The sequence below is a fragment of the Coriobacteriia bacterium genome, from assembly GCA_003149935.1.
In the GTDB taxonomy this organism is placed as follows: domain Bacteria; phylum Actinomycetota; class Coriobacteriia; order Coriobacteriales; family QAMH01; genus QAMH01.
Genome location: QAMH01000007.1, coordinates 115,344 through 173,014, shown reverse-complemented (window position 1 = coordinate 173,014; position 57,671 = coordinate 115,344). Strand labels below are relative to the sequence as shown.

The window sequence follows — 57,671 nt, the reverse complement described above, 5'->3', positions numbered from 1 at the left end:
TATCAGTATTCACGATCGTGTCCTGAGTTGCCTGCCCAAAGCCAAGGTCCTTGCCCGTATCGACCGTGTAACCTTGCAGGCTGTAGCTCTTTGCGACAACGCCCTCGAGAAGCTCGTTGACGATGACGGCACCCGGCTCGCCCTCGACATGCTTGTACGGAACATCCGCGAAGGTGATGTACTGGCCAGCCTTGAGTTCGATTCCCGTCACCCTGTTCTGAACCACGTTATATGTCTTCGAACCAATCTCCTTGCCGTCACTCTTGTTGTAAACAGTGCCGGTAATGGACACGGGCTCGGTATTCGTTCCGATGTAATGCTCCGGAGTTGCCCACTCAGGCGAAATAATCATCTCGAAATCAAACGTGGCATCGGGATCATCGACACCTTCGAGCATCTTGGAGATGGTGACCTTTGTCTTGCCATCGACCGGTGTCTCCTGCGAAGGCGGAGTCACCTGCCTGTTCGTGACGGTCACGGTCGTCAGGCCATTGGCGCCCAGAATGCCGGTGGCCGTACCCAGGGCACTTGAGTCATGATGTGCATCCCCGTCCTTGGTGACGGCACACGTGCCCTTGTCGGCACTGACAGTGCCAAACTTATATGAGGCAGCGGGCTGCTCCTCCGTGCCTTCCTTTGCCTTGTAGGAAAGCTCCTTGATGATGTACGTGCCGTCTTTGTCGTCAAGGGCAAAGGGCATGCCCGCGAACTCGATGCTCTCGCCTGCGCGCAGGCTGAAGGTAATCGCATGATTCTCCTCGAAGACGTACTCCGATGTCACCGCGTTTCCAGCGGCATCGACAAGCTTGCCGGAAACCTTGCGACCCTTATACGACACGTCTTTCCCGTGTTCGGGTGAAACGATGAGCTCGAAATTGAAGACGGCATTGGGGTCATCCTTTGCGTCATCTGCAGACTTCTCGACGTTTTTGGTGACCTTTAGCGGTCTCGGGTCGAGCACCTTCTTGTTGGTGAAGACGACCTCGGTGGCGTGGGTGATGTACTCTTCGCCATATTGATACCATGACCAATTAGGCGTCACTTCTTTGTGATCTTTATCGTAATAAAACCGAACCTCACTGCAGAGCGCAACAAATTTGCCATCTACAACATAGCCACCGCCCTTATCAGTCTCTCCGGCACTAGTATTCGGCTCATCAACGACATTTCCATCAAAATCGTAGTAGACCCAGCCATTTTGATTAATGTTGAAATACCAATTTGCAGTCGCCGGATCAGTATCGTTATTGAAATATATATCGCTGTAATAGTCATCCGAACCACAGTTTGGATCAGCAATTTCATTACCATTCGCGTCAAAGAACGTATATTTATAATCGTAATCGTCTTTACCGCAATTAGGTTCATTCACCACATTGTCATCATCATCGTAATACGTGTATAGATATTCCTTGTAGTTGTCATAAGCGGTCTTGGCAGTGGTGCCCGTGCCATCGATCGTGCCTTTTGCAGCATCGGGGCGCACCTCGACTCCCGAAAAGTCGTAGCCGGCCTTAGCAGCGGCACTGTCGTAACCGATGAGCTCCTTCACGATGAAGTTGCTATCCTTTTTATTGCCATGTTTATCGTAGGCATCATCATAGGCAAATGGCATGTTCTCGAAGAGGATGCGCTGGCCGGCCTTGAGCGAGAATCTAACTGTATGGTCCTTGATGCCAAGAGTCACCATGCCCAGAACGGGATTGCCATAATCGTCTATCGCGTCTGTTACGGCCGTCATGCCATTGATCGTAGCAGCTTCCGAAGCGCTACCGGCATCAACGGCGGCGGGCGTAAGGATGGCCTTTCCGGCGTCATCATAGGTGACGTCGTAGACAACACCCTCGACTGACGTGACCTTGGAGCCTTTAGTGTCCTTGTCAATCTGGTTAAGCTCGTCATTGACGTACTCGGGCGAGACGGTCAGCTCGAAATCGAACAGCGTGTCGCCCGAGGACTCCGTCCCCGGCTCGAGCTGTTTCTCGACGGACACCGGCTTTAGGACGGGATTGTAGCTGCCACCCTCATAGCCGTTGGCTATTGCGGCAAATGCTATGGCAACACCCACCAAAACGGCCATGATCGCCACTATTGCCATGGGGACGAACTTCCGCCTGGAAGCTCCCTGCGCCTCGACGTTTGCACTACTCATACGCCACAACCTCCTCGTCTCACGAAGGTCTTCTCTCAGTCGTTTTCCCCGCTCAAGGAGGAAATAGCGACAGTAATTCCAAGGTAGCTATTATAAGCGAGCGTTGACCTCACGGGCAAGGGCGGGGAGTTTACCGTTGAGATACGGACCGGGACATATCGTATCCGGATTGAACATGCGATGGGTCGTCAACGTGCCCCTCTCATCACCCGTGTAAGTGAACTCGGTGATGTCGTTGCGCTTGCAGATGTCGACGCAGAGCTCGACGAGCGCGTCGTAAGCGGCATCGCTCACGTGCCAATCCCCGTCCGCCTCGTCGTTGGCCACCTCAATGGTGATGGCACGCTCGTCGTTCTCCCGGTCGCTCGAGGTCCAGGCCCGGTTCTTCTCCTCGACGTAAAGGGCCACATTACCATCGCTGTCTATGGCATAGTTGGAGGATGCGCGCCGGTCACGGTCAGAAAAGCGGCTACCCAGCTCCTCGAGGGAAAGGTCACCGGCCATGTGGTGGATCGTGATCTTCGTGATGTCGTCATCGCGTGGGAAATCCGCGTTGGGACTCAACATCACATAATCGGTAAGCGGACTGTTATCGGCGATGACCTGCGCCTGTTCCTCCTGCGTCAGCACACGATCAACGTTGTCGGGCAGGGAGCTGTATTCGGCAATGCAGAGAACGGCCACAGCCATGACGAGGACGACAAAGCCGGCGAGCAGCAAGCGCGCGACACGCCATGGATGCCCTGGGGCACCTGGGGCGGCAGCATCGTATCTCACATCGTCTCCCATGGCTCCACCTCCCTAGATTCCCAGCGCGTAGCAGAGGGCAAGAGCGGCAAACCCCAGGGCAAAGGCCCCGGCAAGAATCTTGACCGGTGCGCCGCACAGGCACGCCCCTGTCTCTCGCGGGGAGCCCGCCGTCACCATCATAAGACCGGTAATTGCCGGGAAGAAGAAGCTCGTGTCGAACATATTGTGGACGAAGAAGGCGATGAAGCCACCACGTTGCTCGGGATTGCGGCGCTTGAGAAAGAAGCGCACGACGATGACCAGCAACATAAGCGCCGCTATGAGGCCAAACTCCACGGAGATGTGCAGCAGGCTGTTGTGGATGTGCCAGGTGTTGAAGTACGTGTCGCCATCCGCCATGTTCAGCATGCGCCACTGGTAGGGGCCGACGCCGAAGAGCGGATTGACGGACAGGTAGCCAAAGCCGTTGCCCATCATCTCAAGGCGCTCGACGAAAGTTGCCGGCGCACTGCCGCGAATGCATGCGGCGACGACGGCAAGGAGGGGTCCCAGGATGGCAAGGGGCACCGTAAGGCGCATGTGCGTCCGCAGGTAGTCATCAAGACGGGGCCAGAACACCACGAGCACAGCGAGGTAGGCGAGCGTGACGACGTTGAAAAGCGGCAGGTCGCCCCAGGATGGCGCAAGGTACAGGCATAGGCCCGTCCCCACCCCAATCGCGAGCTTGACGACCATGACGGCGGCGTCGGCACCCACCGTACCCCAGGTCCGGTCGCGCTTGCCGTAGAGCAGCATCGCGATGGCACCGATAACGAGGGCGCCAAAGCTGCCGAGCGAAAGCGTGAGGGCAAGGGCCACGAGAATGATGGGCTCACCGTGGCGCAAGACGCGGTCGGGTGTTTCATCGGACTTGAGGGCACGCAGGGCGAACCAGGCAATCACCAGAAAGATGCCCTCGGCATTCGCACCGGAAAGCGGCCAGCTCAGCCGGGACACCACACCGCCGAACGCGTTGCAGGCGAAGAGCACGATGGCGACGGCGGCCGCCACGATGGCCCAGGCAACGCATCCCCGACGCATGAGGAGCGCCTCCTCATCACCCATGCTGGCTATGGCCAGGTAGATTGCGAGGAAAACCACCTCCACGCATACGTAGCCTTCGGTCAGGGTTCCGTAGGTGGCGAAGGTCGCGACGGCGCCTATGGCGATGTAGATGACGAGCGGTATGAAGATCCACAGGTCAAGCTTCATGCTGCGCTTCGTGAGAATGGCGACGCAGAGCATCGCGCCGAGTGCGCATACGAACATGGCGTTTCCGACGCCGGTGAACGACAGTGCGACGATGGCCAACAGCATGCAGATGGCCACGCAGTTGTCGCTCACGAACTGGGCAACGTCGAAGCGCGGGGTGTCTGCGGACCTCGCGCCCACCCTAGGCCCTCGCAGCGTCTTCCTCGACACACTCCATGACCTGTGCGGCTTGCTCCTCGGCCTGTTCCTTCTGATTGTTGAACGCAACGGCGATCATGAGCTTGATGCGGTTGAGCTGGTTGACCTCGCTGGCACCCGGGTCATAGTCCACGGCAACGATGTTGCTCTGCGGGTACTGGCGGCGCATCTCCTTGATGACGGCCTTGCCCACGACGTGGTTGGGCAGGCAGGCAAAGGGCTGGCAGCACACGATGTTGGGCGTGCCCTCCTTCACGAGCTCGACCATCTCGCCCGTGAGCAGCCATCCTTCGCCCATGGTGTTGCCCAGGTCGATGATGTCGCTTGCGCCCTGTGCGATGTCCTCGATATGCATGATGGGCTCGAAGCGCTCGGAGGCGGCCAGCGCCTTGCGCACCGGGTCGCGCAGTTTCTCGAAAAAGGCGACGACGCCCTTGGCGCCCACGTACTTCTTGAGGTTGGGCGTGAGCTCCTGGTGCCTGAACGCCGGGTTGAGCATGCCGAAGAGGAAGAAGTCGACAAGGCCGGGCACGTTTGCCTCGCAGCCCTCCTCCTCGATGATTTGCACGATCTGGTTGTTTGCCGTGGGATGGAACTTCACGAGAATCTCGCCCACGACGCCCACGCGCGGCTTACTTCCGAAGTTGACGCAGGGCAGCGTGTCGAAGTCGTGCACGATTTCCTTGATGGCGCGTTTGACATCCTTCCACTTGAAGTCGCACACGTTTTCCTTGAGGTAATCCATCCACTTGCGGAAGAGCTTGTCGGTACTGCCCGGAACCTCCTCGTAGGGACGCACGCGATACAGGCACATCATGAGCAAATCGCCCAGGATAAGCGCCGGCACAGCCGTCTTGAGCATCGTGGGAGTGACCTCGAAGCCGGAGTTGCGCTCGCCCGTGTCATTGAACGACAGCGAGATGACCGGTACGTGGTCAAGCCCCGCCTCGTGCAGGCCCTTGCGGATGAGCGAGATGTAGTTGGTCGCGCGGCAACCGCCACCGGTCTGCGTGATGATGAAAGCCGTCTTGTCCATGTCGTACTTGCCGCTGGTGGCCGCTTCCATGATCTGGCCGGTGACGAGGATGGATGGATAGCAGATATCGTTGTTCACGTACTTGAGGCCCGCATCCACGGCCGACGGATCCACGCTCGGCAGCAGCTCCATGTTATAGCCGTAGTGATGGAAGATGGGCACGAGCAGCTCGAAGTGGATGGGCGACATTTGCGGAGCGAGAATCTTGTAGCCCGCATCCTGCATCTCCTTCGTATACTCGGCACGTGGGAACTCGGTCGATGCCGCGTCACGGTTGGGCGTGAAGTCGAAATCGATGCTACATTCGCTTGGCAGCTCGGGCTCGACGTCGACGGAAGTCGCGTCGCCCCTGTCCGTGCGCAGCGTCTCGACGGAACTTGCCGCGATGTCGACAGCCGCCGTGCTCTTGCCGGGTTGCACGGGCATCTCGCGCAGTTCCTCCTGCTGGCGCAGTGCGGCCATGAGCGAGCGAATGCGGATGCGTGCCGCACCCAGGTTCGAGACCTCGTCAATCTTGATGACGGTGTAGACCTTGCCGCTCCCCTCGATGATCTCCTGCACTTCGTCGGTGGTGAGTGCGTCGAGACCGCAGCCAAAGGAATTCATCTGCACGAGATCGAGATCACTTCGCTGGGTGACGACCTTGGCTGCGTTGTAGAGGCGCGTGTGGTACATCCATTGGTCGTACACGCGCAAATTGCGCTGCAGCTCTCCCAGATGCGCCACGGAATCCTCGGTGAGCACGGCCATGCCATAGCCGCAGATGAGCTCGGGCAGCGAGTGGTTGATCTCGGGGTCGATATGATAGGGACGACCCGCCAGCACGATGCCGTGGCCGTTGTTCTCCTCGATCCAGCGTAGGGTCTCCTCGCCCTTGGCGCGCATGGTCGACTTGAAGTCGAGGTCCGCCTGCCACGCAAGGTCGATGGCATCGGAAATCTCGACACGCGTGGGCCATTGCATGGCCAGCACATCGACACCTTGGGCCTTGAGGTCTTCCTTGCGCTTCTTCACGAGATGCTCGAAGAGGCGCTTCTTGAGAGCCTTCTTGTCGTCGTAGGGAATGAACGGGTTGAGGAATTGCGTGCGGCTGTCTTCGAGCTCGTCGATGTTGAGCTTGAGCGCCTCGGAATAGCTCATGACGATGGGGCAGTTGTAGTGGTTGTTCGCACCCTCGTCCTCCTGGCGCTCCCAGCGAATGCAGGGCATCCAGATGAAGTCCACGTCCTTGTCGAGCAAGTCCATGATGTGACCGTGCGACAGCTTGGCCGGATAGCAGGCGTTCTCGGAAGGCATGGACTCGATGCCGGCCTCGTAGGTCTTCTTCGTGGAGGGGTCCGAGAGTACCACGCGATAGCCCAGATGCGTGAAGAAGCTGTGCCAGAACGGGTAGTTCTCGTACATGTTGAGTGCACGCGGAATGCCCACCGTGCCGTACTTGGCGGCTTCCTCGACAAGCGGTTCGCGGTCGAAGAGCAGCTTGTCCTTGTACGCGAAGAGATTGGGCACTTCCTTGGCCGGCTTCTTGATGCCGGCGCCGCGCTCGCAGCGGTTGCCCGTGATGAAGCGACGATGCTTGCCCGTCTCCTCGTCGATGCCGAAGTCGTTGATGGTGAGCAGGCAGTTGTTCTCGCAGCGTCCGCAGCGCACCGCCGTGTGCTTGATCTTGAGCTCGTCGATTTGCTCGGGGCGCAGCAGCGTCGACCTCGCGCCCGTCGCACGATCGCGTGCTAATAGCGCGGCACCCCAAGCGCCCATGTTGCCGGCGATGTCGGGGCGAATCGCATCGTGCTCGCTCAGGTTCTCGAAAGCACGGAGCACGGCATCGTTGAGGAAGGTGCCGCCTTGGACCACCGCATGCTCGCCCAGCTCGGAAGCATCGCGCAGCTTGATGACCTTGAACAACGCGTTCTTGATGACGGAGTACGACAGGCCCGCCGAGATGTCGGCCGGCGTCGCGCCCTCCTTCTGCGCCTGCTTGACGCGGGAGTTCATGAACACCGTGCAGCGACTGCCCAGATCGACGGGGGCCTCGGCCTTGAGCGCCTCGGCGGCGAACTCCTCGATGGGCATGTTGAGCGAGGTCGCGAAGGCCTCGATGAAGGAGCCGCAGCCTGCCGAACAGGCCTCGTTGAGCATGATGTGCTCGATGACGCCTTCCTTGACGTGCATGCACTTCATGTCCTGGCCGCCGATATCGAGGATGAAGTCGACGTCGGGACAGAGCTCGCGCGCGCCACGCAAGTGCGCGACCGTCTCGATCTCACCGGAGTCGGCCTGGATGGCCTCGAGCAGCAGTGCCTCGCCGTAGCCCGTCGTGGTGGCATGCCCGATGGTCACGAGCGGATTGCCCTCCGCATCGCGTGGAATCTGATCGAAGAGATCACCGAGCATGGCGCGAGCCGCGCCGAGCACATCACCCTTGTTGTTGACGTAGTAGCTATAGAGGATCTCGCCCTTCTCGCCCACGAGCACCGACTTGAGTGTCGTGGAGCCGGCATCTATGCCGAGATACGCCACGCCGCGATAATCGGCAAGGCTCGCCTTGGGAACGGTTGCCTTGGCATGGCGCTTCTTGAACGCCTCGTAATCCCTCTCGTTTGCGAAGAGCGGCTCGAGGCGCTGGACCTCGCTACCTTGGATGCTACCCAGGTTCCTCATGCGCTCCTTGAGCTCGGCGAGACTCACGATGTCATCATTGGCCTCGGAGGCAAACGCCGCACCGCGCGCGACGAAGAGGTGCGATTCCTCCGGGATGATGGTCGTCGCGTCGGTGAGCTCGAGCGTCTCGATGAAGCGCTGGCGCAGCTGCGGCAGATAATGCAGCGGGCCACCTAGAAAGGCAACGTTGCCCCGAATGGGGCGGCCGCAGGCCAAACCCGAGATGGTCTGCATGACGACGGCCTGGAAGATCGACGCGGCAATGTCCTCGCGCTTGGCGCCCTCGTTGAGCAGGGGCTGTACGTCGGTCTTGGCAAACACGCCGCAACGCGACGCGATGGGGTAGATGATGTTGTGCTCCTTGGCCATCTCGTCCAAGCCGGAGGCATCGGTGTTGAGCAGGGCCGCCATCTGGTCGATGAAGGCGCCCGTGCCACCGGCGCAGGTGCCGTTCATGCGCTGCTCGATGCCGCCATCGAAGTAGATGATCTTCGCGTCCTCGCCGCCGAGCTCGATGGCAACGTCGGTAGCGGGAATGATGCGCTCGATGGCCGTCTTGTTGGCGATGACCTCCTGCACGAAGGGCACGCCGAGCCAATTGGCCAGCAGCAGGCCGCCCGAGCCCGTGATGGTGATAGTCGCGTTGCCATCCCCCACGGCTTCGAGCGCCTCGTCGATGATCTCGACGATGGTCGCGCGAACATCGGAATGGTGGCGGCGATACACGCTGAAGACGATTTCGTCGTTCGGGTCGAGCACGAGCAGCTTGACCGTCGTCGAGCCTACGTCAACACCAATCCTGAGCGTGTCCTGTTTGCTGTCCTGGGTACTCATATGCGTCTCCTCAGGCGTATGGACGACTAGTTCTTGAGCGAGTTGATGGGGGCGGGGATACGTCCGCCACGATGCGCAAACACCGTGCCCGCATGCGTGTTGACCGGCATGACAGGCGCCTCACCGAGGAGACCGCCGAAGTGCAGGGTCTCACCAGCGGCCCTGCCGATGGCCGGAATTACGCGCACGGCGGTAGTCTTGGTGTTGATCATGCCAATGGCGGCTTCGTCGGCGATGATGCCGGCAATGGCCTCGACGGTCGTGTCACCGGGAATCGCGATCATGTCGAGCCCTACGGAGCATACGCAGGTCATGGCCTCGAGCTTCTCGATGGAAAGGACGCCGTCCTCGGCTGCCTTGATCATGCCCGCATCCTCGCTGACGGGGATGAAGGCGCCTGATAGACCACCGACGCTCGAACTCGCCATGACGCCGCCCTTCTTGACCGCGTCGTTGAGCAGCGCAAGCGCCGCCGTCGTTCCCGGGCCGCCTACCTGGCCCACACCGATGGTCTCGAGAATCTGCGCCACCGAATCGCCGCGGGCAGGCGTGGGGGCAAGCGACAAGTCAAGGATGCCCTTCTCGTAACCCAGACGCTTGGCCGCCTCGCGCGCGATGAGCTCACCGGCACGAGTGATCTTGAAGGTCGTCGCCTTGATGGCCTCGGCAACCTCGGTCATCGAAGCGTCCTTGGGCAGGTCCTCGAGCACGGCGTTGACGACGCCCGGCCCACTGACTCCGACGTTGATGACCTCGCCGGCCTCGCCGCTACCGTGCATGGCGCCGGCCATGAAGGGATTGTCCTCGACCATGTTGCAGAACACGACGAGCTTGGCGCAGGCGATGGAGTCGCGGTCGGCCGTGACCTCGGCGCACTCGCGGATGACCTGAGCCATGCGCAGCACCGCGTCCATGTTGATGCCAGCGCGGGTCGAGCCGATGTTGACGCTCGAGCAGACGATATCGGTGCTCGACAGGGCATGCGGAATGCTATTGATGAGACGGCGGTCGCTATCGCTCATGCCCTTTTGCACGAGCGCGGAGAAGCCGCCGATAAAGTTGACGCCGACTTCCTTGCCGGCACGATCGAGCGCGGCGGCGATGGGCGTGAGGTCTTCGGCTGTCGTCGCTCCACAAATCTCGGCGATGGGCGTAACCGCGATGCGCTTGTGGATGATGGGGATGCCGAACTCGCGTTCGAGCTGCTCGGCGCAGGGCACGAGGTCCTTGGCTGCCGTCGTGAGACGGTCGTAGACGCGCTGCGCCATGACGTCGATGTCCTCGTGTACGCATCCGCGCAAGGAGAGCCCCAGCGTAATGGTGCGGATATCGAGATGCTGCTGCGTCACCATCGAAAGTGCTTCGACGACCTGCTTCGGTTCTATAGCCACGGGCGCTCCTTTTGCCTACTAACTACTTTGAGACACGGACAATCACGAGCCTATGATTGTATCTCAATGCCTCTATTTATTCAGGCTCCAGAGCCTATCGAAGCATTCGGAGAGCTTGGTGACGACAGGGCCGGTCGTGCCCTCCACGGGGACGATGCCGAACTCGTCGCTTACGGCAAAGACTTCCGCGCTTTCGCCGAACTCAAGCTCGTCCTGGGTAAGGGTGTAACCAAGCGTCTTTGCGAGATCGCGGACAAAGGTGTCAGCGGCATGGTTGGATGACGCTTCCGTGTAGAGCTCGTCACCCTTAGCAACCCATAGCGTACCGGGCACGTCGCTTGCATCGAGCATCGCACGGGTGAATTGCGGAGTTGGGCTCAGTTCCTCGAGCCGCACGTCAACCATACCCTCGGGATCGACGGTAAGGACGATGACACCATCGGGCATTTCATAGAGCTTGTTATCGCGCACCCACTCCAGGCGCGAGCGTACCCATGCCTGAACCGCAGGGCCCACATTGAATGCGGCAAGCGAGCGCAGGCGACGCTCATAGAGATGAATGGTCTTGTTGGTATAGCGCCAACGAAACTCAAGCTTGGAGGACGGCAGGTTTTGCGCGCGCCATTCCTCCTCGCTGATGCCTTCGCTTTCTGCCACGTCTGCAACGGTCTCGGGCTTCGAATTCCCGACTTTGTTATATGGAATCGCCTCTTCGGCCATGTACGCTCCCCAAATGAGACAAATGGACAGGGACGCTGTCTCATTTTTACATCCCTGTGCATATTTTTTTCGATTGTGTGAGAGCAAGCGAATTCACATGCACGTTTTTTGCGATTATGTGAAGGTGATTGCGTCTACCGCTTCACAAAATCGCAATTTTCTTGCACAGCGGGCCTGCTGGTCTCACAAAATCGCAATTTTCTTGCAGTGAGACAGCGTGCCTGGCACGCTGTCTCATATCCTGGTCAATGCAATAGAACTGTCTAATGCCTGAAGTGACGGTGCCCCGTGAAGACCATCGGCATACCGGCCTCGTCGGCACACTCGATGGAGAGGTCGTCGCGAATCGAGCCGCCCGGCTGGATGAGCGCCGTGACGCCAGCATCGCGCAGGACCTCAAGCGTGTCGGGGAAGGGCAGGAACGCGTCACTCGCGGCAACGGCGCCCTTGGCCTCATCGCCCGCCTGCTCGACGGCGATGCGCGCGGAATTCACGCGGTTGGGTTGGCCGCCGCCAATGCCCACGGTGCGAGTACCCTTGGTCAGGATGACCGCGTTGGACTTCACGCACTTGCAGCACTTCCAGGCAAAGAGCATGGCGTCCATCTGCTCGTCAGTCGGCTTTGTCGTGGTGGGACACGAAAACTCCGTGTAGTCCTCGCTAACCGTGTCGACGGTCTGCATGACGACGCCACCCTCGACCGCACGAATGTCCGGATCCCCGCCCGGGGGATTGATGCCGCCGGTACGCAGAATGCGGGCGTTTTCCTTCTGGGAGAAGATCTTCAATGCCCCCTCGTCGTAATCGGGAGCGATGACAACCTCGATGAACTGCTTGTTGACCTCGACGATTTCACGGGCAACGTCCTCGGTAACCGTCTGGTTGAAGGCCATGACGCCACCGAAGGCGCTCACGGTGTCGCACGCCCATGCATCCTTGTAGGCTTCCAGCATGGTTTTTCCGCTGGCGATGCCGCACGGCGTGAGATGCTTGATGATGACGCAGGTGGGCACGCCCATGTCGAACTCGCGCACGGAAGCCCACGCGGCATCGGTGTCGAGGTAATTGTTGTAGCTGAGCTCCTTGCCCTGCAGCTGCTCGGCCGCAGCGAGGGTGTGCTCGTCGGCCTCAGGGGCAGGACCAGGAACGCCCACGCGCTTGCGCTTGTAGAACGCAGCGTGCTGGTGGGGATTTTCGCCGTAGCGAAGATCGGCCTCCTTGTGAAGGACGACGCGCTCGTCCTCCCAGAACGGACCCTCCTCGACCAGCTCGTTGTGCAGCCAGGAGTAGATGGCGTTGTCATAGGCACTCGTGAGGCGGAAGACCTCGAGGGCAAGATCCTTGCGGGTCTTGAGCGTAGTCGCGCCATCGTTGTTCCTCATCTCGAACAGAATGGCATCGTACATCGCCGGATTGGTGACGACAGTGACAGACGCATGGTTCTTGGCCGCACTGCGCAGCATGGAGGGGCCGCCGATGTCGATGTGCTCGACGGCGTCCTGATAGTCGACGTCGGGCTTGGCGATGGTCGCCTCGAAGGCATAGAGGTTCACGACCACCATGTCGATCATGCCGATGCCGTTATCCTCTGCGTCCTTCATGTGGCTTGCAAGGTCGCGGCGCGCGAGCAAACCGCCATGCACCTTGGGATGCAGGGTCTTCACGCGGCCGTCCATCATCTCGGGAAAACCCGTGAGCTCGTCGATGGCAACGACGGGAATGCCCGCCTGCTCGAGCACCTTGGCAGTGCCACCCGTGCTCACGATCTCGACGCCAAACTCATCGACAAGGGCACGCGCGAAATCCTCGATGCCCGATTTATCGGTGAGTGAGATAATAGCGCGCTTGATTTTGGGATCCGGCATGAAAGCCCCTTTCCTTTTGACCGTACCTTCTAGGAGTTCTCGATAACCTTGAGAAGCAGACGAGTCATGTACTCGAGCTTGTCCTCTTCGACAATATTGGCGGTGTCCTCGGCCGTATGCCAATCCACGGGAGCGACACCGTTATCGGCAAAGCCCATGACGGTGAGGGCGCGCATGCCGGCAATCATGGCCGGTGTTGCATCGGTATTGCGCCACTCGAGACTCTTTGCCTTCATCTCGGTGCCGCGCACCTCCTTGGAGGCCTTCTTGACGAGGCTCATGAGGCGACGGTCGGCGCGACGGGGCTTGCCCGTGCCCTCGACGTCGATGTAGGAAATGGTGCCAGCACCCACGGCCTCGAGGTTGATGATGAGCGAGCCGCGCAACTCGGAAGAATGCAAGTCAAGGAAGTTCTTCATGCCCTGGGCACCAGCGCCGGAGGCACCGAGCGCGACGAACCAGACCTCCTTGTCGAGCAGGTCGTTTTCGGTCATGGACACGACGGACTCGCGAATCTGGGCCGCGCGCTGACGCACGGCGTCATAGGCGCTTTCGGCCTCTTCCTCGAAGTAGCCGCCGCCCTTCCATCCGTAATCGTCCTCGTCGCTCCAGGGGTCCGCGCCACCTGTATCATAGTCTTCGGCACCGTTCTTGTTCTTGCGGTTGAACAGGCCGCCCACCTTGTCGACCGCATTGCGGAAACGAGACTCGGGGATGTTGATCTCGGTCGTCTGTCCGGCAGCCATGAAGCTGTCGAGGGCAGCGTCATCGGCAATCACGCTGTTGTCGGCCGTGTCGGCAAAATCGCCGGCATCAATCACGGGCATCGCGCCCGAAAGGGCGGGGAACGAGCCGGTGAGTGACGGGAACGAGGACGTATTGGCAGCAGGAACGACCGTCTCGCTCGTCTGCCTGTAGGCTGCGGAGTAGCCGCTCGTGCGCTGGCGTGGCGCGGGGCGCGAGCTACGCTCGCTCGAGGCGGCTTCGTCCTTGGGCGCGAAGGGATCGTAGTCGGGCGTAGCCTGCGGGGTATCCTCGAAGGTGGAGCTGACCGGCGCCTCCTGGCGGTTCTCCCCCAGGTGGATGTCGCGATTGTGCGTGGCGCGCGTCGGCACAAACTGCTGCGTGACGTGACGCGCCGTCGGCTTCTTGCGCTGCGCCTTGGCCGTGGCGGGAATCACGGACTCGATTGCCGGAGCGACCTCGACAACTTCCTCTTCGACGGCCATTTCCTCGAAGTCGGCCTGCTCCTCTCCGGAGTCGACGACGGGGATGCTCTGCAGCTCGGGGCGCGATGCGCGAGCGGCAAGGCTCTCGTGCGCCATCTTGCGCTCCTCGCGCTCCTTGTCATCCGACGAGCCGATGTTGGGAATGCGCGAAGTCAGCTGCTGCTTGCGCGGGGCATCGGCCTTCTCCTCGGCGCTTGCCTCGGTCTTGACCTCGACACGTGTGAACAAGCCACTCGCATCCGGACTCAACTCGTCGAGCTGGTCATCCGGGATGTCGAGATTGATGGCGGTTGCAACGGCCTCGACGATCTCTGCCGCCTGCTCCTCGTGCTGCTCGGCGGCGGCTTCCTCGGCCTGGGCCGTCTCGACGACCTCGGCCATCACGGCATCGACGACCTCTTCGGTCACCGGATGCTCGGCATCGAAAATCTCTTCGGTCTCGGGCTCAGCCTCGGCTTGCTGCACGCGCGCTCCGCCCGTGGCGGCAGGAGCGTCAGCAAAACGCGAGCGATACGAAAGCACGGGAGCATCTTCGTCTTGAGGCGCGGCGACGGCCTTCTTCTCGAGATCCTTGGCGGCCTTCTCCTTGGCGGCGGCATACCACGAGGGCACGGGGCGCGCGACCTGCGGGCCCTCGTCGTGCGAGCGTATCGGCGTCTCGATGGGCGCGTAGACGGGGGCCGGAGCGGGAGGCTCCTCCTCGACTACCTCTTCTGCGGCGACCTCGACGGCCTGCGGTGTTTCTTCGGTTTGCGCCTCGACCTCAATGGGTTCCTCGCCAGCCTGTGTAGCCTCGGCCGCAATCTCAGCCTCGAGCTCAAGCTCGGCCTCGTCATGATGCTCGTCGTCGTTGCCCATGTACTCGGCAAAAATCACGGCATCGTCAAGCCGCTCGACCGGCTTCTTGTTTGCCTGGTCGATTTCCTCGTCGAGCGTGAAGTCGATATCGGGGACCTGCATATCGGAAATCGCACCCGGCTTTGCCGGCACGACCTCGGCATCCTCCTGCTCGAACTCGACATCATCGAGCGAGAAGGCGTCAGTCGAAACGGTATCGAGATGCAGCTCCTCGGCAGCCGTATCAGCCAGGACATCGAGCTGCTCTTCGGGCGTGAGCGCGGGGAAGGCGACCGTCGCATCGGCACGCACGCCGTCGTCGTCATAGGTGACCTCGACGCCCTCGGGGATGAGGCCCTCGGCGTATGCCTCCTCGGCACTGTGCATGACAGGCTCATCGCCGCCGGTGGAAGGTGCGAAGGAGTCGACCGGGCCCATTGCGCCGTCGTCTTCCTCCTCCTCGACAAGCCCGAACCTGAAGGAGTGATCCCTCATGTAGCGCTCGCGCTCATCGGGATTAACGAGCAGACGGGCAACGGACAGGAGCACCGCGATGGACGATGCGTTGTCATTGCCGCCCGAAATGTAGGGCGTGAAGCGGCTTGCAACGATGCAGGCAGCCGCAGCCAGCACGTAAACGCTCGCGATGAGCGAGATGACCCAGAGAACCGTGTCGATGACCTCGGGCCAGGAAAGCGGCAGCAACCTGATGAAGAGCACGGCGACAAGCCCGACCATGCAATAGAAGATGATCTTGTGCAACAGCGGTGCATGGCCGATGAGCTGGGGCGATGCCTCGGGCTGAGCACGCACGGTATCGACATGCGCGGCGATGATGATCTTCTTGCGACGGCGCGAATCGTGGACCATGCTCGCGGGCACGTACTTTGCCACGACGTTCTGAGAGACGCCGCTTGCGCGCATCTTGGAGAGAATGGGATTGTTGTTGTTCTCGGTGAAGTAGATGAAGAGGCCAGCAGCCACGAGGATGAGACCGATGATGAACATGCTGAGCGAGATGCCGGGCACGAAAATGCCAATGCCGGAAATGACCGTACCAAGGGCAGACGCAACATACGCGAGAACGTAGGGCCAGCGCACGCCTGACGGTGTCGCGAACTCATCGACGCTCACGTCGAGGCCATCATCGGATAGCTCCTGGGCGATGTAGAGCGACGCCTGGTGCTCTTCCTCCGTGCTGACTGGTCGCGGGCCGATCTGGTCGGCCAGTACGTTTACATATTCCATGAGATCAGCCATATGGCTCTCCTCCAGTTACTGCATCTGCGTTTAATTGGTCTATTTTATCGTAACCGTCTGCAACTCCAAAAGACTACTGCAGGTGATAGCGCCCATCCATCTCGACGAGCGTGATGGGTACGCCAAAGAGGTGGCGCAGCTTCTGCGTCGTGAGGACCTCTTCCTTGGGACCATCGGCGACAATGTGCGCATCCTGTAGCATGACCACACGCTCGAACTCCGGCATGATGTCGCCGACGTTATGCGTGATGACAAGAACCGTGTGACCGGCCTTGGCCAGTGCGGACAGCGACTGGCGCATGTTCCAGGCACCCTCGGGATCGAGGCCGAGCGTCGGCTCGTCGAAGATGAGCAGCGCGGGCCCGTTGATGAGGGCACGGGCGATGAGCGCGCGGCGCGCCTGGCCCGTGGAAAGCGTGAGCATGTCGCGCTCGGACAGCGACGGGATGCCGATCTCGCGGATGGCCTTGCGCGCCTGCTCGACCTGCTCGTCGGAGGCACCGATGTGGAAGGGCACGCCGACGCTTCCGAAAAAGCCGCCGAGCACGATGTCGAACACCGTGCGGTGCACCATCATGCGCTCCTGCACATCGGTGGATACGAGGCCCACGGTCTCGATGAGGGTCTCCTCGGAGGGATCGGGCTGGCCCATGAAGAGCACCGGCGGCGTCTCGCGCCAAACCGGCTCGATTTCCTTGGTGAGCAGTTTGACCAGCGTCGACTTGCCTGAGCCGTTGGGTCCGAGCACGACGATGTGCTCGCCTTGGTTGATGACGAAGTCATCGACGTCGAGGATTACACGGCCGTCCATCTTTACTTTTGCGTCATGAAGACGAAGCAGTTCCTGGGTCATGGTGGCTCCTTAGCTATTTGCCCAATGCACGGGCGCGTTCCTTCTTTCTTCCAATCTTATCGAGCGTGCGCTTGCGCAAGCGAATCGATTTGGGAGTGATCTCGACGAGCTCGTCATCGGCAATGTACTCGAGCGCCTCCTCGAGCGTGAACTTGACCGGAGGCGTGAGCATGATGGCCTTGTCGGCGCTCGACGCACGCTGATTGCCGAGCTGCTTGGTCTTCGACACGTTCACGTCCATGTCGCCTTCCTTGGCGTTCTCGCCCACGATCATGCCCTCGTAGCATTCGTCACCGGGCTCGACGTAGAGCGTGCCACGCTGCTGCAGCGTGTCGAGCGCGTAGGCGACGGCCTTGTCGGAATGCATGGCAACCATGGCGCCGTTCTTGCGCATGCCGAGCTCGCCACGCATGGGGCCATACTCCGAGAAACGGTGGCTAAAGATGGCCTCGCCGTGACTCGCGTTGAGTATCTTGGTGCGCAGGCCCATGATGCCGCGCGTCGGGATCTTGAAGGAGAGGACCGTCTGGTCTTGATGCGTGGTCATGTTGGTCATCTCGCCACCGGCCGTGCCAAAGAGCTCGATGATCTTGCCCGAGTACTCCTCGGGCGTCTCGACCGACGCGTCCTCGATGGGCTCCATCTTGACGCCGTCAATGGTCTTATAAAGCACGCGGGGGCGCCCGACCTGGAACTCATAGCCCTCGCGGCGCATGGTCTCCATGAGCACGGAGAGATGCAGAATGCCGCGACCGGCAACCTCGATACCGCTTTTGTCCTCGAGCTCCTCGATGCGCATCGAGATATTGGCCTCGCCCTCGCGCATGAGGCGCTCCTTGAGCTGACGGCCGCCAACGATATCGCCTTCCTTGCCCACAAGCGGGCTCGAGGATGCCTCGAAGATGACCGAAAGCGTTGGCTCCTCGACCTCGATGGGTTCCATCTCGACGGGGTTCTCGATGTCGGTCACGACGTCGCCCACGTCCGCGTCCTCGACGCCAACGATGGCGATGATGTCACCGGCTTCGGCGCTCTGCGCTTCCTCGCGGCCCAGGGCCTCAAAGGTGTAGAGGTGCTTGATGGTGGTCTCGTAGCGAGTAGTGCCGTTGTTCTTGATGACAAGCACCTGCTGACCAGCTTCGATGGAGCCGGAGAACAGGCGACCCGTGCCGATACGACCCACGTACTCGGAATGGTCGACCGTGCAAATCTGCATGGCGACGGGGCCGTCCGGGTCGACATCGGGCGCGGGAATATGCTCGAGGATGGTATCGAGCAGCGGCAGCATATCCATGTTGCCGTCATCCGGATCGAGGCGTGCGTAGCCGTTCATCGCGCTCGCGTAGACAGTCGTGAAGTCGAGTTGCTCATCGCTTGCGCCCAGCTCGAGCATGAGCTCGAAGACCTCATCGAGGACTTCGTCGGGACGCGCACCCGGGCGGTCAATCTTGTTGATGACGACGATGGGCACCAGATTGAGGCTGAGGGCATGCTTGAGAACGAAACGCGTCTGCGGCATGGGGCCCTCGAAGGCATCGACCAGCAACAAGACGCCGTCGGCCATCTTGAGCACGCGCTCGACCTCGCCACCGAAGTCGGCATGGCCCGGCGTGTCGATGACATTGATCTTCACGTCCTTGTAGCGGATGGAGACGTTCTTGGAGAGAATCGTGATGCCGCGCTCGCGCTCCTGATCGTTGGAGTCTAAGACGCGCTCCTCGACTTGCTGGTTCTCGCGGAAGACACCGGCAGTTTGCAGAAGGCGATCGACGAGTGTGGTCTTGCCGTGATCGACGTGCGCGATGATGGCGATGTTGCGGATATGTTCTTGAAGCATGTGCGTTATCCCGTTGTCAGCTGTATTTCGTACAGCCTTGCAGGATACCACGCTTGATGCGCTCGCGCAGCATTTCATTGCGGGAATGGAGGGACGGGACGACGGACGACGGGAAGCTTGCTCTCGCACCCGACCCGCGTCTCGCGCGATGCCGCTGCGGAACTCGCGCGCACAGATCGCGCGCTCAGACAGTCCTCGCAAGACCGCATCGCGCTCACCGTGGGTCTGCTCGAGATGCTTCCCGTCGTCCGTCGTCCCGTCTAGCGCTCGTAAACCGCTACCCGAAGAGAAGCTCTTCCTCGCCAGCCGGCATGGGTTCGCTCACCTCGATGTGACCATCCTCGTCACGTCGGTACAGCATGAAGCCGCTCCATGCGCAATCCATGCCGCGCTCGGCAAACTCGAAGAGCAGGGCCGGCTGCCCCGAATCGGTCTCGTCCTCCTGAACGAAGCCCTGGGTGAGCAACGCATAGCGCGTGCAGTCCTTGCCATAGGATCGCACCTGCTCGCGAGCGGCACGATAGCAGCCATCGGGCGTGTCATCCTCGAAGGTCAATAGTTCGTCATCGCAATCCACCGCAAGCATGACGGGAACATCGTCATGCACGTCGAGCATGTCAATCGCTGTCTGGATGAGTGCAATCGAAAGCTGATCGAGCTCAGGCGAAATCTGCGGCATGGTTATGTACCTCTCTATACGGTAGGCGTGACAGTGGGGACGGGGCTTCTGTCACGTCTGTGTGTCAGGGGGTCAGACCCCTTGGCACATGTCGCGAATCCAGCGTGACAGAAGCCCCGTCCCCACTGTCACGCATGCAACGTAATCAGCGCCTCGACAAGCTGTTGCTCATCGAGAATGGGCTCGGGCAATACGAGCCCGCGTTGTGCCAATTCTAGGGCAAACTTCGTAGCGCGGGGCACGTCAAGGTTGATGCGACGCAACTCGGCGGCGTTTTGCGCCGTGAACAGCTCGTCGGGTGTTCCCTGCATGTGCAGCACGCCATGATCGAGCACGACGATGCGCGAGCAGAGCTCGGCGACGTCATCCATCGAATGCGAGACGAGAACGATGGTGAGGCCCTGATCGTTGAGGTCACGCAGGTAATTTCGAATCTCGTCCACCGTCGCCGGATCCATGCCGGCAGCAGGCTCATCGAGCACGAGCACGCTCGGCTCCATCGCGAGTATGCCGGCAAGCGCCACGCGACGCTGCTGACCGCCCGAGAGATCGAAGGGGCTTCGTTGCGCGATGGCATCGTAATCCAACCCCACATGATCGAGGGCCTCTCGCACACGCCGATTAACCTCGTCATCGGATAATCCCAAGTTGCGAGGACCAAAGGCGACGTCTTCGGCAACCGTGTTGGCAAAAAGCTGCGTCTCGGGATATTGGAAAGCCAAGCCAACCTTCGTGCGCACCTCGCGACGCAGCTTGCGCTCGCGCGTATCGAGCCCATCCACGAGCACGCAGCCGGCTGTGGGAACGAGCAGGGCGTTCATGAGCTGCACGAGCGTTGACTTACCCGAGCCAGTGTGACCAATGACGCCCAGAAATTCGCCATCCTCCACGACGAGGTCGATGTTCTGGAGGGCGTCATGCTCGTCATCGTAGGAGAAGCTCACCTGTTCGAAAGCAATTGGCACAGCTCCTCCTCCAGTTTCTCCTCGGAAAGCCCCATCCCGACCTCGACACCTCGCGCGCGCAGGTCCTCCGCGAGTTGAATCGAGAACGGCAACTCGAGGCGCAACGCACGCAGCGCCGTGGCATCGGTAAAGACCTCATCGGGCGTGCCCTCGAGTGCGATGCGTCCGCGATCGAGCACGACGACGCGGTCGGCGCCGAGCGCGTCTTCCATGAAGTGCGTGATGAGCACGACGGTCATTCCGTCGGCATTGAGCTCGTGGGCCACGCGCGTGATGCCGCGCCTGCCGCGTGCATCGAGCATGGCGCCCGGCTCGTCGAGTATGAGGATTCGCGGCCGCATGGCCAGAACGCCCGCGATGGCGATACGCTGCTTTTGGCCGCCGGACAAACTTTCGATTTCGTCAAGCGCATGATCTTGCATGGCAACGGTCGCAAGCGCCTCTTCGACGCGCGCGCGAATCTCGTCGGGAGCGAGGCCAAGGTTTTCCGGGCCGAAGGCGACGTCGTCGCGCACGACGGAGGCGACTGCCTGATTGTCGGGATTCTGGAACAACATGCCCGCGCTCTCTCGGATGGCAAAGACGCTGTGCTCATCGCGCGTATCGAGGCCGCCTACCGCGACACATCCGCTCGTGGGCGTAAGCAGCGCGTTGATGTGCTTGGCCAGCGTCGACTTGCCCGAGCCATTGGCGCCGAGAACAGCGACGAATTGTCCGGCCTCGATATCCAGGCAGATGTCATCGAGCACGCAGGGTGCATCTGCCTTGTACGAAAACGATACGTGATCGAACGAAATCTTGCCTGGATTGTCGAGGCCGTCACCCATGCACTAGTCCTTGGACATGAGGTTCTCGACCGGCTTGTAGAGCACGAAGGCGAGCACGTCGTTGATGAGGATCTTGAGCGCGTTGAAGGGAAGCAGGATGGGAATGATCATGGCTGCGACCGTTGCCACGTTCGTCCCCGTGTATATGGGCGTGATAAGCAGATTGCCCACGATGGCGCCGGCCAGCGAGAGGATGGAGCCTACGATGATGCCGATGAGCAGCGTCGTACGCGTCCCCTTGGTGCGATAGATGAGCGCCATGGGCACGATCCAGCATGCCACGGCGATGATGGTCATGAGCGAGCCCCAAGGATCACCCATGATGAGGCCATGGATGGCAGCCGAGGCAATGCCCACGAGCAAGCCAGCACCCACACCAAGGCCGCAGGCGGCAAAGCCCGCGATGACGGCCGACGGGTCGTACTTCAGAAACGGCGCTGCGGGAAAGATGGGCGCCTCGATGAAGGACAGGATGAGCGAAAGTGCCGTGAAGAGCGCGAGCAGGACGAGCTTGCGCGTGCTCCATGTGGCCTTGCGTGATTGCTGCGGGGTGACGCTCCCGCCTGCGTGAGAGATTTCGGACATAGTAATCCGCTCCTTTCTGCTCTCTCATCCGGACTATGACCGTCGGCTCCAGAGTCTCACTGGATCGGCCCTTCCGAAGAAGGGTTTGCGGGCTGCACGGCGCCTCTGGCCGCTTACCGCCGGTGGGGAATTCCGCCCCGCCTTGAACAGATGCGTCGTTCATTATAGCCATTGCGTCTATAATGGGCGCCGACATTCTCACCACGAAGAAAGAAGCGGGCATGACCGAGTACAAGGACCTGAGCACAGACGAGATGCGCACGCTCTATGACGCGCTTGAGAAGCAATACGAGAAGTATTGCGCCTTGAATCTCGAGCTCAACATGGCCCGTGGCAAACCGAGTCCCGAACAGCTCGAGCTCAGCATGCCGATGCTCGACTGCGTTAACTCGACAAGCGACTACCGCGCCGCCGACGGCACCGACTGCCGCAACTATGGCGTGCTGGCCGGCCTGCCCGAAGCGCGCACGTTCATCGCCAGCATGCTCGATGTTGCGCCCGAGCAAGTCATCGTGTGCGGCGCCTCGAGTCTCAACGTCATGTTCGACACCATCGCACGTGCCTGGATTTCCGGCCTAGGCGGACAGCTGCCCTGGAGCAAGCTCGATAGCGTCAAGTTCATCTGCCCTGTTCCTGGCTATGATCGTCACTTCGCCATCTGCGAGCACTTCGGCATCGAGATGATTCCCGTCGAGCTGGGCGAGGATGGCCCGGACGTCGCCGAGGTCGCGCGCCTCGTGGCAGACCCGGCGGTCAAGGGCATCTGGTGCGTCCCGCAATACTCGAATCCCTGTGGCTACACCTACTCGGACGAAGTCGTGCGCGGGCTGACCGCACTTGAGCCGGCTGCCAGCGACTTCAGGATCTTCTGGGACAATGCCTACGCCGTGCACCATCTCTATGATGAGCCCACGCAGCAGGATCACGTGCTCAACATCATCGATGCTTGCGCCGATGCGGGCAATCCCGACATGGTCTTCGAGTTCTGCTCGACCTCGAAGGTGACGCTTCCCGGAGCGGGTATCTCGGCTTTTGTTTCCAGCGTTGCCAACGTAAATGAAATGCTCGCGGCGATGGGAGCGCAGACCATCGGGTTCGACAAGCTCAACCAGCTGCGCCACGTGCGCTTTTTGGAAGATGCCGAGGGCGTTGCCGCGCACATGAGCAAGCACGCGGAACTGCTGCGTCCGCGTTTCGAGAAGGTGCTCGAGATCTTCGACGAGGACTTGGGTGGCACGGGCATTGGAAGCTGGACCCACCCGCGCGGTGGCTACTTCATCAGCTTCACCGGTCTTGACGGTACGGCCAAGGCGACCGTAGCCAAGGCAAAAGATGCTGGCGTCGCGCTGACGGGCGCTGGTGCGACCTGGCCATGCGGGAACGACCCACACGACTCCAACATCCGCATCGCGCCGAGCTTCCCGAGCATCGAGGAGCTCGAGCAGGCGGCACGCATCTTCACCGTCTGCGCGCGCATGACCGCCCTCGAAAAGCTCATGGCCGAGTAGCGGGGCTGCCCCCGTTGCCCTTTTCGACTGGAGGGGCGAAGCCCTCACCGTTGTCATTTCGACTGGAGGGGCGAAGCCCCGGAATGGAGAAATCCCGATCTACCGTTACGGCAAGACCGAGATTTCTCGACTTCGCAGCCTTCGGCTGCTTCGCTCGAAATGACAGTGGGGACCACTTCGGCTGCTTCGCCCGAAATGACAAAAATGAGACAGTTGCTCAGAGCAGTTGTCTCATTTCTCGACAGGGCGTGAGGAGTCGGAAATCCAGTCGATCCAGCTACCCTCGTAGCATTTCTGGCAGATGTTGCCAGCATTCTCGAGCAGGTCGCAGGCCTCGCGAGCAAGTCCGCCGTTGTAGCAGTAGACGATGAAGTCCTTGGTGGGGTCGATTCCCGCGTCGAGGACCTCGCGCAGGAAGAACTCGGTCGTGTCCTCCGGTGCTTCCTTGGCCTCCAGAAGCGGAGCCGAGACCGCACCGGGAATGCGGCTTTCCAGGTACATGTCCTTGGGACGCACGTCCACGATGGGCATCTTGCCAAGGTGCTCGAGCACGTAGGCGGCATCGACGATTTCGTATTTCATGGGAACCTCCTTTTATAGTCGGTAGCGATGATTTCATTTTAGCAGCAGAACGAGAGCATGAGACAGATTGGACAGGTACATCTGTCTCACTAAGCGAAAGCGGCCCCGGAAAACCGAGGGCCGCTTCGCCTTGCTTCACTCGCGCAGGAACAGGATGCACGTTTTTTTCGATTATGTGTAATCACTCAGCGGCATATGCAGAAAAAACGCGATTGTGTGAAGCCACCTGACGGGGAATGCACGTTTTTTCGATTATGTGAGACCCTGTAATCCGAAGGTCTCACATAATCGCAATTTTTCTGCAAGGTCCTCGCTGCAGTCTCACATAATCGAAAAATCTTTGCACGGGCCGTGCTGCAACCTCACAAAATCGAAAATTCCTTGCATGACCCGCGCAATCGCCCCACATTTGCGCTCTGATTATTGGCGGGTGCTTGCGTACTCGATACAGGAGCGCGTCGTCGTGCCGGCATCGTCGAGCTCCCAGAACCGCGCACCGCGAGCCTCGAGTCGTGCACGAGCCTGCGAGTAGGCGGAGTCCGGGTCGTCGGCATCGCCAAAGGCCAACGCAAGCGTCGGGCAATCCATTACGCAGAACTGCGGTTCGCCCTCCTTCATGCGCTCGGGACAGAAGGTGCAGTTGGGCAGGTAGATAGGCTGCCACCACATGTGCAGGTCGGGATAGACGCCCTCAGGACGGTCGATGCCGGCGCCCGATCCATGCGTCTTGATCTCGACACGGTACTCGTCATCTTCCAGGTGGTTGCCAACCTTGCAGCCCATCGCGCACGTCCAGCAGCCAATGCAGCGGTCAATGTCGACCAACATCTTGTAAGCCATGGCTCTAAGCCTCCTTTACGATGGTGCCCTGCGGATTGGGCGTAATCTCACCCTCGAACTTGCGGATGTCGCACCACGAATCCCAGTAGCAGTCGGTCGAGCCCGTGAGCGAACTCATCGACTCGACGTACGGGTTGGGATGATGACCTGCGGCAAGCCAATCGGCAAACCACTTGTCCTCGAGCGGGCCCTGCGAATCCTTGCCGGCGCACTGGTGCGTGATCTCGGCGTAGGTGCCCTCCTCGAACTGGCGGCGACGCCAGCCGAACCACACGTGAACGGTGCCATCGGGCACGCTCTCGTCGAGCACGAGGCGCGTGACGACGTGGCCACGCTCGTTGAAGACCTCGACCATGTCGTCCTCGGCCAGACCAAGGCGCTGCGCCTGGACGGGATTGAGCCTCGTCGCCGGCGTCTCGCCCGACAGCTTCACGGTGATTGGATCGTCGGTGAAGCTCGATTGCATGAAGAAGCGCTGGCGGCCGGTGAAGAGCTGGTAGGGATACTCGGTCGACTTGCCGATCTTGTTCGGCTCGAGCACCTTGGTCGTCGCCATGTCGAGCTCGGCGAGCTTCTCGGAGTACATGATCTCCATGCGGCCGGTCTCGTTGTCGAGGACCTCGGCGGGGTTGAGGTATGGCGTGTACTTGGGCTCGGGCGGCGCGGCGGCGCGGATCATCTTCTCGGCCTTGAGGCGCTCGTAGGTGACGGGCGGCTGGACACCAGCAATCAGCGGGTACTGCGTCTGCAGGCGGATGTCGATGTACTCGGGGATACTCATCGTGAAGTAGTCGCCGAGACCGACGCGCTTGGCGAGCTCGCTGAAGACCCAGACGGGCTCGTGGCCGTCAACCTGCGGCTCGATGGCCGGCTCCTGCAGGATGATGTGGTTGTAGCAGGCGCCCGTGATGAGGTCCTCACGCTCGAAGGACATGAGGTCGGGGAGCACGTAGTCGGCGATTTCGCCGGTGTCGGTGAGCCACACGTCGTAGTCGACGACGAGCTCCATGCCATCGACGACGTCGAGCCAACGCTGACGGTCGGGCTGCTGGTGCACGGGGTTGCCCGAGCACACGATGAGCGCCTTGTAGGGGCTATCGGGAGCCTCGGCCTTGGCGAACCACTCGCCCATGCGCACCGGCACGGACTTGACGCCGGGCACGCCATCGGGGCAGCTGATGGGCAGGTCGTTGAAGACGAGCGGCCAGCTCTGGAGCTGCAGCGCCTCGAAGACGCCGCTGCCCGGCTTGCCCAGGCGGCCGGTCAGCGCGCCGAGCAGGAGGAACTGGCGGTAGGTCTCATTGGAGTTGCGGTAGCGCAGACCATAGCCCGACAGGATGAAGGCGTTCTCGGCCTCGACCCAGTCACGCGCGAGGCGCTCGGCGTCTTCGGCGCCGATGCCGCACTTCTCGGCAGCCAACTCGAAGGTGTACTCCGCGGCCGCGTCCTTGAGCTTCTGGAGCGCCGTCGTGTAGCTCTTGCCGTCGATTTGATAGCTGCCAAACAGCGGGATATCGGCACCCTCGGGATACGCGCCGGCCTTGGGCGCAACGGGCACGGCCGCATTGCTCGCCGCATCCCAGACGAGGTAGTTACCCTCGCCATCACGCGCCAGCAGGCCGGTCTCATCGTCGACGAGATAGGCAGCGATGGAGCGAGCGAGCAGGTACTCGCTTGCCTGCAGGTCGTTTTGCAGGATGTAGTTGACCATCGCCATCGCCAGGTAGCCGTCGGAGGCTGGCTTCATCGCGACGAACTCGTCGGCAAAGCCGGCGGTGCCGTCGAAGATGAGGCCGAGGTCGACGATGCGGGCGCCGGCCTCGCGTGCGCGCACGAGGTTCTGGGCGCAGCGCATCTGGTTCTCGATGGGGTTGCAGCCCCACACGTAGATGAGGTCCGTGCCGACCATGATGCGCGGGTCGATGACCGTGCGCGGAAACTCGCTGCCGGCATTGTAGAACTCGGCATAGAACGGGCCGTTGTCCAGGCCGATCGAACCGAGCGGGACGGTGACGCCAAAGGTGTTCGCGAAGCGGAACGGCATCAGGTTCTCGAAGCTGTACTGGGCGGGAACGCCTGCGCCAAGATTCCAGAGGACGACCTTGTCCGGGCCGTACTCGTCGCGAATCTTGCAGAGCTTCTCGCCGATCTCGTCGAGGGCCTGATCCCAGCTGATCTCCTCCCACTTGCCTTCGCCGCGCTCGCCGACGCGCTTGAGCGGCTTCTTCAGGCGCTTGGGATCATAGGGCTGACGGCCTGCAAGGCAGCCCTTCTGGCAGATGTGCCCATCGGGCTCTTCCGGGGCCGAGTAAACGATACGCTCCATGCGCTCGATCTTGCCATCTTTCACGATGGTCTTGAGCGCACAGTAGTCGTGATCGCCCCAGCCAGGGCAGGCGGTGTAGACGAACGATTCTTCCGACATGCGAAACTCCTCTCGCTCTCTCTTTGCTGGCTGCGGCATGCGACGCATCCGCGATGACCAGTCACGACCAGATTACGCCCATCCATCCTTATGTAAAGCATTTTTCATTAACAATATATGCATTAAATAATATTGTGGTTGAATAATTTTTCGCAAAGCCAGCGTAATGGGGGCTTTCATGATCGCAGCAGAACTTGGCCAGGAACGCCGCAAACTCGAGGACGTCAATCATCCACAGCATGTCGCCGCAGTCGAGGGCCTGTCAGACTACCTCACCATCATGAATCTGCTGTACAAATCCATCAGTCGCATCCTGGAAAGCGACTGTTCTCTCACGACTCTGCAGTACCGCATGCTTTTGCGCCTGCTATCGGCCCCGCGGCAGACCATGCGCAGCACCGACCTTGCCGCCAACCTGTGCGTCGGCGTGAGCACGGTTTCGGCTGCAGTTCCCCACCTTGTGGACGACGGGCTCGTCACGAGGACGGAAGACCCCGATGACATGCGCGTAGTGTCGCTCGCCCTTACCGCCAAGGGAGCTTCGTCCATCGAGCGGGCGGATTACCACGTCGGGCAGTTCTTGCAGAACTACTGGAAGAACCTCACGCCCGAGCAGCTCGAAGCCGCCTTCGCCAGTTCGACCGATGCGGTGACCCTGCACGACGCGCAGCGCATCGAGAACGGCAAATTCCGCCTGGACACGGCATTCTTCGACACCATCATGATCTCGCGCACGCTCACGGCGCAACGTCTACGCGAACTCGGCCTCAAGACGTCCGAGCTCCGCGTATTGCTCGCGCTCTACGTGCTCGGTCCCAACGTGACCGCATCCCGCATCGCCGACTACCTTTTCCTGAAGAGCAGCGACATCACGGCACCCATGAAGACCCTGGAATCTCAGGGGCTCATCTCCAAGGAACGTAGCACGGAAAACCGCCGGACCAAGTTGCTGCAGTTGACGCAAAAGGGGCGTGACCGAACGGAAGGGCTGCTTCTTCCCACGCATGACGCGCTCCTCGAGACGTGCCACAGCGACGAAGAGGCCGTGCGCATACACCTGAGCGCCGCGCAAGGCGTCGTCACGCGCGAGCGCAGCATGAGGCTTTTCGGCTAGGAGCGGTCATTTGCGCGCTTGGCGCGATGGCCGGCGATAAGCGCGATTGCCGTGAGCACGCTGGTGACGATGGAGAAGCCCAGCGCGATTTCGGGGATGAGGCTTTTGCTCAGCATGTCGATGATGATGCCGCCTAGGAAAGCGCCCAGCGCCTTGCCCATGTCACCGAAGAAATACAGCTCCCCGTTGACGACGCCCCAGTGCTCCTTTGGCGCCGACTTGGCGGTAAGCGTCTTGATGAATGGCGAGCTAAGTCCGACGGAGATCCCATAACCCACGGCGGCGACGATGAGCGTGACGAGAGAGGGAAATGCGGCCAGCAGGGCAAACCCCACTATCTGCGCCGAGATCACGGGCAGGAGCAGCCAGGTTTTCTCGCTATCGAACAGTTTGCCGCCCAGCAGCCGGCAAGTCAGAGTCGTAGCTCCCGCGACGACGAAGAAGAGGGCGCCCATCTCGATTCCGGTGTATCGGGCGAATATCAGGATGAACGAGATGCAGAAGCCCTTGGGCATGCGGCGCGCAAACGACATGGCCAGAAAGGGAAACACCTGCGGCATGAGATACGGCTTGATGAGGGCGCGCAGGCGTTGGCCAGCGGTGAGCTTGGGCGTGTCGCCTTGCTGCGCGACAGGCGGCGTCTTCTCTTCGCGCTTGGTGTCCTGCACCGCGTCCGCGGTGGTGGTTGTGGATGCCGCGGACGCGTCTTCACCTTGCGGTGCCGCTGCCTGCTGAGCCCTCTTCGCCTCCGCACGCTCTGCCCGCTTGAGCAGGAAAACCATGAGCATGGCGGCCAGCATGAGCGCAACGTAGAATCCGAAGAACCCCTGGAATCCGATACCGTCGAGAAGTCCCGTGGCGACGAGCGCACCGAACATGGTGCCCAGTGACGTCCCCGCTCCCTTGATTCCCATGCGCCGACCCATATGCTTCATGGAGGCAGTGCTCATGACGGCAACGGTCATGACATTGGTCGCCAGCGCGAACGCCGCGCCCTGGAGCACGCGCGCGGCCATCACAACGAAGAAGTCGTCCCATACGGCGGGAATGGCGACGCCCAGAAGCAGTCCCAGCAAACTTGCCATGAGGACCCGGTAATGGGAGAAGTGGTCGGTGATCTGCCCACCGACCAGACGCATGACGGTGCTTGCCAGCGTGAACACCGCGACGAAGGTGCCGCCGATGGTGGCCGAATAGCCGATGCTATCGTAGTAGTAGGGAATACCGCTGTTCAGGCCCTTCATGTAGAGGGCCGTGAACGCCGTCACGACGACCAGGACGACCAGCGAAATGACATCCATGCGCGATGTATGTTCGGTCTGCTTGTTCATGATGCGTTCATTGTTCGCGTGTGGGGTCTGTTACACATCCAGCGCGGCGTGGTAGGCCTCGTAGATCGCGAGCGTGATGTTGGCCGGCCGCTGGGCATCGCCGATGACGCGTACGAAAGGCGCACCATCGCGTAGCTCGTCGACAACCGCGCTGCGCGAGCGCTGACCGATGGCGGCGATGACCGACTGACACGGCACCACTCTCCCCTCGCCATCGATGGTGACCGTTACGCCATCGGCGTCCACGCACTTCGCGGCCGCACCCGTCAGCACGTCAATATCCTCGCCCTCCAGCTCTGCCAGCAAGATGGGACGATGGCGAATGTTGGCATCGGGAGCCAGTTCGGAACGCATCTCGATGAGGTGCACCTTGTGACCCGTGCGTGCCAGTTGCAGCGCGCACTCGCAGCCGGTGAGACCGCCGCCAATGACGGTGACCTCTGGTCCCGGCTCGGCGCCGTCCAGGTAGAGCTCGTCTATGGAAATCACGCGAGCGTCCTCAGCCACGGGGAAGGGGAGCTTGATGGGCTCGGAGCCTACGGCGATGATAAGCGCGTCGGGGTCGAGCTCTTCGCACAATGCGGCGGTCACGGGTGTCTCGAGCCGAATGTCGACGCCGGCCTCGCGGCACAGATGCGCATAGGTGCGCCCCAACTCGTACATGTCGTACTTGAAGGGAAGCGCCGCCTCGGTGCGCAGGATGCCGCCGAGCTCGTCACTTGCCTCGCATAGCGTCACGTCATGGCCGCGTAGCGCTGCGGTGTGGGCCGCCTTCATGCCGGCAATGCCACCGCCGGCCACGAGCACACGCTTTGGCCAGGCCGTGGGCGTCACGGTCAGCCCCTCGAACTCACGGCCGATGAGCGGGTTCACGGCGCAGCGACGTGTTTGGGTCACGGGGCGCTCGGCCATGCAGACGAAGCAACGTAGGCACTTCACGACCTCGTCACCCCGGTTGGCCATGACCTTGTTGGGAAGCTCGGGGTCGGCAAGCAGCGCGCGGGCCATGGCGACGGCATCGGCCTGGCCACTGGCGACGATTTCCTCCATCTGCGCCGGGTCGGACAAGCCGCCGATGGCGATGACCGGCACGGACACATGCTGCTTGATCTGCGCGGCCAGCGGCACATTGCAACCGTGATCGCGGAACATCGACGGATGGGTGATCGAGAAGCCAAACTGGTAGGAGCCGGCCGACACGTGAATGAGATCAACAAGATCCTCGAGGCCTTGGGCGATGCGGCATCCCTCCTCGATGTCATAGCCGCCGTCGAAAAGCTCCGAGCCACTCATGCGCAGCTCGATGGGAAAGCCGGGGCCCGTAGCCTCGCGAATCGCGGTGAGTATCTGGCGAGCGAAGCGCAGGCGGTTCTCGAGGGAACCGCCGTACTCGTCGGTGCGTTTGTTGAAGTACGGCGAGAGGAACTGGTTGATGAGCCAGCCATGCCCCGCATGCACCATGCACATCTGGAATCCGGCGCGCCGTGCCAACACGGCAGCGTTGGCGTAAGCGGCGACGATGTCATCGATCTGCTCGTGCGTGAGTGCCTTCACGGGGATGCCGTCGGGGCGCACGCCATCGGATGGCCCGTACTGGCACAGGTCGCCTTTTTTCTTCTTGTCCACCATATAAGTGCCCGCGTACTGGCCAGAATGCGACAGCTCGATGGAGGCGATGGCCCCGTGACGCTTGATGGCATCGGCAACGTAGGCAAACGCACCGAGCTGACCAGGGGTTGCGAGCGAGAGGTGCAGCATCTGCGAGCCGTCCGTCTCCGGGTGCACGACGAGCTCGCTCACGGTGACCGCAGCGACACCACCCTTGGCACGGGCCTCGTAGAAGCCTAGCGTGCGCAGGCCCGGCGTACCCTCTGCCGTGATGTCGGTGGCGCCCATGGGAGCAGACACCATGCGGTTGCGGAATGTCAGGTTGCCTACCTTGAGGGGTTTGCAGAGGTTGGGGTAATCGCGCTTCATGGGTCCCTCCCGGATCGTCGCGTTCTATTGGGCTGATTATCCTCCAATCGGCATGCGCTGGCTGGCAGCATGACGAGATTTCTCGACTCCGCTTCGCTCCGCTCGAAATGACAGCGGGGGCACCGCCTCGATCGAAATGACAAGTGGGAGCCGCTGCCTACTGTCATTCCGACCGAAGGGACCGTAAGGTCCCGAAGTGGAGGAATCTCGCCATTTTGCTCGAAATGGAAGTGGTTTCATTGCCCCGGTAGATAGTCGTAGGGCATCTTACGCGCGATGAGGTAGAAGATGACGATAACCGGGACAAGCGCGAGCGGAAACATGAGAATGGCGATGAGCGCGGCAGTGCGCACCGCGTAGAAGAGCACCCGCTGCGTTCCCATCCGCTTTCTCGTCTCGAACGACATATGCACGAGCTTGCCGCCAACCGTACTCCCATCGTTACGCCAGGGCACCACGACCTCGAAGACGACATAGGAAAGGGCGAAGCAGACGTACATCATGAGCGTCTCGGTCTGGGGCGCGGTAAGCCCCGCTATCGTGAAGGGCTCGTCGAGAAACGCCTCGCTCGCCAGGGCCAGCAACAGCCAAGGCCCCTCCGTGCACAGGGCGATAACAATCAGGTCAACCCAAAGGGCGACGCATCGCCGCACGAAGCCGGGGGCATGGGTCGTCTTCAGGAAGATGGCCTTCTCCTCGGGCAGCACGCGCCTTAGCCCATAGGCGCACCACCATCCAACGATGCCGCCAAGTGTGTTGCAGATAATATCGTCCACCTCGAAGGTGCGATAGGCGTACGGATAGATGCCAAAGAGGCCCGTGAGTTGTGCGGTCTCGATAAGAATCGTCGTCCCAAGCGAGATGAGCACGGTCACACCGAAGCCCAAGCGCAGAAAGCGCTTCGCTATGAAGCCAAGCGGTATGAACAGCACGATGTTGAATAGCAGCTGCAGAACCGCCTTGATACCGTCCTTCGCGATGTCGTGGACGAAGTTGAGAGGATCGAACTGCGGCGGGATGCCGTAGGTGATGCCCGGACCGGCATCACCACTGGGGAGCGGATAGAGCGTGAAGCAGCCCAGACCCGCGATGTAGAGGATGGCGAGGTAGGCACTCACGGCCGACGACAGGCGCAGTCGACCGTCACGATGATAGAGGTACACGAGCACGGGAAGCGTGAGAGCAAAGGAGAGGAACGGCCAGATGAGAAGAGCAGCTTTGAAGCTACCGCTAAAGCTGCTCAAAAACGAGCTGACTGACCCCATCTGCATCTCACCTCCATCGCGAAGTTCCTATCCATACGAGGTAAGTTACTAGATGATGGGGCCGCATGACCGAGAATGACAAGATTGTAAGCCGATGGGACTGGGGACAATAGAATCCAATGAGGGTGGAGTGAGATTTCTCGACTACGCTTCGCTCCGCTCGAAATGACAGTGGGACACCGCTTCGCTCGAAATGACAGGGGGGGGCGCTTCGCTCCGCTCGAAATGACAGCGGGAGCGGCGCCTGGCCCTTTTGTCATCTCGACTGGAGCGGCCGCAAGGCCGCGGAATGGAGAGATTTCCCTTTTTTCGCTCGAAATGACATATCGCATTTCTGTCTTTTTGGAAACTATACCGATAATTTGCTACCGAAAGACAAATAAACGCTGTATTATTCTTGACAGCAACATCATTAACACTTAAGGAGGCGTTTATTATGAAGACGCTTGCTTCAGGCCCCACTTCCATGCGTTTCTTCAAGGTCACCCTGGTCTCGGCAATTGCGCTCCTGTGCATTGGCATTGTCCTGAGCGCGTACTGCGCCTACAGCGCCTTCGCCGAAAACCCCACGCAAACCGTCGTGGATACGCAGGGAAACGAGCTCGAGGTCCCGACGTCAACAGTGCAGGACCAGACCCTGGCTAGCGACGAAGATGCTGGCCTCTCTCCCGCCGACAATTGCTCCATCACGCTCAACTACTACGAGATGGTCATGTTCGATGACCCCGACGTACCCAAAGACGAGAATGGCCTTCGCCTCATGGGGACGCGCACTCTCTCGGGCTTTCACGAAGGCCAGGAGCTAACTGCCTGGAGCTATGTCGTGGACATTCCAGGCTACTTCTTCTGGGATGGATGGCCCAACAGGATGGTCGTGTCGCGTGATCCGAGCCAAAACGTCTACACGCTCAACTACGTGCGGCTGTGGAATTCCGAATATACGGTCAACTACTATCTTATGACTGGCGCCGACCTAACTGCCGATTCGTGGAGCGGTGCCCTGGCGCCCCAAGATGTCGAGTTCACCAAACTCGGATCGGAGACTTTCACGAACCAGCGCTTCGACAAGCTCATCGTGGGCGATGCCTACGAGTACAAGATTGATGACACCTACGTGATCGACACGTATCCGGCCCAGATTCGCCTGGGCACGGACCCTGACAACAACGTGATCAACGTGCTTTACACGCCCTCGTCAACGACGCTGCCTGATGGCATCGAGATTCCCGATGGCATCTTCGACCACGACGACCAGATCACCACCTTGCCGGATGCCGTGGAAGTTCCCGATGGGGACGTCAATTATGACGATCAGATCACCACGTTGCCAGATGCCGTGGAGATTCCCGACCAGATCTTCGACCATGACGACCTCATCACCACGCTTCCCGATGACGTGATCGTCGAGGACTTCGTCGGGAATGGAAACGACGATGCGCCCGGCAACGGCGAGGCCGTTGACGACACGGTCGAGATCACCGACGAGATGCTCGAAAACCCTGTGAACAAGAAGGATGCCGAAGAGACCATCAACGCCTACACGACCGGCACGGAAAAGACCATGACGCTCGTCGAAACCGGTGACAGGACGATCGCCATCGTGGGCACGCTGGCGGGTATCGCGTTTCTCGCAGCCGTCGTGTTCGCCGTACTTGCCTGGCGTGGCCGCAAGCGCAGCACGGAGTAGGCGGCCCTCATCCTGACATCTTTGCGATACGCTCGCGCAACTCGTCAAGATGCTCTGTCCGACTTAGCCGAAAAGCGTCATGGCAAACAGGCGCGACCAGTAGTCGCGACAACCGGCATCGCTTTGCTCGCTCTCGCGTCTCACGTCTGCTGGCTATCCTCCACCAGCTTGTTCACGATATCGAACGCGTGATATAGGTAATCTGCGCCCCAGATGTCCTTCAGGTCGAAGCTTCCGCTCTCGCGACTCCTGTACGCGAAGATTCCCAGAAATCCGCCGATGACGAACTCCAGGGACGTACGGTCTCGCAAATCGAGCCCGTCCACATCGATGCCCAACTTGGCGCTCCACATCCTCAGGATGGCGTCATGTAACATGCGGCGCAGCTGGGAAGGAGCTCTATCATCGGCCAGGAGGCATACCCGATCCAGGCGCATCGAGAACTCGCTCTTCGAGAGGTAGTCGGGAAGCTGGGCATCTCCCCTGATCGCCTCGATAACCGTGTAGATGAACTGCGTCTCGACGAGGGACTCCGCCGCCGCACGGGCCAGCTCGTCGATGTTGTCGAAGTGGTAGTAGAAGGTGTTCTTGTTCACGCCGGCGGCGCGGCACAGCCCCACCACGCTTATGCCCTCGTAGGATCCTTCGGCAAGCGCATCCCAAAACGCCGCTTCCAACTTGTCACGGGCGGTATCATCGCCCTTTTTGTAGTGGGGTCTCGGCATGACTCTCCCCATCGACGAACCATGGATGCATCGGCTATTTAATTAGCCTGTGCAGCCAATTAACAGGAAGAATAGCATGCAGACAGTCCCGGCAGACGTTACAAATACGTGACGATGGGCGACTGACACGCGTTGCGTCAGCCGTTATTTTGTCGCGAAGATGGAGTCCTTGTCGCGGTCGGGATCGAAGGCGCCGTGCATCGTGCGCCCTTGATACCCCAGGCGTTCCAGGTCGCTATCGGCCAGGCCGCTGCAAGTGCGGTTGCGCAGCTCAGCGCGCGGATCATCCGGGTCGGTCCAGAGCCTTTCTGCCACCGGCGCCCACGCGCGCGCCGCGGGTCGGCATTTCTCCGCAAGGTCGTGAGCGCTTTCGGTCGCCTGCAAATCGGTGCAGTGGGCCCCCGTCTCCTCGACCATGCGCTCGATGCACTCGGGATTCTCGAGCATCGGACACGGTCGCAGCAGATTGTCGTTGAAGGGCTGTCCTTCGTAGTAGGCCATGAAGATGGGCGAGCGCAGGCAGTCGAGAAGCGACATCTCGCGGACATTGGCATTCGAATAGTGGATGAACACGCAGGGTTCGACGTCACCGGCAGCATTGATGTGCAGGTAGCGTCTGCCACCGGCGATGCATCCGCCCACGAACTCGCCATCGTGCTGGAAGTCCAGAGTGAGGATGGGCTTGGTCTCGCGTATGCGACGGTTGAAGCGGTAGAGGCGCTCGCGGTCTTCGGGCGTGGGCATGAGAGAGGTGGGGGCGTCCTTGCCCACGGGCATGTAGGTGAAGATCCAAGCGAACAACGCGCCCTTCTCGATGAGCCAGTCGAAGTACTCGTCGCTTGCCACGGAAGGCGCGTTGTCGTGGGTGTAGCAAATGGAAACGCCAAAGGGCAGCCCATGGCTGTTCAGCAAATCCATGGCAGCTTCCACCTTGGCGTAGGTACCCTCGCCCCTGCGCCCATCGGTGGCGGCCTCGTCGCCCTCGGCCGAGATGGCCGGGATAAAGTTCTTGACGCGAATCATCTCCTGACAGAACTCCTCGTCGATGAGCGTGGCGTTGGTGAAGCATAGAAACGCGCAATCCGGATGCGCCTCACAGAGCTTGATGAGGTCGTGCTTGCGCACCAGCGGCTCGCCGCCTGTGTAGATGTAGATGTGGACGCCGAGCTCCTTGCCCTGGCGGATGATGGAGTCGATCTCGTCATAGCTCAGGTTGAGCTTGTGGCCGTACTCCGCGGCCCAGCAACCCGTGCAGTGCAGGTTACAGGCGCTCGTGGGATCGAGCAGGATGGCCCAGGGGATGTTGCAGCGATACTTCTCGCGCATCTTCTCCTGTACGCCCCACGCTATGAGGTTGGACTCGACCAGGACGGTCTTGATCATGTCGTTGCGAACCGCGGGGTTGAGATCCATGATCCGCATCATGAGCTGGTACATGTTGTTGTCGGGATCGGACATGACCTTCGTGAACGCCTCGCGCTGCGCGGGAAACAGGGCGTCGGGGCAAATGGCGTTGATCTTGTCCATCACCTTGCTCATGTTGTTTTCGGGATCTGCGCAGAGGTAGTCGACGAGCTTGTTGGCCGCCGTGCGCTTTGCAAAGTCCATTGGTCTCATAATCCGGGCCTTTCCTCTTGCCTGGCCGAAAGGGCCGCAATACCGCGTTTTGCTTTTCTGACTAGTCTAAGATTCGCCGCGACGCACAAAAATGGCCGATATGCGAGATACCGGCCAATAATGCGACTATGTCATATCCTGCCGACGCTGCAGATTCCAACGCAAGACAATCAGAGAGGCGCCTATGGCGGGTACGAGCATCGCCAGCCACATGAGCGAATACGCCTCGGGTTGGCTGCCGAGAATCGGCGTCGCAGCCTCTATGACCATGCCCCCGATGATGGGACCGATGAGCATTCCCAGGTCGAGCCCCGTGAAGGCGGTATTGCTTGCGGCGCCGCGGCGAGATGGGGGCACGGAGGCCAACGCGGCGGATTGGAGCAGCGGACCGCAGCATCCGAATCCGGCCGAGCCTAAAATCGCGGCGATGATGAACGCCACCAGATTGTCCGCGACGGCAAGCGCAACGTAGGACGCCGCAAAGAACGCGATACCGACGGCGAGCATGCGCGGCGCACCAAACCTGTCAGCCATGCTTCCAAATAGGGGGCGCGTCCCCAACAGGCAGAAGGCGTACACGATGAAGAAGACCCCCATCTGGGAAACTCCCACGGAATAGCCATACAGCACGACATAGGCGCCCATGCACGAAAACGAGGTTGCGAGCAGCATCAGGGCGACCCCCTTTCCCACTGCCTCCGGCGCGAACATACGATCAAGTTTCAGCTCGTAGCGCAAACGCTCCCGATACGGCTCCCGTATGAGCCCGACACCGCAAATGGCCACCAGGAGGCAACCCGCGGCGAGGAAATAGGATGGTGAAAAGCCGATGGCATTCACCAGGTACAACCCCGCTGCCGGACCGACCACCTGCGCGAACGACTGCGCCAGGGCATAGATGCTTATTCCGCTCGCGAACCTCGACTCCGGAAGGAACTCCGATACGAGCGACATGGCGAGCGGACCACTGCAGCCAATCCCAATGCCGTGTACGAGCCTGACGATGACAAGCCCCTGCAGGGAATCCACCACACCGTAGAGGAACATGCAGGCACATATGATGCACTGCGACGCCATGAGCAGACGCTTGCGCGAGAAGCTGTCGAACGCAGGGCCCGCGAAGGGCCTGATGAGCAATGCCGTCACGGAAAACGAGCTCACCACTATACCTACCATGGAAGGAGATGCTCCCAGCGCGTCAGCATACACCGGAAGCGTGGTGTTGGCCATGAACGCAGCCATAGACTGGAAGAGGTTCACCATCATCAACGCGATGTAGGGAAAGCTCCAGATGCTCTCTTTTTGCTTTTTCACGCGGCCGCCTTCGTCTTGGTACGCACACACTATAGCCGTAGGCTCGCCTATTGCCGCGCGGGAAAGCCCAATCGAAACAGGTGGCGTGTCTCACTCCGGCAGCTTGCAGACGTCCACCCATTCGCTTTTGGGAACAATCGCCGCCAGCTCATCGGGCGTCAACGCGATGGCGCTGTTGGAGCTTCCGCACGCCGGATAGACCATGTCGAACCTGCGCAGGGACTCGTCGAGATAGACATCGCACTCGTCTTTCACGCCAAAGGGACACACGCCACCGACGGCATGACCGATGCGCTCCTCCGCCTCGTCGGCAGACAGCATCTTCGACTTGCACCCGAAGCGCGTCTTGAACTTCGGATTCGCTATGCGCGTGTCTCCGGCGCACACCACGAGCGCCACCCGATCGCCCACCGCAAACGAAAGCGCTCGATGCCTTGGTCCGCGCCGGTAAGGTGCGCGCCATCGGCGCGAGCTAGATGTTCGCCTACCAGCTCCACAACATGCAGGACATCGCGGAGCAGAACGGCTGGGAGAAGTTTACGAACATGCAATGCCACTACAACCTGCTCTACCGCGAGAACGAGCGCGAGATGATACCGGTCTGCCGCCAGTTCGACATGGCGCTCACGCCCTATAGCCCTCTGGCTTCGGGCCATCTTACGCGCAAGGCATGGGATATCGATTCGCTTCGCAGCAAGACCGATCTGACCATGGCCGACAAGTACGACCGGGCAAAATCGCTCGACATCCCCATCATCGAGCGCGTCGCGAAGCTTGCACAGCGCCGCGACGTCCCCATGGCCCAGATCGCCATCGCGTGGCATCTCAACAAGGGAGTCGAAAGCCCGACGCTCGGATTCTCGAAGCCGTCTCGCGTGGACGACGCCGTGGCGGCGGTCGACATCGAGCTCTCCAAGGAGGAGATGGACTATCTGGAAGAGCCTTACGTGGCCCACGAGCTGGTGAGGCCGCTTGCCCGCCCGGGCGAGAAGCCCATCGCGGGCACGATTCGCCCCAAGACGAAGGAAGAGATTCACGAGGGCTAGCGATAGCACCTGAAAGCACCGCCTACTTCGAGACTTCTGTGCGGGAGAACGGTATAATGCTCACCCATGCGGGGGTCGCCAAGTGGTAAGGCCCTGGCTTCCCAAGCTGTTGGCAGGGTAGCGTCCCGCGAAACGCGCGAAATGCGCAATCGAGAAATCCCCAGTTCAAAGGCATGGTTTTTGAAACAGGGGAAACGCTTCCAACTTCTCCGCTTTTCCTGAAACCCCGAGTTTTCCAGTGTGCTTCCAGTATTTTCGCGAAACGCACGCCTTTCGCACATCGTGCGAGAACCGTCTGACCTCCAGATGCGGGCAACCGCAGAAGGAGGTGCATGGAACATGCCATGCAGGACGATCGCAGTAGCCAACCAGAAGGGCGGAACCGGCAAGACGGCCACGACCCTGAGCCTGGGAGTGGCGCTCGCGCGCCTCGGGAGGCGCGTGCTTCTCGTGGACGCCGACCCGCAGGGCGACCTCACCAAGTCGCTCGGGTGGAGCGACCCCGACGCCCTGGAGGTCACGCTCGCGAATCATCTGAACACGGTTATCGAGGGCGAGGGGCTCGATCCCCGCGAGGGAATCCTCCCCCACAAGGAGGGCATCGACCTCATGCCCGCGAACATCGAGCTCGCCGGGATGGAGATGCCCATCCTCATGGCGATGTCGCGCGAGCAGCTGATGAACGTGTGGCTCTCGCCCCTCAAGGCGGACTACGACTTCATACTCATCGACTGCGCGCCGACGCTCGGGATAATCCCGGTGAACGCCCTCGTCGCCGCGGACAGCGTGCTCGTGCCGGTGTCGGCCGAGTACCTTCCCGCCTCCGCCATGACGGCGCTCTTGAAGACCGTCGGGCGCGTGCGACGCCAGATCAACCCGTCGCTAACCGTTGAGGGCATACTCATCACGCTCTCCGACAGCCGCAACAACCTGGCCCGCGAGGTCGAGGGGGCCATCCGCGAGCAGTACGGGGAGACCTACCGCGTGTTCGAGACGGTCATCCCCCGGGCGGTGTCCGCTGCCGAGGCTCCCGCCGTGGGGACGAGCATCTTCTCCTACGACGGGCGCGGAAAGGCGGCGCGCGCCTTCGAACGCCTCGCAGAGGAGGTGATCGCCCGTGGCTAGGAGGAAGGTTCCCATAACGCTGCCCGGCGTGGACGAGCTGTTCACGTCGCAGGAGGAGCGCGACGGCTCCGCCCTCGCAGGCGTGGCCGACATACCGCTCTCGCTCATCGACCCGTTCCCGGGCCATCCCTTCTAGGTGCGCGACGACGAGGAGATGGAGCGGCTCGCGGAGAGCATCGCCGAGAACGGGGTGCTGGTGCCGCTCACGGTGCGGCCTTCGGGCCCCGAGCGCTACGAGCTGGTGAGCGGGCACAGGCGCGCGCGTGCGGCGGAGCTGGCGGGGTTGGAGAGCGCGCCGTGCATCGTGCGCAGCTTGACCGACGACGAGGCCACAATCGCCATGGTGGACTCGAACCTCCAGAGGGAGACCATCCTGCCGAGCGAGCGGGCGTTCGCGTACTCGATGCGGCTTGAGGCGATGAAGCGCCAGGGGCAGCGCACCGACCTGACTTGTGCGCAACTTGCGCACAAGTCAGACGGCAGGAGGTCGCGTGACATTTTGGCCGAAGAGCTCGGCGTGAGTAAGGACAGGATTCAACGCTTCATACGGTTGACCTTCCTTATTCCAGGTCTTCTTGCCCTCGTGGACGAGGGGCGCATGAAGATGCTCCCCGCTGTGGAGGTAAGCCATCTCTCCCAGAGCGAGCAGGAGCACCTGCTGGACGCCATCGGGGCGCAGGCGGCAACGCCCTCGCACGCCCAGGCCATCAAGCTGAAGCGCTACTCGAAGGAGGGCTCGCTCACACCGGCGCTGATCCGCTCCATCATGGAGGAGGAGAAGCCCAACCAGGTCGAGCAGTTCAAGATACCGCGCAAGAGCATAGCCCGCTTCTTCCGCCCCACTGCCACCAGGGACGAGATAGAAGGGCGCATCATCCGGGCGCTTGAGCTCTTGGAGCAGGCGGAGGCTCGCCGCGACGGACGGGGCGGTGCGTGATGGGCAACGTTATGCACAGGGGCAAGGGCTCCTTCACGCACGTCGAGAACACCATCTTCTTCGACCACGGCCTCTCGGCGAAGGCCAAGGGCATCTACTGCCAGATACGCTCGCTTGAGGGCAACCCCGAGTGGGTGTTCACCATCAAGGGGTTCGCCTCGCTCGTGCGCGACGGCGCGGACGCGGTGACCGCCGGCATCAAGGAGCTCGAGGCGGCGGGCTACATCATCCGCGCCCGCAAGCGCAGCGAGAACGGCCGCTTCCTGAAGGCCGAGGAGGCCACCTGGGTAACCCTCGACGACCCGGCGATGCACGATGACGTGTGCGCGGAGCTGAAGGCTGACGGGTTCGCCGTGCTGTCGGAGTTCGAGCATTCCCAAACGTCACCGGAAGCCCCTCACGATAACGACTCTGCGAAAGCCGAGGAACGCGAGGGCGAAACCTGCGAAACGGACGAAACCGGCAAGTCGTCCCAACTCAGAACCAGAACGGGAAAACCCGTATCTGGAAAACCCACATCTGGGAAACCGGCACCTATAAATTACTCATCCGATAAATCGCCCAAAGGCGATAAAGAACTAAAAGAACCCCTCTCTTGCGACTCGGAGCCAGCCGACAGGCCGGGGGAGAAGGGCGCAGGGGATTTCAGGGAGTACCGGAAGGGCGAGTTCCCGGAGCCGTTCGAGCGGCTGTGCGCCCTGTCGCTCAAGCCGCTCACGTCGCTCAAGTTCAAGCGGGACTGCCTGAAGGTCTGGAAGGCCAGGGTGGCATCGGGCTTCGAGCCGGAGCAGATCATCGACGCGTATGCGGCCTACGCCAAGGACTACTGGATCAGGAACGGCGACGACAACCGCCTCGCGAAGAACCTTCCGCGCTGGCTCGAATGCGACGACGGGCTGGCCGCCTGGGCCGACGAGCCCATAGCGCCCGACATCCTGGGGGCCGACGGGGAGCCCCTGGACATGCCCGGCCTCGCCCAGGTCGACCCCGGCTTCGCGAAGCTCTGGCGCAAGGTGCAGACGAGGCGCAGCGTCATCAGGTCGCAGCTCTACATGGACGGCAGTCGCCCGCCCGAGTTCGAGGTGCTGGAGAGATGCGCCGAGGACGCCTCCTGCCAGCGCTACTGGGCCGCATGCGAGGAGCGCTACGGGCGCTACGTGAAGATGTGCGAGGTGCTCTCCGCCAACGCATCGGAGCTGGAGCACATGCGCAATGAAGCGGTTCGTCCGGCTTTCATGCAGTTCGAAAGGGGATGCGCCTGATGGAGGATCGTAAAAGAGGGCTGGGTAAAACTAGGGCCAATCCCGCGAGATCGGCCCTTGTAAAACCCGAAGGTTTTCGAATCTGCGACTATATTCTCAAAGCTTTCCTGCAGAGCCAATCGTCTTTGCCGCCATGCATCATCACGCCCCTGCCCTTCTTCGCAAAAAGATGGAACTCAGGAGGCCACGCTTGCATGCGCCGATATGAAAACAGGCGGATGCACGTATTTCTTGTCGCGCGAAGTTCTATTTCGCCGTTTTCGACCATGATCTGAAGGTCGACCAAGTCATGAGCCCTTTGGCTTCCCGGCTCCGATGCGCCATGGAGCTTCTGGGCAATCTGGTAATGAAGGGCCATGAGCGGAATCGGTCCGAACTCCGGAAGCCCCATCGCGGCAAGCAGTTCGTTCGCATCGGCGGGAACCACCATATCGGCGTGGTCGGCATCTCCGAGCTCGTTGTAGCCCAGCTCCAGGTCGACGGTGCACCACGGTCTTCCCAGATAGCTCAGCTTGACTGCGTAGGGCTGCATGACGTACGGCTCTGGGACGCCTTCCGGATGCGCCTTCGGCAGCTCGACAAGTCGGCCCGTGAAGCCCTCCCATCCTGTTGCCAAACTTTCGCGAACCCTTCCTCGAACTCGTATTCGCCGACAGACCTCGCGGCATCGAAGTCGGTGGTCGCTCTCGTTGCCGCGTTCCCGAAGCGTATCTTCAGGGACGAGCCGCCTTTCACCACGGCTCCGGCCATCAGCTGTCCGACGATCGCGTTTGCGATGATGCTCCGGTTCGAAAGGAAGGCTTTCTCACCTGCGCCGAGGCGGCGGATCGCCATGTCGAGGTTGCGCTGACTGTTTGGTCACTTCATTCCCATCCCATGTCTTTCTTGAGGCTCTCGTAATCATCGCGCCTGAGATACCCCTGGCATCTCGCCTCCTCCACGGCATCTCGCAGTCGCTCGTCCATCATCGTCGCCTTTGCGCTTCGAACGGCCGTCGCGACATCCTGGCTCGGGATTCCGTCATATGAGGTGACCGTGTCGCCTTTCCCTGGCTTCTTCACCCTTATATAGGCTGGAAGCTTGCGCCTAGTGCGATGGGGGGTCGCCACGCAGATGTAGCTCGGGTTTGTCGGAGCGAGTCCGAGCATGGCTATGACGGACTCGCCGAATAGGTACGCGTCGCCTCCAAGTCTCGCCACAGCTTCCGCATAAGAGCCGTTCTCGGTAGGGACGAACCGGGTAAGGCGGTAGAGCCCCCGAGAGATGTTCTCCAGCCTTCCCCTGTGAGCCAGCTTCGCGAGCTCTACAGCCGGGACCCCGACCCTTGAGGCCGTTTCCGTGGAGACGTACCCGTGGTTATCTACGGCAATCTCGTATATGTCGTCGTAATAGCTCATGGCAGAACCATACCATAATTGGTATTGTTGCGCCATATAACGAGAACCAAAAGCGTGATAATGCAGCCATCAGCCGACTGCCTTCGCGCTAGTCAAGCTTCGCGCGTGATGTCGATTTTTGCCATGTCAGAACTATAGCTATGGGGGTGCGGACGATTTAGCCATAAGGTGACGATTGCCAATGCTCGCCTGAGCCCGCCATACGGTGACTTGACACAACTTGACACATTCAGCTGGGAAGCACCTTTATGGCGTCGTAGGGGCAGGCGTCGATGCAAGTGAAGCACTTCTCGCACAGGCGCGGGTCGATGGTGCCAGGCTTGCCGAACTTGCCTTTGACGGCGTTTCCGGGGCAGGTCCCCAGGCAGCAGCGCTCGCCTTGGCACTTTTCGGGCACGATGACGAGCTGCACCAGGCTGCGGCATACGGCGCTGGGGCACGTACCCTCAATATGGGCCTCGAACTCAGGGCGAAATTGCGCGATCGCGCTGAGCAACGGTCCTGAGGCGGACTTGCCCAAACCGCAAAGAGAGCCGCGCATCATTGCGTTCCCCAAATCCTCAAGCCCATCCAGATCCTCCGGATGCCCCTGGCCGTCACACAGGCGCTCCAAAATGCGAGCGCACTCCCTTGTCCCACCGGCGCAAGGCTTGCAACGTCCGCAGGACTCCTCGGCGCAAAACTCCATGAGGTAGCGGGTGAGGTCAACGACGCAATCGCCCTGCCCGATGACAAGCGCGCCTCCAGAGCCCATGATGGTACCCTCCTGGGCGATGCTCTCGAAGTCGAGGGGCATGCCGAGTTCGCCTTGGGCGATGAAAGCCCCGGAAGGACCTCCGAGCTGCACCGCCTTGACGCTGGCCTCGTCGACACCACCAAGCTCGCAGACCACGTGGGACAGCGGCGTGCCCATGTCAACTTCGACCACGCCCGTTCGATTGACGGCACCGGTGAGGCAGATGGTCTTGGTACCCGGGCACAGGACCGTGCCATGGCTGCGAAAGGACCCAACGCCGCCGGCAACGATGAGGGGTGCGTTGGCGAGAGTCTCGACGTTGTCGATGACTGTGGGATGCCCGAACAGGCCACGCTCCGCGGGATAGGGCGGCTTTTTCGAGGGTCGAGGTATGCGACCTTCAAACGCAGCGATGAGCGCCGTCTCCTCCCCGCACACAAAAGATCCGGCGCTTTTCTCGACAAAGACGTCGAGCCCGTAGCCGCTGCCAAGAGCGTTTGGCCCGATGACCCCGTTCTCGCGCAGCACCTGGACGGCGCGCTCGAGGGTCGTGCAGGCCTGCTTGTACTCGCTTCGCACGAAAACGATGACCTCGTGGGCGCCAATGCCTACGGCAGCGAGAAGCGCACCCTCAAGCACCTGGTAAGGGGCCGATTCCATGAGTGTGCGGTCCATATAGGCTCCAGGATCGCCTTCGTCGCCGTTGACGATGACATAGCGCACGGGGTCGTCGGAGTCTGCCGCGGCACGCCACTTCTGAGCCGTGGGAAAGCCTGCGCCTCCGCGCCCACGCAGGCCCGCCTCTCCCAGCTTGAGAAGAACCTCTTCGGCACCGCCTTTAGATAGCGTCGCCTGAAGGGCGCGCAATCCTCCGATCGCGGCATATTGCTCCAAGGAGAGCGGGTCAAGGTAGCCGCAAGGGCCCATCAAGTAACGACTCTGGCCCGATGCGAGGTCCTCAACCTGTGCAAGCAAGGGAGAGGAAACATCTTCGGAATCTGCGCCGCACTGGTAGTAACCGATGCAGCGGCGGGCGTTGAGCTTGCCTGCCAGAACCTGCTTGGCGATGATGGGGGCGCGGCCCTCGGTCACGTTGGCAAAGACATAGCTGCGCCCGTCTCCCATCTGCACCTCAACGAGAGGCTCGGCCCAGCAGGCGCCTCGGCAGCCGACGCCGTCCAAGCGCACGCGGCCTTCGGCTATAGCGCCGGCAAGGGTCTCCTGGAAAGCGTCGTAGACCTTCTGGGCTCCGGCAGCGTTACCGCAGGTGCCGAGGCCCACCGTTATGCGGGGGTACGTGCCCAGCTGGGCCTTACCGCACCGACGCAAGCTCTCGAGTGCTTCACTATTCATTGGCAAGCCCCTTAATCTGCGAGATTAGGTCGCCCATCTGGGAGATGCGCATGTGACCGCGGACGTCGCCTTCTATGACTGTGATGGGAGCCGCCGAGCATGATCCCACACAGCGCACCGTGCGCAGTGTGAAGAGGCCATCATCGCTTGTGGTGCCGCACTTGATGCCAAGCTGGCCCTCCAATTTGGCGATGAGCTTTTCGGCACCGGCGGCATGGCAGGCCGCGCCATCGCATACCTCCACTACGACGCGGCCCACGGGATCGAGCGAGTAGTTGCGAAAGGCGCTGGCGAAGGCGCGAACGTCGGAGTCTTCGAGCCCGAGCTCGCTGGCAATAACCTCGCAGGCGCTGGCGGGAAGGTAGCGAAAGCGCTCCTGAAGCCCGTTCAAGACGAATAGCAGCCGACCTGTGGGCTCGGGGTGCTGGGCGAACAACTCGAGGGCGTAGGCGGATGCCTCCTTGTCCGTTTCATCAATGGTCATGACCATGGCCTTTCGTAACTTGGTTGCGGCGGGCCGAGCAATGCTCGGCTCCAGCACGAGACGAGCAATGCCGCAGACATCCGTTGCCCGGAACCCCTGCCCTTACTCCCCTGAGGCCTCAAGCGCCTGAATCCTGGCTACTTGCCTCTTGGACGTCGCCGTAACGAGCAAGAAAAGCACCACGACAACTATAACGGCAGAAAGCACCATAAATGCCGTAAAGCTGCCCGTCGCCGCGTTGATGAAGCTCGCAATGGGAGGGGCGACTGCCGCAGCCACGCCACCCACGATATTGCCGACAGCTATGAGCGTTCCAACAGCGCGGGTACCAAAGAGCTTGCCGAACATGATGGCCGCAATCATGCCGCTGAAGGAGTTGATGATGCCGATAGTGACGGCTAGGAAGATGGCTCCAGCCTGACCGCCGAGGATGACGAATCCCAGCAGGCATACGATACCGCCGATGGCATAGATGATGCTTGCCTTGGCTGGCCCGATATGGTCGCTCAAGAATCCGTAGAGAAGCACCCAGACGATCATGCACCCGCTATAGACGGACATGAGCATGCTCACTCCGCCAGAATCGAAGCCGCAGGACTGAAAAATCACGGCCTCGTTAGTGACGAAGCCATTGCCCGGGATGTAGAGCAGGAAGGGCACAAAGAGTATGGCCCAGAAGGGATAGGTCTTGAGGCACTGCTTGAAGGTGAGGCCGCTTGCAACCGATGCTTCCCCGGCGAGCTCCTCTTGGGCGACCTCTTCTTGGGCCTCCTCGTAGCCGTATGGCTTGAGGCCATAGGTCTCGGGTTTGCCCGAGATGAGAAAGGCTACGGCGATGAGCATGAGCACGCCCAGGACGCCGCCGTTGACAAGCACCGTTCCCGGCATGCCCAAGGCGGGAAGCGCGCTACCGATGGTAGGCGCCATGATGAGCGCGCCCACGGACATGGCAAGAGAGAGGGAGCTCATCTTCATGCCGACGTTTTTGGCATGCCACCAGCTAATGAGCGGCTGGGTCACGGCAAAACCAACGAACACCTGGCTCACGCCATAGAATACGGCGCCCACGTAGATCATGACGATGCTCGTGGCCACGTAGAGGATGCCGAAGAAGAGCATGAAGCAGATGACGCCCGTAAACATGATGAGGCGCGGGTTCACCTTCTCGATGAGCAGGGCGACGAGGAAACCCGAAGCAACGCTCACGATGTTCGTGATTGTGAACATGAACGAGACGGCCGTCGCGTCCACCCCCAGTGTCGTGCAGATGGGCTCAATGTAGAGCGACAGTATGTTGAGCGTGCCATATTCGACGGCAATGAGCAGTATGCAGCCAATGAGAACCTTGTTGGCGCGTGACTTTGACTGCCTCGCCTTTGCATCGACGGTCGTATCCATCAGGCAACCACCGATCCGCCGCCATCGACAACGATGGTCTGACCGCACACGAAGCGCGTCTTCACCAGGTATTCCATGGCATCGACGATATCATCAACGGTGCCGTTGTCGCGCATGGGGTTGGTGTTCTTGCAGTACTCGATGGCCTCTTCGCCCAGGCCACGGATAATGTCGGTTTCGGTGAGGCCGGGGGCGATGGCGTTAGTGCGTATGCCCAAATGCGCGAACTCGGCCGTGAAGCCCTTGACCAGGCCGATGATGCCCGCCTTGGTGGCCGTGTAAACGATTTGTCCCTGGCAGCCGTTGATGCCGCCGGTGGAGGCGATGTCGATGACGCAACCTTTGCCCTTATCCACCATGAGGGGATAGACTAGGCGGCTCATGTAGAGCACGCTCATGAGGTTGGTGTCGACAATGAACTTAATGCGCTCGAGCGAGGTGTCAAGGAAATCCTGAGTCTGGGAGATGCCGGCATTGTTGATAAGCACTGCAATGTCGTCGCCGAAATGCTCGCGCGACTCATAAACCAACTGCTCGCAGCCTTCGAGGGTAGACATGTCGGCCTTGACCACAAGAGCCTTCTTATTGTAGACGCCGATAATATCATCTGCGACGGTTTGGGCCTTCTCGGCGCTTGACTCGGAGGTGTAGTTAACGACGACATCGTAGCCCATTTGGGCCAGTTTCTTTGCCATTCCGGCGCCAAGGCCACGGCTTGCGCCGGTAACGATTGCATAAGACATTGCTGTATCCTTTCTGAAGGCGAGCCGAGCAAAGCTCGGCCTGTACAAACACGAGCGATGTCAGGAGACGATGTTCGCCCGAAGCGGGCCTATTCCGCGCGGCCGTTATACCAGGTGACGAGCTCAACCATGTAACCGTCAGGGTCATAGACATAGGCGAACTTGCCGCCGTCCATGTCGGAAAGGGGTATGTCGATACCCGCCCCCGAATCCACGATGCGCTGGTAGACCTCATCGATGCTTTCCGGATCGAAGAGGAAGCAGACATGGCTCGACCAGAAGTCCTCATGACGCGAGGTGCCATCGAACTTGCGCTGGCGGATGTTTTCGAACTGGAAGAGCTCGACGCATTGGTTTCCCTCGGAGTCTTCAAGCAAGTTGAAAGTCATGGTGGAACCCGAAACGCGCGTTAGGCCATCGGCAGGCGTGGTTCCGTAATCCTTTGACATCTTCAGGCCCAAGACGCCGCAGTAGAAATCGAGCGCGCGGCCCATGTCGGATACGCAAATGGACGTATGCCCAGAGTGAATAGCCATAATGATTCCCTCCTTGGAGTTGGGGGTCAAGGACGCATCTTGGTGTCACGCTTCGCGTGATGCACGCCACGCCCTTGGTAGCATGAGAGAAGCGAATGGGCCGACAGCGGGGGCTGCTAGAGGCCGGCCCATCCACGGAAAAGGGGTATCAGCCGTCTTCGTTCTTTGAGCGGGCAAGCGTCTCCTCCACACTTGCCGCTTTCATGACGAGCTTGTCATAGCCAACGAGGCCATCCCAAACCTGCGTGACATCCTCGTGCTTTTCGTAGATGTCAGGGAAGCCCGTGTCGGCGCGGATCCCCATGATGTCAAGAACTTTGGACGGGTCATACTTCACGTGCTTTTGCTTGGTCGTCCTCGGCTTGAAAACGACGGCGGGCTGCACTGTGTCGGGTGAGGGCATGTCCTCGAGGGCCGCGAGATCGCCATAGCGCTCCCGCATCTCCTCGATGGGGCCAAAGTCGAGCGCGCGCTGGGGGCATGCGGCCACGCAGATGGGCAGTTCGCCCTCCACGAGCCTGTCATAACACATCGTGCACTTGCTCATGGGCGTGCCAGGGGCGTTATCCTCGTATTGGGGAGCGCCATAAGGGCAGGCAACCCAGCATTGACGGGTGCCCTTGCACTTGTCGGAATCGAGCAGGACGGCGCCGAACTCGTCTTCCTTGAAGAGCGCATGGTTGGGACAGGAATCCACGCAAATGGGCTTTTCACAGTGGTAGCAGGTGGCCATGAGCGTGTGCATCTCGACTTCCGGATAGACGCCCTTTTCCCACTGCATCATGCGCAGCCATTTAACGTTGGTGGACTCGATTTCCTCTCCATAGTTCCAGTCCTTGCAGGCCACGGCGCAGGCATGGCAATTTGTGCAACGGCTCTGGTCAAAGAAGAATGCGTACTGGGTCATGGTTACTTCACCTCCATGAGCTTGTCGAGCTTGAGGTAGTCTTCTGCCAGCTCGATTTGAACGAGCGCGTTATTGAGGTCAGCGCCGAGCACGTCATCGTAGAAGTCTGACGGGATGAGGAAGTTACAGTCGCCGCGCGTATCGATGCCGCCGGGCATGAGCTCGGTCTTGATGCCGCTCGGCTCGTACCAGCGGCCAAAGATGATGCAGCAGACGCCGGGGGTCATGCGGCTCGTGACATAGGCAGTGAGAAGACATTCGCCCACGGTGGAGTGCACATGCACCTTATCGCCATCCTTAATGCCACGGGCCTTGGCGTCCGAGACGCTCATCCACACGGAGTTGCGGAATTCGTCGCGGTACCAGAGGCTGTGGTCGTAGGCGCAGTGGTGGCGATAGAAGGAATGCGGCGTGACCATGTAGAGCGGATAGTCCAAGGTCTTTGGCGACATCATGCCCTCAGGGGTGTGCTTGTACTTGGCCATGGGCGGCAGATTGCCCTTGCCAAAGCACTTCTGGCCCGCATCGGGATAGGGTGCGACAGTAAGGTCGTTTTCCGCAACCCACTTGCTATAGAACTCGATCTTGCCGGACTGGGTCGGGAAGGGCGCACCGCCTTCTATCTGGGCGCGGGCAAAGACATGATAGCCGCTATCCATAGGGCGGCGGTAGATGGGATACTTCCTGAACTCCTCCCATTCGGGAACGTCGGGCATCATCTGGCCGTCGGGCGCGGGTATGTTCTTCCAGAAGTCGTACACGTCATGGGCGACTTCTTCGGTCTTGTCGGCCCATTGTTCCCAGCCGACGCTTTCCATGACGGGCATGATCTTGTCGCCAATACCCATGCGATCGGCAATCTGCTTGATGATCCAACCCATGGGGCGCGTCTCGCCAGGAAGGTCGCCGCCACCACGGCCATACATCATGGCGTTTTGGGTGCCCGTGTTAATGCCGATGGTGTAGCTTCCCATATGAGGCGAGGAGGGGATTTGGTTCACGCCCTCGATGAACGGACTCGAAATGGGAAGGACGATGTCGGCATAGGGAATGCTCGGGTGCCTGAGATTGTAGTGGGCAAAGGCGATGTAATCCACGGCGAGCATGGCCTCGCGACGTTCGTTGCAGCCGTACCAGCCCGAGAGGTGATTGCGGTTGGAGTTGATGCAAAGCATCATGTGGATGTTCGGCGCCTCAGTGTTCTTGGGGCAGCCGATCTCGGCTTTGTAATCCTCGAGGTCCATCTCACCAGCGTCGACCTTCTGGCGAAGGAGTATGGCGCGATGCCACATTTCGGCCTCCATACAGACGGTAGCCGGGGTGGTGGGCCCGGTCTCGCCCATGAACTGCGGCATGAAGGCAAAGGGTGTCATGATGTGCTCGGCGCCGGAGAAGCCGACACCGGAGCCTGCGCAGCCGTTGTGGCCGATGTTGCCGCCAAGGGCCTGCAGATAGTTGAGGCCACGAGCCGCCTGTTTGCCGTAGACCTGCCGAGCTGCTGCCCAAACCATGCGGATGTAGCAGGGTTTGGCTTCTCCATAGAAGCGGGCGAGATCGTAGATAGTCTCGGCGGGAATGCCGGTGATGCCCTCGGCCCATTCGGGCGTCTTGGGAATCTCGCCATCGGCGATGCCGGTGATGTAGGCGCGATAGAGCTCGAAGCCCTCAGGCTCGACCCACTGATCGCAGAATTCCTTGTCGTAGAGCTCCTCGCTGAAGAGCACATAGGCCATGGCCTCGAGCAGGGCAAGGTCGGTGCCCGGGCGGATGAAGATGTGCTGGGTGCCGATGGCCTCGGCAGTCCAGGTGTAGCGTGGGTCGATGGTGATGATGGGCACGCCCTTTTCCTTGGCCAGCAGCAGGTAGTAGACCGTCTCGGGATAGTTGATTGCCGCATCGAAGCCGATGAGAATGATTGCCTTGGCGTCGAAGAAGGTCTGGTTTTCGGACAGGCCGTCAATGCCGAAGCAAAGGGTGTTCTGGATGTTGTAGGTGAGCATGTCGGCGGTGTTGGTGGGCTCGAAGGAGTCCTCGCCCCACAGGGCGATGGCGCCGCCCATGTACTCGCCAAACGGATCCCAGGTTTGGCCCTGCATGCCATCGGAATAGACGCTCAAGGGGCCATACTTCTCGCGGGTCTCCATGTATTTGTTGGCGATTTCGTCTAGTGCCTCGTCCCAGCTGATGCGCTCGAAGTCCCAGGATGGCTTGGGGCCCTTGCGCTTCATGGGATAGAGCAGGCGCGTCGGCGAATAGGCGTCGGAACGCTGGCCGCGGCCGCGTACGCAGGCACGCTTTTGATACATGCCCAGCTGTATGTCCTCCCAAGGACAGTACTTATCCTCGCGTCCCATGCCCTTGTGAATGCTATCGTCGGTCTCGATGGAAACGACCTTGCCGTTCTTGACATGCTGCTTGAGCACGCACATGTCAAAGCATCCGTTGTTGGGGCAGGTGGAAAACTCGATGGTCTCACCTTCGTGGCGGGCAAGGAGTTTGCACTTGACTTCTTCGAGCTGCCCTTCGAGCGGTGCATATTGATCAGTCATTTAGAATCCCCCTATCTTCTTTGGAGAAGTGGCTTGGGGTTGCACACGCGCAAGGGACATGGGGTGTCTGGAAACCCATGAGGAAGCGCGCGAACCTAAGCCACGATAGTGGTACCTTCATGATCGATCATGGCTGCCAGATTAGTGGGTTCGGGGGACTTTTTCAGTGATTAGAGACACGTTCACATGGTAAAAGACACGTGAATGTGTTACCTAACACACTCGCTTGAGCTGGCTGGCAGGCGTTGGAGTAAGTGCAGGAGATTATAATGTTTCGCAGCTCATAAATAGATGGAGGGGCTATGGGTACGAAGGGCGATTCGGGGGACAACGGCGCTGCAGGCGGCAAGCCAGCGTATTGCAAGCTCCAGAGAAAGTGCCATTTCCGGCATATATGCAGCAGACTGCATGAGGGCCCCGTAATTACGGGTGTGCTCACAAAGAACTATTTGCGAGGGCAGATCATCGAGCGTGGGGTAACGAATTACGTGATGGTCATCATGCGAGGGCTGGCGATTTCGTATCTTCTCCAGGAAAATGGCGACAAGCTTGTGAGCTGCGTGCTGGGGGTTGGAGACACCATTGGTGAAACCGGGGCCTACCTTGGCGCCGATGCTGGCGACTACATCTTTGCGGCTACGGACCTGGAGGTCTGCGTCATTCCCGAGCGTGCCTATATGGATGTCATCAGACATGATGCAAGGCTGCTTGTCGATGTGTTGGCGGGAACTTCCAACAACACCACCAATTACGTGCGCCAATCGTGGATCTTGCAGGGAACGCGCATCGCCAATCGCATCGAGCGACTGTTCGCCATGTGCCTTTGGCGCATGCACGGAGACCAGGAAGGCGCGCTGGAGCTTGCCATGACCCATGAGACAGTAGGCACCATCATTCACGCGGAGCGTGCCAACGTGTCGCGAGCGCTCAAGAAGATGGAGGCCGACGGGATGGTAACACTACGACCCAATTCCATTCTCATCTGGACTGAGAAGTGGAGGCGATCCCCGCGCTTCAAACGGCAGCTGAGCACCATGTCGGAGTTGTTAGGTCACCACGATGCAGACTTCCTTGGATAGGGGCGTCTCGGGGCGCCAGGCGCGAGACTGCGACGGCAAGGAGATAAGGGAGTACCCCAAATCCGACGCGTCGAAGCGCAGCGTTCCCGTCGATGAGTACACGGCAGAGGTTCTGAGGCAATGGATAGAGCTCAAGTCGAACCTGATGAAGGAACTCGGTTTCAAGCCGTCCATGAGCATGCTGGTATGTGGCCCCGAGATGATCCCCCAAACCTACCAATCGTGACACCGCGACTGGCTGAGGTTCGCGGCCGACGCCGGGTTCGAGGGAGTACGCCCCTACGCCCTCCGACACACCTTCGCGACGTTGAACCTCGCCAACGGCGAGAACATCAAGACGGTGTCGGTGTTCATGGGGCACGCCAGCTCCGCCTACACGCTTGACCTCTACGCCGGGTACGTGCCGAATACCGGAATAGGCATCGGCGCGCGCTACATGAACTTCCTGAGGGAGGCCGCTTAGGGTGCGACCCATGGGGATTTGCTGAAATGCCCGTGGCGATGCGGATAGGGAAGAGTATAATAGGCCGGCACTGCGGGCGTAGTTCAATGGTAGAACAGGAGCTTCCCAAGCCAGTATTCGCGGGTTCGAACCCCGTCGCCTGCTCCAAAGGACAAGGTCGGACGCCGTCAGGAAGACGGCGTCCGCGTTTCATCCCCCACATCCATCCGATGGCACCCGGAAATTTCCAGTCCTCATCCCGTACGAGTTTCCTCCGCCGCTTCTGAGCCAACGCAAAACGCTGCATACAACGGGAGATCGCGCAATAGCACCTCGCCATCGGCCCCTTCAATAGAGCTTGTCCCGAAATTTGCCTCCGAAAGCCTGACTGCATAGGGCGCGTTGCCCTCTCTCATAAGCTTCATCAAGCTCTTTGCCTTGACATTTCGCGACGACTTAACCTCGACGGGAATGACCTGCGCCATGCGGTTCTGAAAGACGAAGTCTACCTCTCCGTTTCCCACCTTATCGTTTGGCATCCAATAAAACGTCTTCAGCCCGTTTGCCTGCAACGCCTGCATGACGTAGTTCTCGGCAAGCGCTCCGCGGAAGTCGGAAGCGAGGATCGCCCTCCTCCCGTCGTCAAGAAACACCACCGGATCGATTCCGAACTTATGGAACATGATGCCTGTATCGGCCACATACACCTTGAAGTAGCTCCCGTCCTCGTCATTGTATGGAGCCAGCGGAGCACGATCGTCGCACGTCAAGTCATTTATCGAAATCACGCCAGCTGCAGCAAGCCATTCAAGGGGCTCTAGGAGGCGCTCTCGGCGCCCTCCGCGTATCACCTCGGAATACTTGAACTTTTTCGTCGACGCACGAAGGAGCTGCTTGGGAAGACTGTCCCAAATCCGCTTTGCCGAAATGCCGCTTATGCCGTTTTCGGGATCAGTCATATCCGCCGTGTAGGTGGCATCTATTTCAGCTTGCACCTCACCGGCCGCCGAAAACCCACCTTCATGGCGATAGGCATCAAGCACTCGGGGCATTCCTCCGAGCACCAGGTATTTATGATACAGGTCAAGGGCTTGGTCATGTCGAACGTATGGTTCGCCCGTTTCAGCATGCGCGCGTATGTCGCAAGCCATGGTGCCTTCGTCCAAGGCCCAAAGGTATTCCTCGAAGTCGAGTGGATGAAGCTCGAGTTGACGCACTCCAGAAGGAAAAGGCAGGCTCCTCCGCTTGGTGGTTACTCCGAGCAGGCTCCCTGTAGCAAGGATGCGCCAACGTGTTCCCTCGAAAAACCTGAGGGCATTGAGCGCCTGCTCGCACAGCTGGACCTCGTCAAGAATGATAAGCGTCTTTTCCGGAAGAATGGGCATGCCCTTGTACTCGGAAACGCGCCTGACTATTCCGTCCACGTCATCAGTTGGCCAATCAAAAATCGCCTGAGCCCTCGAGAGGTCCGTTTGGAAATCAAGCTTCACGAAACCGTCGGCGAAGCACTCCTCGCCCATGCGCTCTGCGAGCACCGTCTTTCCTACGCGGCGCGCGCCCTGGATAAGAAGGGGCTGCATACGGGCAGAAGAGGCCCAGCTCGCTATGTCCGTTTCAAGCTTGCGACGCATATATTCCATAAAATCAGCCCCTGAATCACGTCTGCTCGAGTTTGCTCCAATTCTCAATTTCGTGTACATATTGTACATGAAAATTTATAATTTCGTGTACAGCATGTACATGAAAATAATGAAATAACAAGTGGTAAGGCCCCTTCTTCCCGAGGCGTATACTATCCACAACGCACATCGCGAGAAGGGACCGACCATGGCAAAGCTTCCCCAAAACGCACGCGAGCTGTTCGAGACCGCCGAGAACATGGTGCTGTGCACCGCATCCGCCGACGGAGCACCTAACGGCGCCGCCATCGGCATGAAGACCGTCATCGACGACGAGACCGTGTACATCTCGGACCAGTTCTTCAAGAAGACGCTCGCCAACCTGCAGGAAAACCAGAAGGTCGCCGTCGCGTTCTGGACCGGCCACGACGCCTTCCAGATTCACGGCACGGCGCGCTACGTCAACGACGGCGATGATTTTGCCGTGCAAAAGGAGATGGTGGACGCGAAGTTCGCGTCCATGGGCCTGCCCATCAAGGCCAAGGGCGGCTGTTTCATCCACGTGGACGCGGTGTACCAGATGGCAGCTGGCCCCGAGGCGGGAAGCCAGCTCGCATAGAGCCTCGCAACATATGCATATGCGTTCATAAGCGCCTGTCAAACCACATAGGAGACACCATGGAATCGAAGCTCACATGCATGAGCTGCGGAACCACCGCATGCGAATATACCGAGCGCGAGGAGCCGAGCTTTTGCGCGCAGGCCGCGGTCTCGCCCGAGTTGCATGACGAAGCGCACCGCCTGTATGCCCTGCCCGAGAACCATGCGATCATGGAAGCTGCCGCAAAGGTCAGCGAGGACACCGCGAACTCGACACGCGTGCAAGACACCATCAAGTTCGCGAACCTCATCGGAGCACGGCACATCGGCATAGCCTCATGCACCATCATGCTGCGCGAGACGCGCACGCTGGCCAAGCTGCTTGAGCAGGCGGGGTTCCGTGTCGAGACGGTCGGCTGCAAGCTCGAGAGCAATCGGCGCGCGGACCTGGATCTCGAGCCGCCTGCCAAGGGCGGCGAAGGTGGCGTCGTTTGCAATCCCATCATGCAGGCGCTCCTGCTCAACGAAGCCAAGACGGATCTGAACATCCTCATGGGCATATGCGTGGGTCACGACGCCCTCTTCTGCAAGTACTCCGACGCGCCCGTCACCACCTTCGCGACAAAGGACTTCCTCGCCGGCAACAACCCGTGCGCGGTGCTGTACACGGCGCAGTCCTGCTATCGCAAGAAGCTGCAGAAGACCGTGGAGGAGTGGCGCATCGACAACCCCGCCACGGGCTAGATCATTAGCGATTCTCCTCGACCACGCGCTCGTAGGGCTTGGTGCCCTTGTAGATCTCGTCCTTGAGCGGATTGAGCTTGAACTTGCGGATGCGATAGAGCTGGTAGACGGCCACGGCGACGTTTGCCGCCAGCGCGATGAGGCTCACCACGAAGAACGCGGTGGGATTGTGCGTGGTGGGAATGGGTGCCAGCACATCGGCAAACTGCGGGACCGTCATGACGAACATGATCCACAGCGCAAGCGTCTGGGCCCGGTGCTGCAACCACGCGCCCCGCTTGATGAAGAAGGTGGGAATGGTGCATGCGAGCAGGAGGGCCAGGCCGCAGTAAGCCGAGTGATCCGAGATGCAGTTGTAGGTGTAGGCGAAGTTCCACAGGTCATACGCGATGATCCAGG

Annotated in this window: 45 protein-coding genes, 1 tRNA gene, 2 pseudogenes and 1 riboswitch (2 of these 49 cut by a window edge); of the genes and pseudogenes, 13 read left to right on the top strand and 35 right to left on the bottom strand. The window is 60.4% G+C overall.

Going from position 1 to position 57,671, the window contains the following annotated elements; translation table 11 throughout:
* The 13 genes and pseudogenes from DBY20_06680 to DBY20_06620 all read right to left on the bottom strand — a co-directional run.
* On the bottom strand, positions 1–2,152 hold the 5' portion of the coding sequence (locus tag DBY20_06680; protein PWL78536.1) for a hypothetical protein. Its footprint begins 587 nt before the window's first position; only the first 2,152 of its 2,739 coding nucleotides appear in the window; its start codon is at positions 2,150–2,152; the stop codon falls past the left edge of the window.
* A gap of 90 nt (positions 2,153–2,242) precedes the next feature.
* On the bottom strand, positions 2,243–2,941 hold the full coding sequence (locus DBY20_06675; GenBank protein PWL78535.1) for a hypothetical protein: 699 nt from the start codon (positions 2,939–2,941) through the stop codon (positions 2,243–2,245).
* A gap of 12 nt (positions 2,942–2,953) precedes the next feature.
* Entirely contained in the window at positions 2,954–4,333 is a 1,380-nt protein-coding gene (locus DBY20_06670) for a hypothetical protein (protein PWL78534.1), read from the bottom strand.
* Position 4,334: 1 nt separating this feature from the next.
* Entirely contained in the window at positions 4,335–8,882 is a 4,548-nt protein-coding gene (locus tag DBY20_06665; GenBank protein ID PWL78533.1) for a CoA activase, read from the bottom strand.
* Positions 8,883–8,908: 26 nt separating this feature from the next.
* Positions 8,909–10,273: a hypothetical protein gene (locus DBY20_06660; GenBank protein PWL78532.1), complete on the bottom strand. Its 1,365-nt coding sequence runs from the start codon at positions 10,271–10,273 to the stop codon at positions 8,909–8,911.
* A gap of 72 nt (positions 10,274–10,345) precedes the next feature.
* Positions 10,346–10,993, bottom strand: coding sequence for a hypothetical protein (locus DBY20_06655; protein PWL78531.1), 648 nt, complete (start codon positions 10,991–10,993; stop codon positions 10,346–10,348).
* A 263-nt stretch (positions 10,994–11,256) separates the two neighbouring features.
* Positions 11,257–12,858, bottom strand: a complete 1,602-nt coding sequence (purH, locus tag DBY20_06650; GenBank protein PWL78530.1) for a bifunctional phosphoribosylaminoimidazolecarboxamide formyltransferase/inosine monophosphate cyclohydrolase — start codon at positions 12,856–12,858, stop codon at positions 11,257–11,259.
* Between the two features lie 29 nt (positions 12,859–12,887).
* Positions 12,888–16,184, bottom strand: coding sequence for a hypothetical protein (locus DBY20_06645; GenBank protein PWL78529.1), 3,297 nt, complete (start codon positions 16,182–16,184; stop codon positions 12,888–12,890).
* A 73-nt stretch (positions 16,185–16,257) separates the two neighbouring features.
* Positions 16,258–17,037: an ABC transporter gene (locus DBY20_06640; protein ID PWL78528.1), complete on the bottom strand. Its 780-nt coding sequence runs from the start codon at positions 17,035–17,037 to the stop codon at positions 16,258–16,260.
* A gap of 13 nt (positions 17,038–17,050) precedes the next feature.
* Positions 17,051–18,874: a translational GTPase TypA gene (typA, locus tag DBY20_06635; GenBank protein ID PWL78527.1), complete on the bottom strand. Its 1,824-nt coding sequence runs from the start codon at positions 18,872–18,874 to the stop codon at positions 17,051–17,053.
* Positions 18,875–19,151: 277 nt separating this feature from the next.
* Positions 19,152–19,553: a hypothetical protein gene (locus tag DBY20_06630; GenBank protein ID PWL78526.1), complete on the bottom strand. Its 402-nt coding sequence runs from the start codon at positions 19,551–19,553 to the stop codon at positions 19,152–19,154.
* Positions 19,554–19,681: 128 nt separating this feature from the next.
* A pseudogene (locus DBY20_06625) lies at positions 19,682–21,345 on the bottom strand (energy-coupling factor transporter ATPase).
* Between the two features lie 3 nt (positions 21,346–21,348).
* Positions 21,349–21,930, bottom strand: coding sequence for an ECF transporter S component (locus tag DBY20_06620; protein ID PWL78525.1), 582 nt, complete (start codon positions 21,928–21,930; stop codon positions 21,349–21,351).
* A gap of 12 nt (positions 21,931–21,942) precedes the next feature.
* Positions 21,943–22,084, bottom strand: a riboswitch (FMN riboswitch).
* 67 nt (positions 22,085–22,151) lie between these two features.
* Here DBY20_06620 and DBY20_06615 point away from each other — a divergent pair.
* A complete protein-coding gene (locus tag DBY20_06615; GenBank protein PWL78596.1) occupies positions 22,152–23,438 on the top strand; it encodes an aminotransferase in 1,287 nt (428 codons plus the stop codon).
* 231 nt (positions 23,439–23,669) lie between these two features.
* On the opposite strand, the gene DBY20_06610 is transcribed toward DBY20_06615, so the two are convergent.
* From DBY20_06610 to DBY20_06600, 3 genes are all read right to left on the bottom strand, one after another.
* Positions 23,670–24,020, bottom strand: coding sequence for a hypothetical protein (locus DBY20_06610; protein ID PWL78524.1), 351 nt, complete (start codon positions 24,018–24,020; stop codon positions 23,670–23,672).
* A gap of 420 nt (positions 24,021–24,440) precedes the next feature.
* Entirely contained in the window at positions 24,441–24,860 is a 420-nt protein-coding gene (locus DBY20_06605; protein PWL78523.1) for a hypothetical protein, read from the bottom strand.
* Positions 24,861–24,864: 4 nt separating this feature from the next.
* Complete coding sequence (locus DBY20_06600; GenBank protein ID PWL78522.1) at positions 24,865–27,333, bottom strand: hypothetical protein; 2,469 nt, start codon at positions 27,331–27,333, stop codon at positions 24,865–24,867.
* Between the two features lie 118 nt (positions 27,334–27,451).
* On the opposite strand from DBY20_06600, the gene DBY20_06595 reads away from it, so the two are divergent.
* Positions 27,452–28,399 (top strand): hypothetical protein, encoded by a 948-nt coding sequence (locus DBY20_06595; GenBank protein PWL78521.1) that lies wholly within the window; start codon positions 27,452–27,454, stop codon positions 28,397–28,399.
* Here the strand turns inward: DBY20_06595 and DBY20_06590 are convergent.
* From DBY20_06590 to DBY20_06580, 3 genes are all read right to left on the bottom strand, one after another.
* Positions 28,396–29,730 carry a hypothetical protein gene (locus DBY20_06590; protein ID PWL78520.1) on the bottom strand — a complete coding sequence of 445 codons (1,335 nt, stop codon included), beginning with the start codon at positions 29,728–29,730 and terminating at the stop codon, positions 28,396–28,398. The genes DBY20_06595 and DBY20_06590 overlap by 4 nt on opposite strands.
* A 30-nt stretch (positions 29,731–29,760) precedes the next feature.
* The gene (locus DBY20_06585; protein ID PWL78519.1) at positions 29,761–31,707 is read right to left on the bottom strand and encodes an NADH:flavin oxidoreductase; all 1,947 of its coding nucleotides are present in this window, start codon (positions 31,705–31,707) and stop codon (positions 29,761–29,763) included.
* Between the two features lie 236 nt (positions 31,708–31,943).
* On the bottom strand, positions 31,944–32,972 hold the full coding sequence (locus tag DBY20_06580; protein PWL78595.1) for a hypothetical protein: 1,029 nt from the start codon (positions 32,970–32,972) through the stop codon (positions 31,944–31,946).
* Between the two features lie 436 nt (positions 32,973–33,408).
* Here DBY20_06580 and DBY20_06575 point away from each other — a divergent pair, with 436 nt between their 5' ends.
* Positions 33,409–34,659, top strand: coding sequence for a hypothetical protein (locus tag DBY20_06575; GenBank protein ID PWL78518.1), 1,251 nt, complete (start codon positions 33,409–33,411; stop codon positions 34,657–34,659).
* Positions 34,660–34,799: 140 nt separating this feature from the next.
* Here DBY20_06575 and DBY20_06570 read toward each other — a convergent pair whose 3' ends face one another.
* The 4 genes from DBY20_06570 to DBY20_06555 all read right to left on the bottom strand — a co-directional run bounded on the left by DBY20_06570 (position 34,800) and on the right by DBY20_06555 (position 38,726).
* Positions 34,800–35,396, bottom strand: a complete 597-nt coding sequence (locus DBY20_06570; protein PWL78517.1) for a hypothetical protein — start codon at positions 35,394–35,396, stop codon at positions 34,800–34,802.
* Positions 35,397–35,528: 132 nt separating this feature from the next.
* A complete protein-coding gene (locus tag DBY20_06565) occupies positions 35,529–37,001 on the bottom strand; it encodes a radical SAM protein (protein ID PWL78516.1) in 1,473 nt (490 codons plus the stop codon).
* Positions 37,002–37,127: 126 nt separating this feature from the next.
* Entirely contained in the window at positions 37,128–38,315 is a 1,188-nt protein-coding gene (locus tag DBY20_06560) for a hypothetical protein (GenBank protein PWL78515.1), read from the bottom strand.
* Positions 38,316–38,405: 90 nt separating this feature from the next.
* Positions 38,406–38,726, bottom strand: coding sequence for a hypothetical protein (locus DBY20_06555; protein PWL78514.1), 321 nt, complete (start codon positions 38,724–38,726; stop codon positions 38,406–38,408).
* Positions 38,727–38,791: 65 nt separating this feature from the next.
* Between DBY20_06555 and DBY20_06550 the strand changes: the two genes are divergently transcribed.
* From DBY20_06550 to DBY20_06535, 4 genes and pseudogenes are all read left to right on the top strand, one after another.
* Positions 38,792–39,361 (top strand): hypothetical protein, encoded by a 570-nt coding sequence (locus DBY20_06550; GenBank protein ID PWL78513.1) that lies wholly within the window; start codon positions 38,792–38,794, stop codon positions 39,359–39,361.
* Positions 39,362–39,700: 339 nt separating this feature from the next.
* A complete protein-coding gene (locus DBY20_06545) occupies positions 39,701–40,486 on the top strand; it encodes a chromosome partitioning protein ParA (protein ID PWL78512.1) in 786 nt (261 codons plus the stop codon).
* Positions 40,479–41,423 (top strand): annotated as a pseudogene (locus DBY20_06540) (chromosome partitioning protein ParB). Before DBY20_06545 ends, DBY20_06540 begins: the two are co-directional and overlap by 8 nt.
* A complete protein-coding gene (locus DBY20_06535) occupies positions 41,423–42,685 on the top strand; it encodes a hypothetical protein (protein ID PWL78511.1) in 1,263 nt (420 codons plus the stop codon). Before DBY20_06540 ends, DBY20_06535 begins: the two are co-directional and overlap by 1 nt.
* A gap of 88 nt (positions 42,686–42,773) precedes the next feature.
* Here DBY20_06535 and DBY20_06530 read toward each other — a convergent pair whose 3' ends face one another.
* From DBY20_06530 to DBY20_06485, 10 genes are all read right to left on the bottom strand, one after another.
* Positions 42,774–43,217 carry a hypothetical protein gene (locus DBY20_06530; protein ID PWL78510.1) on the bottom strand — a complete coding sequence of 148 codons (444 nt, stop codon included), beginning with the start codon at positions 43,215–43,217 and terminating at the stop codon, positions 42,774–42,776.
* Entirely contained in the window at positions 43,193–43,519 is a 327-nt protein-coding gene (locus DBY20_06525; GenBank protein ID PWL78509.1) for a hypothetical protein, read from the bottom strand. The genes DBY20_06530 and DBY20_06525 overlap by 25 nt, the downstream gene beginning before the upstream one ends.
* A 29-nt stretch (positions 43,520–43,548) precedes the next feature.
* On the bottom strand, positions 43,549–44,082 hold the full coding sequence (locus DBY20_06520) for a hypothetical protein (GenBank protein PWL78508.1): 534 nt from the start codon (positions 44,080–44,082) through the stop codon (positions 43,549–43,551).
* Positions 44,083–44,311: 229 nt separating this feature from the next.
* Complete coding sequence (locus tag DBY20_06515; protein ID PWL78507.1) at positions 44,312–46,171, bottom strand: NADH-quinone oxidoreductase subunit F; 1,860 nt, start codon at positions 46,169–46,171, stop codon at positions 44,312–44,314.
* Entirely contained in the window at positions 46,164–46,661 is a 498-nt protein-coding gene (locus tag DBY20_06510) for an NAD(P)H-dependent oxidoreductase subunit E (GenBank protein ID PWL78506.1), read from the bottom strand. The genes DBY20_06515 and DBY20_06510 overlap by 8 nt, the downstream gene beginning before the upstream one ends.
* A 96-nt stretch (positions 46,662–46,757) precedes the next feature.
* Positions 46,758–48,053, bottom strand: coding sequence for a hypothetical protein (locus DBY20_06505; GenBank protein ID PWL78505.1), 1,296 nt, complete (start codon positions 48,051–48,053; stop codon positions 46,758–46,760).
* Positions 48,053–48,796, bottom strand: a complete 744-nt coding sequence (locus DBY20_06500; protein ID PWL78504.1) for a short-chain dehydrogenase — start codon at positions 48,794–48,796, stop codon at positions 48,053–48,055. Before DBY20_06500 ends, DBY20_06505 begins: the two co-directional genes overlap by 1 nt.
* Before the next feature lie 89 nt (positions 48,797–48,885).
* Positions 48,886–49,332, bottom strand: a complete 447-nt coding sequence (locus tag DBY20_06495) for a hypothetical protein (GenBank protein PWL78503.1) — start codon at positions 49,330–49,332, stop codon at positions 48,886–48,888.
* A 148-nt stretch (positions 49,333–49,480) separates the two neighbouring features.
* A complete protein-coding gene (locus DBY20_06490; protein ID PWL78502.1) occupies positions 49,481–50,239 on the bottom strand; it encodes an oxidoreductase in 759 nt (252 codons plus the stop codon).
* Between the two features lie 2 nt (positions 50,240–50,241).
* Positions 50,242–52,788, bottom strand: coding sequence for a hypothetical protein (locus DBY20_06485; protein PWL78501.1), 2,547 nt, complete (start codon positions 52,786–52,788; stop codon positions 50,242–50,244).
* 302 nt (positions 52,789–53,090) lie between these two features.
* Here DBY20_06485 and DBY20_06480 point away from each other — a divergent pair, with 302 nt between their 5' ends.
* The 4 genes from DBY20_06480 to DBY20_06465 all read left to right on the top strand — a co-directional run bounded on the left by DBY20_06480 (position 53,091) and on the right by DBY20_06465 (position 54,477).
* A complete protein-coding gene (locus DBY20_06480) occupies positions 53,091–53,867 on the top strand; it encodes a hypothetical protein (protein PWL78500.1) in 777 nt (258 codons plus the stop codon).
* A complete protein-coding gene (locus DBY20_06475) occupies positions 53,860–54,093 on the top strand; it encodes a hypothetical protein (protein ID PWL78499.1) in 234 nt (77 codons plus the stop codon). The genes DBY20_06480 and DBY20_06475 overlap by 8 nt, the downstream gene beginning before the upstream one ends.
* A 12-nt stretch (positions 54,094–54,105) precedes the next feature.
* Entirely contained in the window at positions 54,106–54,330 is a 225-nt protein-coding gene (locus tag DBY20_06470) for a hypothetical protein (protein ID PWL78498.1), read from the top strand.
* Between the two features lie 72 nt (positions 54,331–54,402).
* Positions 54,403–54,477: transfer RNA gene (locus DBY20_06465), tRNA-Gly, on the top strand.
* An 86-nt stretch (positions 54,478–54,563) separates the two neighbouring features.
* On the opposite strand, the gene DBY20_06460 is transcribed toward DBY20_06465, so the two are convergent.
* Positions 54,564–55,949, bottom strand: coding sequence for a hypothetical protein (locus DBY20_06460; protein PWL78497.1), 1,386 nt, complete (start codon positions 55,947–55,949; stop codon positions 54,564–54,566).
* A 187-nt stretch (positions 55,950–56,136) separates the two neighbouring features.
* On the opposite strand from DBY20_06460, the gene DBY20_06455 reads away from it, so the two are divergent.
* Together DBY20_06455 and DBY20_06450 are read left to right on the top strand one after the other, a co-directional pair.
* Positions 56,137–56,547, top strand: a complete 411-nt coding sequence (locus DBY20_06455) for a flavin-nucleotide-binding protein (protein ID PWL78496.1) — start codon at positions 56,137–56,139, stop codon at positions 56,545–56,547.
* 59 nt (positions 56,548–56,606) lie between these two features.
* The gene (locus tag DBY20_06450; protein PWL78495.1) at positions 56,607–57,272 is read left to right on the top strand and encodes a hypothetical protein; all 666 of its coding nucleotides are present in this window, start codon (positions 56,607–56,609) and stop codon (positions 57,270–57,272) included.
* A gap of 4 nt (positions 57,273–57,276) precedes the next feature.
* Here the strand turns inward: DBY20_06450 and DBY20_06445 are convergent, their stop codons facing one another.
* Positions 57,277–57,671, bottom strand: partial view of a hypothetical protein gene (locus DBY20_06445; GenBank protein PWL78494.1) — the 3' portion only. Its footprint extends 568 nt past the window's final position; the window shows 395 of its 963 coding nt (coding positions 569–963); its start codon lies beyond the right edge, outside the window; it ends in the stop codon at positions 57,277–57,279.

Bases quoted from the DNA above. Each gene is read 5' to 3' on its own strand.
- DBY20_06675 (PWL78535.1), bottom strand. From the start codon at position 2,941: ATGGGAGACGATGTGAGATACGATGCTGCCGCCCCAGGTGCCCCAGGG.
- DBY20_06665 (PWL78533.1), bottom strand. From the start codon at position 8,882: ATGAGTACCCAGGACAGCAAACAGGACACGCTCAGGATTGGTGTTGAC.
- DBY20_06655 (PWL78531.1), bottom strand. From the start codon at position 10,993: ATGGCCGAAGAGGCGATTCCATATAACAAAGTCGGGAATTCGAAGCCC.
- purH (PWL78530.1), bottom strand. From the start codon at position 12,858: ATGCCGGATCCCAAAATCAAGCGCGCTATTATCTCACTCACCGATAAA.
- DBY20_06645 (PWL78529.1), bottom strand. From the start codon at position 16,184: ATGGCTGATCTCATGGAATATGTAAACGTACTGGCCGACCAGATCGGC.
- DBY20_06640 (PWL78528.1), bottom strand. From the start codon at position 17,037: ATGACCCAGGAACTGCTTCGTCTTCATGACGCAAAAGTAAAGATGGAC.
- typA (PWL78527.1), bottom strand. From the start codon at position 18,874: ATGCTTCAAGAACATATCCGCAACATCGCCATCATCGCGCACGTCGAT.
- DBY20_06630 (PWL78526.1), bottom strand. From the start codon at position 19,553: ATGCCGCAGATTTCGCCTGAGCTCGATCAGCTTTCGATTGCACTCATC.
- DBY20_06620 (PWL78525.1), bottom strand. From the start codon at position 21,930: ATGTCCGAAATCTCTCACGCAGGCGGGAGCGTCACCCCGCAGCAATCA.
- DBY20_06615 (PWL78596.1), top strand. From the start codon at position 22,152: ATGACCGAGTACAAGGACCTGAGCACAGACGAGATGCGCACGCTCTAT.
- DBY20_06610 (PWL78524.1), bottom strand. From the start codon at position 24,020: ATGAAATACGAAATCGTCGATGCCGCCTACGTGCTCGAGCACCTTGGC.
- DBY20_06605 (PWL78523.1), bottom strand. From the start codon at position 24,860: ATGGCTTACAAGATGTTGGTCGACATTGACCGCTGCATTGGCTGCTGG.
- DBY20_06600 (PWL78522.1), bottom strand. From the start codon at position 27,333: ATGCGTCGCATGCCGCAGCCAGCAAAGAGAGAGCGAGAGGAGTTTCGC.
- DBY20_06595 (PWL78521.1), top strand. From the start codon at position 27,452: ATGGGGGCTTTCATGATCGCAGCAGAACTTGGCCAGGAACGCCGCAAA.
- DBY20_06590 (PWL78520.1), bottom strand. From the start codon at position 29,730: ATGAACAAGCAGACCGAACATACATCGCGCATGGATGTCATTTCGCTG.
- DBY20_06585 (PWL78519.1), bottom strand. From the start codon at position 31,707: ATGAAGCGCGATTACCCCAACCTCTGCAAACCCCTCAAGGTAGGCAAC.
- DBY20_06580 (PWL78595.1), bottom strand. From the start codon at position 32,972: ATGGGGTCAGTCAGCTCGTTTTTGAGCAGCTTTAGCGGTAGCTTCAAA.
- DBY20_06575 (PWL78518.1), top strand. From the start codon at position 33,409: ATGAAGACGCTTGCTTCAGGCCCCACTTCCATGCGTTTCTTCAAGGTC.
- DBY20_06570 (PWL78517.1), bottom strand. From the start codon at position 35,396: ATGGGGAGAGTCATGCCGAGACCCCACTACAAAAAGGGCGATGATACC.
- DBY20_06565 (PWL78516.1), bottom strand. From the start codon at position 37,001: ATGAGACCAATGGACTTTGCAAAGCGCACGGCGGCCAACAAGCTCGTC.
- DBY20_06550 (PWL78513.1), top strand. From the start codon at position 38,792: ATGTTCGCCTACCAGCTCCACAACATGCAGGACATCGCGGAGCAGAAC.
- DBY20_06545 (PWL78512.1), top strand. From the start codon at position 39,701: ATGCCATGCAGGACGATCGCAGTAGCCAACCAGAAGGGCGGAACCGGC.
- DBY20_06535 (PWL78511.1), top strand. From the start codon at position 41,423: ATGGGCAACGTTATGCACAGGGGCAAGGGCTCCTTCACGCACGTCGAG.
- DBY20_06530 (PWL78510.1), bottom strand. From the start codon at position 43,217: ATGCAGCCCTACGCAGTCAAGCTGAGCTATCTGGGAAGACCGTGGTGC.
- DBY20_06525 (PWL78509.1), bottom strand. From the start codon at position 43,519: ATGGCGATCCGCCGCCTCGGCGCAGGTGAGAAAGCCTTCCTTTCGAAC.
- DBY20_06520 (PWL78508.1), bottom strand. From the start codon at position 44,082: ATGAGCTATTACGACGACATATACGAGATTGCCGTAGATAACCACGGG.
- DBY20_06515 (PWL78507.1), bottom strand. From the start codon at position 46,171: ATGAATAGTGAAGCACTCGAGAGCTTGCGTCGGTGCGGTAAGGCCCAG.
- DBY20_06510 (PWL78506.1), bottom strand. From the start codon at position 46,661: ATGGTCATGACCATTGATGAAACGGACAAGGAGGCATCCGCCTACGCC.
- DBY20_06505 (PWL78505.1), bottom strand. From the start codon at position 48,053: ATGGATACGACCGTCGATGCAAAGGCGAGGCAGTCAAAGTCACGCGCC.
- DBY20_06500 (PWL78504.1), bottom strand. From the start codon at position 48,796: ATGTCTTATGCAATCGTTACCGGCGCAAGCCGTGGCCTTGGCGCCGGA.
- DBY20_06495 (PWL78503.1), bottom strand. From the start codon at position 49,332: ATGGCTATTCACTCTGGGCATACGTCCATTTGCGTATCCGACATGGGC.
- DBY20_06490 (PWL78502.1), bottom strand. From the start codon at position 50,239: ATGACCCAGTACGCATTCTTCTTTGACCAGAGCCGTTGCACAAATTGC.
- DBY20_06485 (PWL78501.1), bottom strand. From the start codon at position 52,788: ATGACTGATCAATATGCACCGCTCGAAGGGCAGCTCGAAGAAGTCAAG.
- DBY20_06480 (PWL78500.1), top strand. From the start codon at position 53,091: ATGGGTACGAAGGGCGATTCGGGGGACAACGGCGCTGCAGGCGGCAAG.
- DBY20_06460 (PWL78497.1), bottom strand. From the start codon at position 55,949: ATGGAATATATGCGTCGCAAGCTTGAAACGGACATAGCGAGCTGGGCC.
- DBY20_06455 (PWL78496.1), top strand. From the start codon at position 56,137: ATGGCAAAGCTTCCCCAAAACGCACGCGAGCTGTTCGAGACCGCCGAG.
- DBY20_06450 (PWL78495.1), top strand. From the start codon at position 56,607: ATGGAATCGAAGCTCACATGCATGAGCTGCGGAACCACCGCATGCGAA.